Raw genomic sequence first — 57671 nt, forward strand, 5'->3', positions numbered from 1 at the left:
TAAGAGAAGCCACCAATACATCGTCAAATCCCACTACCTTTAATTGCTGGGGTACCTTGATTTTTAATTTGGCACACACCTGTAGAATCTGAGCAGCAATCAAATCACTACTGGCAAAAATTCCATCTACTCCCTTATTATTAAGCAATACATCCTCTATTAGTTCCTTATATTCGCCCACGTTATACTGTGTTTCGTTTGTTTTCAGCTCCTGATGTGCTATTTTATATTCCTCGCACACCTCAATAAAGCCTGTCTCTCTGCTGTCTGCCGGCATATAGTTACCGCAGACTCCGCTGATTTGTACCAGATTTTTACAGCCCAATTCAATCAGATGTTTTGCAGCCAGACGGCCACCCTTTAAATTATCACATTCTACGCAAGCCGTTCCCTTTTCCAGATTTCTCTCGATTGTGATAAGAGGTACATTAATTTTATCAAATTTATTCATTGCAACCGTTCCGCTACAAAGAATAATCCCTGCGACGCGATTCTGGTTGCACATATCTAAGATTTCTATCTCTTTTTCATCTCTATCCTTGGAATTAAAAAGTAATATCTTATATTTACGGTTATTTGCCGCCGACTCGATATTGCTGATTAATTCTGCAAAATATGGATGCCTGATATGTGGAACAATAACCCCTATCGTATTGGTGGTCTGCTTTGATAAGGATCGGGCCATTTCATTAGGCTGATAATTTAATTTCTTCATTGCGTTAAATACATTATTACGTGTTTCTTCGCTTATATAACCTCTGCTGTTGAGTACTCTTGAAACAGTGCTCACAGCAAGTCCGGTTTCCTTTGCTACATCCTTTAAAGTTGCCACAACAACACCCTCCACACAATCCATTATTATCTTTTACTATTTTGTACACATGATATTACTTCATAAAAGTTTATTTCATAAATATAGTTGGCAAGCATTCTTATCTTTGATTTTTTTAATTCTGCTTCAAATACTGCCTATATTATATCATTATTGGCGATGATTTCAATCATTCCTTTATCCATGTTAATGTGTTATTTTTATTCACTTAGCACTTCATGACCCTTTATGCTAATAGATACATTCTCGCTTCATAGGGACGAAGCAGATGTTCTTCTTTTACTAACTCATAATTTGAAATCAACAATTGCTTTTTTTGTTTTAATTCTTCCATATTGACAGTTCGTTCTTTGTCATGGAAATTGCAGACCACTAAAAGCTTTTCAAACGTTTTATTTTTCTCAAGTGTTCTTGTATAGGCGAAGATATCTTCATCCTCCTCAAATAGTAATTGAAAATCACCGTATACAATCACCTCATACTCCTTTCGAAGCGAAATCAGTTTTTTGTAGGTATGAAAAATGGAGCTTTTATCCTTTATTTGACTGTCTGCATGAATCATCTTATAGTTAGGATTCACACCAAACCACGGTATTCCTGTGGTAAATCCAGCATTTTTATCGGCTGACCACTGCATTGGCGTTCTTGCATTATCTCTACCCTTTATGTAAATAGAATCCATTATTTCTTCCTTGGTATAACCCTGTTTTATTCTAGACTCATACATACCATGTGCTTCGATATCAGGATAGTCTTTAATGTCCTTTAAGCGAATATTGGTCATTCCGATTTCTTCTCCCTGATAGATATAAGGTGTTCCTTTCATACCATGCAATAAAATGGCAAGCATTTTAGCACTTTCAAGCCAGTATTTCTTATCATTTCCCCATCTGGATACAATTCTTGGCAAATCATGGTTGTTCCAGAATAAGCTGTTCCAGCCGTCTTGTTTAAAAGCCGTCTGCCACTTTTTCATGACCTGCTTTAGTGCAAGGAAATTAAGTGGCGCCAAATCCCATTTCTCCTTGCCAGGTATCTGGTCTAAATTTATATGTTCAAATTGAAATATCATGCTGAGTTCATTTCGATTAGGGTCACTGTAAAGCTTTGCGATATTGGTATCGGCGCCCCAGCATTCTCCAACTGTAAGCATATCTTTACTTCCAAAAGTTTTTTGATTCATTTCCTGAATATATTCATGAAGCTTAGGTCCGTTGCTTGTAATCTCTTTTTCGGGAATTTTTCCAATCAATTCAATAACATCCATTCGAAATCCAGCAATTCCCTTTTCTATCCAAAAGTTCATTAAATCATAGACCTCTTGTCGAACCTTGCTATTTGTCCAGTTAAGATCTGGCTGCTTTTTACTGAATAAATGTAAGTAATATTGATTTGTTCTCTCATCATATTCCCACGCGCTTCCACCAAAGGCAGATATTAGTCCATTTGGTTCTTGCCCTTTGACTGCATCTTTCCAAATATAATAATCTCGATATGGGTTATCTTTGGATTTTCTTGCCTCAAGAAACCATTGATGTTCATCAGAGGTATGATTGGCAACTAAGTCAAGCACTATGCTAATCTGTCTTTGCTTTGCCTTATGAAGAAGCTCCTCCATATCCTCCATGGTACCAAATTCTTTCATGATTGCCCGGTAGTCACTAATGTCATAGCCATTATCATCGTTTGGTGAATCAAATACAGGACTTAGCCAGATTACTCCAATTCCAAGCTCCTCCAAATAAGGAAGCTTTTTAATAATTCCTTGGATATCTCCGATACCATCTCCATTGCTGTCCATGAAGCTTCTTGGATATATTTGATATACAACCTGATTATGCCACCATTTTTTTTTCATATTATTGGTCTCCCTTTATTCTATTTCACTACTTCATAATTTTTATAGCTTGCACTATTAAGTCTGATTGATACCCGAATCAGAGAATGGGAAGCATTCGCTTTCCCGTCTTAAAGTATCATTGATTTCTCATTATATTTTTCATCCGTATAGGCAATTTTTGTAACTTTTGTTTTAAAATCAGCGTACAGCACTGCCTTGTGCCTGCCATTGCTCCGTTCTATGATAAGCTCGTGTTCCATACAATCCATCATTAGAAAATCTCCATCAAAGGCCTTATGGGTATTTCTAAATTCCATGAGACGTACAAGTTCCTGCACTACAGGACGCTGCATCTCATTGTCTATTTCGTTCACTGTGTAATAGTGTCGGTTAATATTTCTTCCTACCTTTGTTGCTTCCAAAAGCTTTAGATCATTTCTGCCTGCTAAAAGTCCTACGTAATATACCTGCGGAATGCCTGGGGCAAAAAACTGTACGGCTCTTGCAAGCAAATAAGCTTTGTCATCATCTCCAAGAGCAGAGTAATAGGAACAATTAACCTGATAAATATCCAGATTATGATACGCGGCTGTATTGTAAACTTTCTTTACATTTGCCCCATATTTGAAAATATCTTCTTTGGTTCTTTCTATTTCTTCCGGCGGCAGTAAATCTTTTACATCAACCACACCGATTCCATCATGCGTGTCTAACGTTGTAAACTGTTTTCTTGGACAAATGGTAAGCCATTTTTTTAAATAGTTGGTTTTTCCATAATACAAGGCATTGATTAAAAGCATTGGTAAAGCAAAATCGTAAACGTAATAGCCTTTTTCCTCAATCCTTTTTTGCATCGTATAATGCTCATGTATTTCAGGTAACAGCTCAACTTGATATTTAGCAATTACATCCTGACATTGCTTTAATAATTCCCATACCTCCGGTTCAATGAAAAAGCAGCTTGTTCCTGCTTTCTTTGTGGCATAGGCAAAAGCATCCAGTCGAATCAAAGCTGCTCCATGTTCACAAAGAAAAGTTAAATTATCCTGAATAAAAGCCTTAGCTGCCTCGCTCTTGCAATTGATATCTATCTGCTCCTCATCAAAGGTACACCATACTTTTTCACTGGTTCCATCTGCAAATTTAGCTTCCACATAAGGCGCTCTTGGCTTTCTTTTGTAAATAACATCTACCTGCTCTTTGGTTGGCTCTCCCTCTTCCCAAAAATTCTTAAAGCGAAGAAACAAATCCTTGTAAACGGAAGCCTCCTTATTTTGCAAAAAATCCTTATAGTATTCACTTTGTGCTGATATATGATTAATCATATAATCAAACATCAAATAATAGTTTTCTGCTAATCGCTTAATATCCGTCCAACTGCCAAAGGTTTTTTCTACTGTATGATAATCCATAGGTGCAAAGCCTCTGTCACCTGACGACGGGAAAAACGGCAATAGATGAACTCCTCCAATTGCCTTTTGAAAATATCGATCCAATATCAGCTTTAAATCCGACAGATTACTCCCCATGGAGTCGGAATAGGTTATGAGCATCACTTTATTTTCTATTTTCTTCATACTTTATCCAATTAGCAGCTATTATTTCTGCCATATCCTTTCTCTTCAATCAATATGTTTTAACTGCCGTTTAAGATTTTACCGCACCTGCAACCACTCCGCTGATAATTTGCTTTTGAAGCAGCAAATATAACACAAGAATGGGAGCCACTGTCAGTACAAGACCTGCCATGATCGTTCCATAATCTGCTGAATAGGTTCCGTAAAAGGCATAAGTCGATAATGGCAGCGTCATAATCTGTTTTTTGCCAAGTACTAAGGATGGCAGCAAATAGTCATTCCAAAACGCTAATACATTCAAAATAACAAGTGTTGAGGTAATCGGCTTTAATAAAGGAAATACAACCTGAAAAAAAGTTTGTGTCTTGCTGCATCCGTCTAAACAAGCGGCTTCCTCTAAGGAAAGAGGTATACTGCTTTTTATAAAGCCTTGAAATATAAATACCGACATACTCATTGCAAACCCAACATGAAAAAATATCAATGCAGTTCTATGATTTAATATATTAAGCTTTGCCCCATAGATGGAAACTAAAGGAATCATGATTGCCTGAAACGGTATAATCATGGATGCCGCCATAAGGGAAAAGCAGATGCTGGAAAATTTATTTTTAGATCTTACAAAATAATATGCCGTCATCGATGCTAAAATTGTTACAATCAGTGTACTTAGTCCAGTTACAAAAAGTGAATTTCCAAAGCTTCTGATAAAATTCATCTTCTCAAATGCAACTGTATAGTTTTCTATGGTATATCCTTTTTCTGCTACAAAAGAAAATGGATTTTTTATGATATCTCTTTTATATTTAAAGGAGTTTAGAATAATAAGTACAAAGGGTATCATGTACAAAGCAAACATGACTAACATGGATAACACTTTAAAGCCATCAACAGCAAAGCGTTTAGCTCCGCCTACTTTATTCTTTGTATTCATTAAGCCTCAACCTCCTTCTTCTTTCCAAGGTAAATTTGCAGACCACTTATGACTGCTACAATCAGGAATAGAAACAAAGCTTCTGCCTGACCTACGCCATAATTTCTTGCAGTAAATGCTTTCTCATATACATGCATTGCGACCAGTCTTGTTGTTCCATAAGGTTCTCCGCCTGTTAAGGTTAAATTCACATCATACACCATAAAAGCTCTGGATAATGTTAAGAACAAGCACACAACAAAAGAGGGTACCATTAGCGGAACAATAATTTGATACATTCTCTGAAATCCTGTTGCGCCATCAATACTTGCTGCTTCCAATACATCGGTCGATAATCCCATAAAACCGGCAATATAAATTAACATCATATAGCCTGAAAGCTGCCACACCGTAACAATTACAAGTGCCCAAAACGCTTTATTAGGATTAGAAAGCCATGAGGTGCTAAAAATTCCCCAGCCTGTGCTTTCACCAAAATTCACTAAAACTCTTGAAAATATAAACTGCCATATAAATCCAAGTACCACTCCACCAATTAGATTAGGAGTAAAAAACCCTGTTCTAAAAAAGTTTTGCCCTTTTAATCCATTTGTTAAGACATAGGCTAGCATAAAGGCAACTAAATTAACTAAAATAACGGAAAAAAATACATATTTTAATGTTAATCCCATAGAAGACCAAAAATCCGTATCCTTAAATACCTCTGCATAATTGGATAAGCCTATGATATTTTTTGTTGCAGTCACTCCGTTCCAGTCAGTTAATGTAAGATAAAATCCATAGAGAAAAGGAACTATTACGACTGCCAAAAAGATTAAAATTCCAGGTAAAGCAAATATGATAAGATTTTTGATTTTTTCTATAGGTTTATTTCCCATAGTTCCCATACTATCCCGTTCCTTTCATTTATAACCAGAACTAGGCAGCGGGTTACTGCCCGGTTCTGATTGCTTTAAAATCTATTATCTTTCAGTGTGTATCTTGTTCTATTTTTGTGAAGTCCAGTAATCTGCCAGACTCTTTGTTAATTCTTCTTTTGTGCTTTGCTTTGCAATATATTTTTGCATTGCTGCTCCCATTACGCTCCAATGATCAGACGGTGCAATGAAAGAGGAATTATAGGTATTTCCACTTGCCATTTTTGTTTTAATATCTCTTCCTAGAGGATCAAGCGGTTCATAACTATTATTTGAGCATGCTGGAATCAATGCGCAAGTTTCAACTAGCATTTGCTGTCCTGATTCAGAATAAACAATCCAATTAAGGAATGCTTTCGCTGCTTCTTGCTGCTCTGGTGTAGCCTGCACGTTATCAATCATTACCTGCTTAGATGGTGCTGCCTGAATACTTGTATTCGCAAAATCGGTGGTATCATTTCCTAGTACAAATGGTAAGAATCCGTATTCATCTGTTGTAGATGCCCCTGAATCCTCAATATTAGGCCATGCCCAACAACCGTTTGCCCAAATTGCCGCTTCACCGTCTGCTAAGAATATTGGATCCTGCTCATATAAAGCACCAAGAGGATCTTTACCATTTATGTTATACTCTAATAATAAGTCCATTGTATCTACGAATTCATTAAATCTTTCATAATCTGCCGGATTTAATTCTCCACTCTTTAGTTTATTGATTAATTCAGTACTTCCTGCTGTCGTTCCATCATATGTATCATAGATAAAACCTAACTGATGCGCTCCAAGGGACCAGTCTTCTTTCGAAATAACAACCGGATTTTCCATTCCCTTTGTTCTTAAAGTTTCTAACAAACTCTTTAATGCATCATAAGAATTGATGGTTGTTGGATCAAAATCAGTTCCTAAGGTTTTTTCAATGGCTGTCTTATTATAAATAAGGCCTCTTCCTTCTATACAGAATGGAAAGCTGTATACCTTATCATTTACTTTAGTAACCTGACTTTCACATTCAGCAATCCATTTTTCATCGGATAAATCAAGCGCATATTCTTCTGCCAATGCAACAATATCTGTTGTATCAAGCATTGCCATAGTTGGTGCCGTCCCTGAATTATAGGAACTGGTAATCTTTGTATAAGGAACCTCTCCGGCTCCACATGCAATCACGTCTACTTTAATACCTGTTTCTGCTTCAAATCTTGTTGCAACCTCTTCTAAAGCTGATTGAATTTCTCCCTTACTGTTTAAGAAAGAGATTTCTACACCGGATAAATCAGTTGAGGCTGCTTCCTCAGTTGAGGACTCTGTAGAATCACTTGCATCGGATTCTGTCAACGTATCAGTTGTCTGGCTATCTGATTCTTCGGTTTTACTTGCGCATCCTGCCATCATACCAATTGTTACAGATGCTACAGATAATAATGCGATAAACTTTTTCATTTTTACTTTCATAAATTTCCCTCCATAAAAGTATTGTTTACTGGTTTTTGTATAACAGTCTTTGTTATATTTTGATGATAGCATGATACTTATTATATGTCAATCGGTTGACATACTATTTGTATATAATGTATTTACACTGCTTTTAATATTTGTTAATATTGCACAATATTTGTTTTCGATTTTGTTTTAATAAATACTATTTTCTTGTTTTAATTGAACTTAGTTATAATTCGTATATGTCAATCGTTTGTCATATAACGGCTGTATATTAAAATAAATATTGAGAAAATGTTGTTTTGTGCAATATGCTTGATAGTTATAAAGTAATTTATACATATTGTTAAATGAATTAATTTTTTATGATTTATATTAAAATATTGTAATTTAAATATTAATTTTTGCAAATTCAGTTGACTTTTACTTGTCTATTGTGTTAAACATATTATACACTACTTCATTGCTGTAGTTTAATATATTTTATATAATTTAGTATTTTTTAAAATTTTATTCATTATATCAATTTCAAATTATGTTTTCCATCCATTGGGTTCATTGAATTTCATGTATCCATTGGGTTATATAATAAAATTTAGGAGGGAATATAAAATGGGAAAAATCAAAATGAATCACTTTAAAATGAAAGTAGCGGCTTCCTGCCTGTCTTTCACAATCGCAGTAGGTACTCTATTTACACCAATTTCTGCTTTTGCAACAGCTTCAAATCCAGCTACACAGCTTGACGGTGAGTTAAGTACATTTCATCAGGGAAATGTTGGTGATTGCGGTGCAGTTTCCGCAATACAAGCATTAGATAACAGTGTATATGGAAGAACTCTTTTACAAAAATTAATTACCGTTAATTCAAATGGCAGCTACACACTTAATTTTGGTTCAGGAAAGAAAACGGTATCCAAAAGTGAAGTAACTAATGCCTACATTACAGGTGATCTTGACGCAAGAGTAATAGAGGCTGGATTACAAAAAGCAATGAATGTATATAACAGTTGTTTTGCTTGTGACGTATTTACAACAATGACAGGCTTTAAACAAAAAACTGTATATGGAGCATCGCAAAAGACAAGCGTAATCAATGCTTTGGCTGCTAAGTTTGAATCTGGACAGGGTGCCATGGCTGCATGTGATTTCACAATTGCTGATTCAAGCAAAGGAATTATAGGAGATGGTGGCCACTCTTATTCTATCAGATGGGTAGATTCAAACATCGTAGTGGTTATTAATCCTTGGGATACTTCTGGTCTTATTTATATGTCAAGAAGTCAATTTGAAAATTCAATCCGATATATGACCTATGTTGATGAAAATGCTAAAAAGGTTGTAGTATACTGGAACTAATTTTTAGAGGGTAAAAAATTATTTGATTTACTCCCTCTAAATAGCTTTATATATAACAAGGACAAGATTCACAATATATGACCTTGCCCTTGTTACAATAAAATTTAAGTCGCATTACAAAATAATAAACTGACTTTAACTTGCTTTTTGATATGCTACTGGTATCATTACAATTAATAAAACTTCTTTCTTTTCCTTATCAATACTAATTTCCACATCTCCATTATATTTAGTTGCAGCTATTCTTAGACTTTGCATAACCAGACCATGCTCTTCATTAATTTGTTTGCCAGATATCGGTATACCCTTTGTATCCAAAACTGGGAGTGTTTCATAATTATTTTTAATGGTAAATATAACAGCCGCATCATTTGTGATGGATTTTACCTGTATCAATCTATCTCCTCTACACTGCATACATCCCGCCATAGCATTGTCAAAGCTGTTCGTTAAAATAGCACAAAGGTCAATCGTTTCAAGGTTATTTAAGCTACCCTTTTGTATCATTATTTTGGTTTTGATATTATGAATCTTAGCTGCATTACATTTCTCATATAATATAATATCAGCCAACTGATTACCTGTATCAAAGAATTCATTATAGCCTTCTACTTCTTCTAAACATTTATCAATATAAGAATTAGAAAGGTCTTGATTTTCTTTACTTAAATTCCGGATAGCAGAAAGATGATTCTTCATATCCTCATACATCTTTTTTATATTCAAATTCTCTTGCTTCAATGTCGCATAATATTCATACTGACCTTGATTGTAGAAATGAACCTTCATAACTTCCTGCTCCAGGTTTCGTCTGTAGAACACGAAATAAGAAGCCAAAATAAGTAAACAAACACTAAGTACAAAGACTGGTTGTATCTTATAATTAGAACTTTTATAAATAAATAAATTCATAATTAACACTAAGCTGGCAAGTCCAGATATTCCCTGTAGCATATAAATAAAAGTCTCGTATAAAGTATAATGATTGGTTTCCTTTCCAAATCTTTTAATAAATAATAAAATACATAAAAAATGAAATATCTTGGCAATAAATCCTGCCTGCATGAATAATATGTAATTATCGTAAATATTACTTAATTCTATGTCATCTCGTATTGCTAATATAATCACCATTGCAAAACTATCCCCAATTAGAGAGCATAAGAATGCAATCAATTGATGTATAATAATACTTCTCAAGTTGGCATAAAATAACAACTTGAACATAATACTTGTTACTGTTATAAGAAAGAATGCTTTTAACATAAATGGCAGACCTTGCTTGCTCCAATAGTTTGCTAATACTACACTAACAGGATAAACTGCTAAAATTATTCCACATTTGACGCCTTTTTGTTTTTTGTCATAAAGCCCATTACCAAAAAACCAGTAAATGATAGTCTCAATTAATAATATGATACTATCACCTAATAACTTAAATATTAAATCCATTGATATACCTCCAAATATCCTATATTACATTCCTTTATACCCTTTATCAGTTTATTAAAATTTAGACTCAACCGTATTATACTATATTTTTAAACACTTTTCTACATTTATAGGTCAAAAGAGTATTCTTTTGTTTAATAATGTGATAATTTCTAATATGGCAGAAAACTATCTATATTTTTTGTTTATTTATACTAATTATTCTAAATAATGGATTAATATTTTTTTAACGTTTTGGTGAAATTTAACTGTATATTGCTACCTCTTTCTTTAATAAGGGGATAGGAACAGTCACATTCAATACTGGTGTTGAAGGAACAGATGAATATTTCAAACATATGGTTCAGTTAGGGATGAATACAAATTATGGATCACAAATCGGATTAACAGCTCCTAATGGATTATGGGAAAGAAAATCACATAAGAATTATATTAAATGTTGTCAAATAGAATGGGGTGCCACTCCAGTAGATGGAATAGCTGGTAAAAATACATGGGCGTCTTTGTTAAGTAGTAGAGGAAACACAGCGCGTTCTGCAACTGCTTTTGATACAAGTACGAGATTGACATTACTGCACAGAAATATAGTTTTGTCGCAGATATGTCAACTGGTTTTACCGGTAATATAGGTCAGGCAATGCCAAAAAATTGGGCGTATGAACAATATTTTGAGACTACCCAAGGTGGAATAGGAATTGATCAATGTATTGCATCTCCAAGAGCTACTGCAATATCCCCAGATGATTTTGTTTCATATGACACTCTAGAGGAACCAGCAATTATTCAAGAATTCAACGTTTATGAAAATGTTTTTAACTTAGCATGGGATTATATGAATAGCTTATCCTCTCCACTAAATGGAATTTTGTTGGTTACTTATTTGCATGAAAATGTTCTATGATTTCTCCGACTAAAAATGAAACAAATGTTCCAACGGAAACGACCAAACTGTCAATATCGAATAAAGCATCAAAAAAAAATGATAAGGTAATTGGAAATTTGCAATACAAGTGCGAAAAAACATCTTTTAGCGATCCAATAAATAACATCATAAATAAAGAAATTATAGCATAGATAAAATATAGTATAAAGTTATGAATGCCAAGGCGTTTGACAGTAGCTCTACCCATAAAAAAGCCAATAAAAAATACAAATAAGTATATATATAAGTATATTACTAGTAAACCCAAAAAAGCTAGTGGTACATTATACTTTGGGAGTAAATAAAATGCAATGAAGTATGCCAATATTGCACATAGGAAATATATTAAAAATGGAACATATGCTTTTACTAATTTCTGCATGAAAAACTCCTTTCATTTGATATATACTGCCTCGCTGCATCTTTTTTTTATCCATTTTTATTTTGAACTCTTCTAATATTTTTTTCATTTATTACCTCTTCAATTTCGTTAATGTTCTAAGATATCCTAATATTTTTATAATTTCAATTCCATATTCTGACTATTATTTTACTCTGATTTTCATTGATTTACCATTATTAAATTTATTTTTTAGTTTTATTACCTAAATCTTTTGCATTAACTTGTCTACTTGTATTGAACTATAAATATCACCTGATACTTCTCCGATTTCGTAAAGAAAATTTGAAACTTCTGACTTTTTGAAATTGAAGCGAAATGGAGTGTACGGAATTGTGCAATTGTCGCATGATTCGGAGCTTTCGAGTCTTCCAAAAGATACATGAAATTCACATCACGATGACAAGCTTTTTCGATATCCCATGAAGAATAAATTATGTTCATGTAAGCATAGAGCATAATCTTTAGCATCTGTCGTGGCGTTGCTGTATTTTTCCGGAACCGGAAATAAGTCGTAAATAAATCTGATAAATCCATCTACTCAACATACTGACTTAGCAAACGCACCGCTAATATGATTCCACCTCACGATGGACACCCTTGGCTTTGGCTGTATCCTTCCCACTGCCGGGCGGATTGGGGACTTACACCCGTTAAAACGTGTGCCCACCGGGCACACTATAACCCTTTCAAATTTATCCAATTTAAAAGGGTTTTTAAATTACAAAGTTATTCCTGCCATTATCTCGTATAAACCCCCAGCTTCTAACTTAATGACTCTTGAGCATAAGATATCAATATCCTCTTGATTATGGCTTGTAATTAAGATTGTTTTGCCCATCTTTTTATAATCCATTAAGATTTCTTTCATTGCTTTGTTCATTTCTTTATCTATTGCATTGAAAGGCTCATCTAGCAGAAGTAACCCTGGATCCTCCATAATAGCCATGGCGAATCGTAATCTTTGTTTCATCCCCAATGAATATTTCTTGACTGGTTTTTTTTCCTCAGAATTTAAACCGACTAGTTCCATATATTCTTTTATTTGAGTGCAATCAATGATATTCTGGATAGAAGCTATATATTTCAAGTTATGAAACCCTGTTTCATTTTCAAGAAAGCCAGTATTATCAAGCATAATACCAATATCCTCTGCAAAACTTCCATTACCTATGTTTTTATTATTGACTCTAATCTGTCCCTCTGTCGGAAGCATAAGCCCGCATATTAGTTTATATAACACTGATTTTCCACTTCCGTTCTGCCCAACTATTCCTATCAATTCACCTTTTTTGACACTTAAATTTATATTGCTAAGTACAGTTGTTTTGTAAAATTTCTTTGTAACATTTTTAATTTCAATCACTGTATTATTCATTATAATCTCCTTTTATATATATTTCTCCAGATTCTTCTTTATACGACTTATAACAGCAAAAACAAGCAGTGTTGCCAGTACCATTTGATAACCCCATGAAAACTGATAGGTAAAAGTATTATTATATAAGGAAAAGATACCATGGCACAAAGGCAGATATTGAAATATCACAAGGTTATATTTAAACAAAAATATAAGTACTAGTTGAAATGTCTGTAAAATGATAAAGCTGCTATTTAAAGAACCTATACCAATTGCCAGTAAACAAATGAGTAAAATAAAAATGAATGTATTTAAAATACCTGTACTAAAAAGCATAAAATAATTGCAATTCATCATTTCAAACACGCACTTCAAATAGTGGTTTATTGGTAACAACTCATGAAAGAAAAGAATAAATAAGAAAGATACCATATAAAATAGTACATAATAAAATATTATATAAATAAGTATTCGAGCAATTACGGATAACAAATAATTTAATATATTTCCTATTTTCAAAATGCGTATCACTAATAAAGAATTCATTTCCTCTTTTATTTTATAAATACCAAAAGCGATTATTACCGTCTGTAAAAATAGCCACATAAAAAACATGGTATCAATTTTTTCAGATCCAAAAAAATATAAAACAAGAGTATACATTAGTCCGTCTTTTGAGTATCCAATACATACAGCTGCAATCAAATTGTATAGTATAATCAACAGTAAAAGATATGTTATGAATTTTTTAATATCTTTCTTGACCGAAAATAAGGTTTTATGGAGTAATTTCATGTATGATACTCCTTTATATCCGTTTTCTTTAGGCTTAGATAATAAATAAATGTTAGGATAAAGATTAAGAGTACCCAATAAAGGATATTAACCGAATCATTTAACTTGTTATCGTTATAACCAATTATCACATTTCCTAGCATGGTATATTTTGCTATATCATTCAACTTGCTTAAAAAACTACTGTAATTTAATAGACATAATAAAATCATAATTATTACGGCTAGATATTTTTGCTTAAAAATCTGATTAAGCGTTAGCATAATTAAGTTCAACACGGTGAAATAAAAAAACAAATTAATGAGAAAAGGCATTAAAAAATCTTCTAGTTTTAAATTCTCATTGTAAATGGAGCTATAAATATATTTTGTAAAATCAGTCCACTCAAATTTATGATGAGATAGTGAAATACTTTGAATCAATGATATTAACACTGATGTTAAAATGCAACTTATAGATATGATTATAGAAGATGTAACTTTAATAAGAAATAAATTCTTTCTATTATTACATCTCATTACAAAATGAATATCATAATTATTATCTGTAACCATTTTATGTAACAGCATTAAAATAAAGACAGAGTGAAATAATGTTAACTGCAGACTATTTCCCATATGCCAGTAGAAAAGCTCATGAAAAATAATGTTATGATTTGTATACATATTTCGTAGTACAAGAAAATTATACGTAAAAAAAATTAAATATACTATTATGTAATTGCTAATACCTCTTAATATCTTAACGTTAAAATAATAAATAAATCTATTCTTCATTTACAGCCACCCTCCTATAAAAAAGACAGTAGGAAATCATTAATACTGCTATTTTATAGATTGCATTAAAAACAATATTTGTTTCTTCATACGAATTGATATCTAATAAAGTAATTGGATTTAGATCTATAAAAGAATTGGCAAAAAACATAGCTGAAAAGATGAAGAATGCAAAAGGGATTAACATAATTAAATATTTATTTTGGGTATAAGTGGATACTACTAATCCCAGGACTGAGAAAATAAAACCACATATAAAACTATTGGCAGAATACAGTAAACAATATAAAATTGGTGAATTTATAAAAAAATCCTGACCATGTGTAATATAGGTTACAATAGTTGAATCTACAATTGACGTTCCATTTTTGATAACAGAAATAATCAAAAACACTACTGTTGGCAAGGAAACTGCTACTCCACCACCAATGCCACACGATAGTACTTTTGACAAAATATATCTCTTTTTACTTACTTTCATAAAAACATAATTTGTATATCCTGTCTTATACTCCTCTGAATAAATATCAGCATAAGGAACACATGCAAGCAAAGGATATAACAATGCAAATATGCATGAAGTTCCAGTACAAATAGCATTAAAGTAAGTATCTGCAAAATCAGTATTACTATATAAAAATAAGGACTCATAACTCCCAACTATTAAACAAATAAACGAAATTACTAATGAAAACAACATTTTTTTATTCAATATTGCCCTTTTTAAATCATTTGAAAAAAGCATAATAATCCCTGCCTTAATATGCATGACAGCCTATAATCAGCTGTCATGCATAATTTTTTTAGTATGTATCAGGTGACCAGTATCCTGATACTGTACCGCTAGTAAAATTTGTTAGAGAAGTTGAAATATTAAGCTTCAATACAACTTCGTCTTCATATACAGCTGCTGCTATATTCCCGTCAGCATCAATATAATCTTGATATTTCATATATTTCTTACCAGTTGTAGTATATGATGTTTTATCCGTACAGTTAGTTCCAGTATAATAATACGACTTAGATTCAGCAAACTCTAGCCAACATACAAATGACCCTGAAGACTTTTTCGATGCATTATTTGTTCCTTTCTCAGTTGAATCAGCCTTTTTAGCAGAAGTGCTTTCATAATCAGCATATTTGTACACAGTACCACCGTATGATTGTGATGCAAATACAGTGTTTGCAATAAAAAGACATCCTAAAACGGCAAAAGTTACGACTTTTTTCTTTATATTCTTCATTTTAATAGATATTACCATATTATACCATTTGTCTCAAGCTTATAATGTCGACATTATACGACATATATTAAATTAAGCCTGTGTCGCATAAACATTGCCCCAGTTTCAATTAGACAGATCAATTTAATAAAGGGCATTTTCCGGAGGTAGCAGAATAAATTAGACATTATTTATAAAGAGCTTACGTAATATTTTGATGTATATCTGCCCTCAAATAAAAAGTGCTCAAGAAATACAATCGCATCATATGCAGATGGTTTTGTAACATTGTTTCAATTTTTTAAGATGAAAAAAACAAGAATCATTACAGCAGCCAGTAATACCTAGGCGAGTGATTTGACGTTTACTATTTAAGTCGTTTATTAAAATTTACAACGTAAAATACGCACGATAAAAAACGCCTTTATGAGTTAAAAATTTTCTCATAAAAGCGTTTTTTGTTTTAGTATTATAATTTTATATTCAGTTTTTTATTAAGCCAAATTGCTAACTTATAGATAAAATAACATAGTATAATGTTAATAAAAAAATTAAATAAATTAACACTAATTCCTTTATAAATTGGTTCAATGTAATTTCTGATTGTTAAAAAGTATATTGGAAATCCGAAATAAATTTCTTCAATAAATTGTCCTTGAATTATAAACAAAATAATACTAAAAATAATAAATATTAAAAAAGATAATAATAATTTTTTTTTCAATAAATTACTCCTTTATTCTAATTTTAATGTAACTCCACTTAAATATTATTTTACAGAATCTACTGAAAAATATTGAGGTTTACCATTTACATGTTTGTATGAATAACCCATATAAACATTATTTATTCCAACATAATAATGTTAAACCATCAAATACTGCAAAAGGATTATACCAATGTACATACTATCACTCTTCTAACATTCTTCTCTTATTATACATTATCGATTTACAATTTAAGTAGTAGTACAATCTAAAGCAATCCAGATTTTTTTAACATCTTAATTCTTGCTTGTAAGTTTATATCATTGACATCCTTATCACAGTAATACTTAATATAATTATCCTCTTTGCATTCCAAGCAACTACATGAGCCCTTAATCGCGCAATTATTACAAATGCACTTTTCACACTTACTTTGATAAACAATTGGTATCATTACAATTAATAAAAATTCTTTCTTTTCCTTATTTATACTAATTTCCACATCTCCATTATATTTCGTTGCAGCTATTCTCAGACTTTGCATAACCAGACCGTGCTCTTCTTTATTTTGTTTACTGGTTATCAATTCCCCCTTTGTATTCAAGGCCGGGAGTGTTTCATAATTATTTTTAATGGTAAATATTACAGCCGCATCATTTGTGATGGATTTTACCTGAATCAATCTTTCGCCCTTACACTGCATGCATCCCGCCATAGCATTGTCAAAGCTGTTCGTTAGAATGGCGCAAAGGTCAATCGTTTCTAGGCTGTTTAAGCTACCCTTTTGTATCATTATTTCGGTTTTAATATTATGATTCTTAGCTGTATTACATTTCTCATATAATATAATGTCAGCCAATTGATTGCCTGTATCAAAGAATTCATTATAACCTTCTACTTCTTCTAAGCACTTTTCAATGTAAGAATTGGAAAGATCTTGATTCTCTTTATTTAAATTCCGGATGGCAGCCAGATGATTCTTCATATCCTGATACATCTTTTTCATATTCAAATTCTCTTGCTCCAGTGTCGCATAGTACTCATACTGACCTTGGTTGTAGAAATGAACCTTCATAACATCCTGTTCTTGGTTTCGCTTCTTTATATAATTATCAAAGAAACCATAGAACACAAAATACGAAGCTAAAACAAGAATTGAAACAATAAGTACAAACACTGATGGTATATTATAATTAAAACTATTATAAACTGATAGATTCATTATTAACACTAAACAGGCCATTCCAGCTATTCCTTGTAGCATAAAAATAGAAGTCTCGGATATCGTATAACGATTGGTTTCCTTTCCAAATTTTTTAATAAATAATAAAATAATAAAAAACTGAAACATCTTAGAAATAAACCCTGCCTGCATTAATAATGTAGAATTATTAAATATTTCATTTATTTCAACACCATTTTGTATTGCTGTTAAAATCCCCATTGCCAAACTATCACCAATAATAGAACATAAGAATGCAATCACTTGATGTATAATAATACTTCTCCAGTTCGCATTAAATAGAAGCTTAGTTATAAAGCACCCTATAATTACAAGACCAAATGCTTTTAACAGAATTGGTAAACCTAGACTGCTACAATAGCCTCCTATTACTAAACTAACAGGGTAAACTGCTAAAATTAACCCACTTTTAACTCCTCTTTGCTTCCTGTCATAAAGCCCATTATAGTAAATCCAGTATATGATAGACTCAGCTAATAATATTATACTCTCCCCTATTACCTTTTGAATGATATCCATTGTGATACACCTCCAAATATCTTATATTACATTCTCTGATAACCCATTATCTTTTTATTTATATTATAGACTCAACCTGTATTATACTATATATTTAAACACGTTTCTACATTTATATACAAAGAGTTTCCTAATGATTCAATTCGATGAACGATCAGGAAACCTTTTGCTCAATATAATTTAATTAATTATCGAATTTCTCTTTATCTTTCTCCAGCCTATCCTTTAGTGATTTAGGCATTTCCGGCTCATGAAAATACCAACCACATGTCGACCACGCTGCACTCAGAGCCGCTGCCATAGATAGATGCATTACATTTTTTAACAACGCCTGTTTATTTAAATTCCAATATTTCATTTTACCCAATATTGCATACACTCCTTCTAATATGACTGCATAGATTGCAAATTTATATAATTCGAAACTGAATTGATACAACACAATGGATATGATTAATTCGAATATTAAGAATACTCTTGTCTTTTTCCTCGATTTCTGTATTTCATCCATAGAAAATTCGCGCTTGTCATTTAAAACAGGTGCCAGTCCCAAAATGATGAAATAAAATATGCCTGCTATCAGCATGAATACAACATTATACTCTCTGGTGACATAGGTATTTATTACAATGAAAAATGAATAAGACAACACAGTATTTAAAAAGCAGAATAGATGTGTATTTGCATGATATCCACCTGCAACAACTCGAATACTGCAAAAACAAAATATGAAAATAACTGTTCCTAATAGATTGTGACTAGATAGTCCTATCAGTAATAGTGCCAAAGAGCTTACAGTCTGAGATAATATTACCTCTAATCCGTATCGAACAATTTCCTTGTCTTCTTCACTTTTCGCTTGGTCAATTACTCCTCGAAAAAACTTATTAACTACTCTTTTATACACGTATTATGATATGCCTCCTCTCCCCGTAATTTAGTTTTATAAATATGGTTATTACTTACAAAACAAGCATGTACATTATACCATTTATTGGTAAAATTCTCAATGTTTTTGTGTAATATAATCTGTATCTATGTTTTTGAGTAATATAATCTGTATCTTTAATAGATCTACTCTATATTATTCAATTTCATTATCAATAGTCTTTCGTTTTAGGTACAAGACAGCCTTTGTTTCGGAAAAATTTCTATTGCTGCTTTTTATACTTTTGAGTTTTTCCTGATGAGGTACATTTATATCCAACGTAAGCATTTAATAGAATCTTTCCAAAGTTAGTTGATTTGATAAAAATGTTCTTTAAAAGAAGTTTTGCTTTGAGCAGTAAAAAACTATCCTTCCATACATTATCCTTTTAGCTAATTTTATTTACGCTTCCTTCTGCTAATCCATTATTATATTTATGATCGATGCCGTTTTTGACGGCAGATAAATCTTTTTTCAATCCACCTATATAACTATCCAGCTCATCTACTTGCAAAGTAGATGCTACTTCTATCCAGGAATCCAGTTCACTACTTTTTTGAGAGAATACCATTTTATGATATTCTTTTAGAAGAGTATAGAGTTTACCGAATATAGGATATTTTTTTAAAGCAGCTTGGTACTGGTCTTGTGTTAAACCTTTTACATCTTCCAATTCACGATAAATTAGTTGACACATAAATTTACGAGGAATATATTCTACAGGTTCAGTAAACTGCTTTTCTATGCCTTGTCGATGTGTTTGTTCATTTTGCATAAATACCCGTAATGATGCCACAGTACCTGTGGAGTCACAAAAAGAGGTTTCAGCAACAATAGCAAAGATTGATGCTTTTGAGGCATGTGAACAGGTAAAGGCTGTACCTGAAACTATATCAAAGATAGAATTTTCTGAATTAAAGATGAATGGTATATTCAGAAATTAACAAGAAGAATATGGAAATGGATGTACTGGATGAGTGGTATTCAATTGACGGGGAGCTTTTGGATGACGTTTATGATTTGCTTCTTGAGACGGTACTTTGTGAAGGTGACTCTATTGTCATTGCCAGGTATGAATATCTGGTACAGTTGTTGAGAATTGCTATCATAAACGTTGACATATTTAGACATATAATGTACAATTTATTTGGGGAAAATATCCATTTAAAGAGGAGATAATATATGGAAAGTAAAAAATTACATAAGGTAAACAAAAAAGAAATAGAAAAACAAGCTAATGTAGCAGAAGCTTTGGGAAACGTAACAGTCAAAAGAATAGGTTGTACATGTGTTTGTATATGTTATGGAACAGCGAAAGTTGGTAAAGCAATTAGTGGATGGGGGATACATGCAGTTGCTTCAGCAGTAATAAATACTCCACCTTGGATATTATAAAATAGCAACGAATAACAGAAATTGTAAGATTAACATTTTTGCGTATAAAGATGACTTAGAATTGTGGTGACTGAACTGTCATAAATTTTTAAAGTCTAAACTAGTAATTAGAAATTAAATGGATAATTTTCTACTAAACTTATTATTATATTAAATTTATAGTGAATTACTATTTGGATACCTTAAAGTTTATGAAGTGAGTATTTCACTTTTTATAATTAATTTCTTTAATAAGTTAAATAACTCAATAACTAAGTGGTATTAAAACTGTTGGATAAACTATTTATAACTTAGGTCTTATGATTAAGGAGAAAAAATGATATTTTTAAATACTATTGATGAATTAAATTATTACTATGATTATATAAAGAATAGAATTGTAAAATCCAAAAAAAAGCTAGTTATAGATTCTGCTTATAAGATTAATACTATTATTGACGAAATATTTGATAATGAAAGTTACATAATTAATGCTGAAAATACAAGGCAACAATTAATATTATCTATAACAGAATCTTGTAATTTACGTTGCAGATATTGTACATACTATGATACACGATATTTAGAAGAAAAAAAATCAAAAAAAAATATGACATTTGAAATTGCAAAACTTGCTATAGATAACTTTTTAGAAAATTCAAAAAGCAATAATAACATAGCTATAAGTTTTTATGGTGGAGAACCTTTATTAAATATTCAATTAATAAAAAAGTGCATAGATTATATCGAAAATCTAAATGTTATTCACAATGTTATATATACATTAACAACAAATGGTTATTCACTTACTAATGATATAATAGAATATTTTGTTGAAAAGAATATTGTTATATCAGTAAGCTTAGATGGACCCCGAGTAATCCATGATAGATTTCGTAAAGATATAAATAATAATAATACGTTTGAACAAATTATAAACAATTTACTATATGTCAAAAGGAATTATAATTTATATTTTATTAACAATATTAGATTTTCTTCAGTTATCGTGTCACAAAGTAATATGCAGAAAATATATGATTTTTTTGAATTATTGGCGAACGATATAAATATTAGTGCGGTTGAAGTAACACATTTTTTTGAGAACTTTTACGAAGATATAAAAAAAACAGATGAGAATTACCACAATAGTTTTATATTAGAAGATTATCCTAATTCAATGCATCATGAAATCCATGTGAAAAATCGTATAAAAAAAATATTATCAGATGGTGATAATATGACTTATATTCCAGGCGGATATTGCAAACCATTAATTAGGAGAACATATGTTGATATTGATGGGAATTATTATTGTTGCGAAAAAATCAACCAAATTGATTCCAACACATTAGGAGATGTTTTTAATGATATTGATTATAATAAAGTGTTTCTATTAAAAGATAAAGTTAATACATATATAAAAGATAATTGTTCAAAATGCTGGGCTTTTAGGTTTTGCGATATTTGTTTTACATCATTTCTTAATGGTAAGAAAATGAATGAAAAATGTAATGAAATTAGAACAAATTATTTGCATATGTTAAAATTAATAACTTATGATGCTAATGATGTAAAGGAGTTAGTATAATGGAAAAACCTTTTTATTTAAATTTTACTGGTAATAACATAAAAATTGCTGTTATTGATGATGGTTATCATCAAACTAATTATGAAAATATTATATTATTAGATTATAAAGGTAGAAGTTTATTATGTGACAATGATATAGATATCTTTCATGGGCAAAATTGTATTGATATTGTCAAACAGATAGCACCTAATTCTATTATTTATTCAATAGATGCCAGAGATATAAATATTATAAATGAAATGACTATTATTGAATCAATAGAGTTAGCTATAAAACTTGAAGTGGATATAATTAATATAAGCCAAGGCTTAAAGCATGCTTCGTCTGAATTAATGAATGTTATCGAAAAAGCATTAAATAAAAATATTATTATTTGTGCTGCTAAAGATAGTTCTAAAATAATAAATTATCCATGTGATTATGAAGGGGTTATTTCAGTCGATTATAATAAAAATATTGAACAAATAATTTATAGTGATATAACAATACAAATACCATCAGAATATATTTATTTAGATATAAGGAATGATGTTATTCCACTAACAGGTAGTAGTTATGCTACATCATATTTTACTGGAATATGTTCTAAAATATTAGAATTTAATCCACTAACGACAAGTGCAGGAATAATCGAATTATTTTCAAAAGCAAGTAAAAAGATAATAGAAGTAACTAAAAATGAAATAACAAACAAGGCATTTTATCTTATAGATAATTCTGGATTTAATATAAATGAATTTCCAGAAGAAATATCTAATAATTATAAAGCTTTTTATGATATTACTAATGATGCTTTTATCGACTTAAATACAAAATGTACTATTAATAAAAATGACATAAAAGACATTGATATAATTAATGCTTGTAATTTTCCAATTAATAAACTAAAATTGAACTACGAAAATATAAAATATTATGGATGTTTTAAAGATCTTGAAAATCAAATATTAGAATCATCAAATCATAAAATAAGAGAAATTCAAGTTCCTATAATTTCTATAATGAGTTATGGATGTAATATGGATAAAAGTAATGTACAAATACATTTATCAAATAATTTTAAAAATAATGGATATAACGTAGGTAATTTAACTTATAATTGGACAGGCAAATTATTTGGTTATAAAATTTTGAATTATCCAACTAAAATAGAGTATCCGCAATATGCATACTATATAAATAATTCTGCTTATGAGGAAAGTATTAATAAAGATATATTAATAACTACTATTGCTGGCTCAATCAATAAGGGCAGTAATGATAAAGAATTAGGCGATTTAGTAGATATATTTAATATTTCATTGAATATAGATATTGTTATATTATGTGTTTCAGATTTTGTTAGTTTTTATGAGTTAATTGAAAGTAAGTCAGAAATAGAAAATAATTATGGTGCCAAACTATTTATTTATGTAACAGCAAAAAGTAAGAATATTGCTGACCACGAAAGCGATGTGGAAATGATAGAAAATGAATCAGAAAATGCAATAAATTTTATATCGAGTGAAAAAGTAAAAAAATATAAAAATGAACTTGAAAAAACCTTTCCTATGAATCCTGTTTTTAATGAGGAAGATTTGTATGAAGGTAAGTTATATAAAAGAATACTTGAGGTTTTAAGCTAATGTTAAGCTATAAAAAATTATTTACAAATACATATAAAAAAAATAAATGGAATTTAATAATCTCAATTTTGCTGAGTATTTGTGTTGTTTTAATAGAGATGGTAACTCCATATATCTCTATGAATATAATTGATAAGGGTTTCCAATTAAGCAATACAAATATTGTTGTTAAATTAGCAATATTATCAGCAATTTTATATTTAATAAAAGCCTTATTCTTAGTAATTACTACTATAATATCCAGCAATATTACAAACTTTTTTTTAAGAGAATTAAATACAAAAGTAATAAATGCTATTTTAAACAAAAAACATCAGTTTTATCTTAGTAATTCAAAAGGATTAATTATTGAAAGAATTCAAGAGATATGGGATCTAGAAGATTGTGTTTCACCTGATTTAATTCGACTTTTATTATCGTTATTTTCAAGTTTTATTTCTGTAATTATATTGTTTAGTTATAGTATTAAAATTACCATAGGGATTTTATGTTTTATCCCTATTATAATTTTTGCTACAAATATATGTTCTAAGATGTTAAAAAAGTATTCAATGCGAGTTTTTGAATCAACAGCAAAATGTTCAGGTATTAATGGGGAAATTCTTGAAGGTATAGATGAAATCAAGAATTTAGCATTAGAAAATTACTTTAGAGATAAAGCTATGAATATGACAGAAAATAAATTAATGAGCACAAAAACAATGCAAGTTTTTCTGAGTAAAAATACAGAATTAATTAGCTATTTAGTATCATTTATGAATTTGATGATAATGTTATTTTCTGGTATAGAAATAATTAACGGAAAAATGACAATCGGTATATATGTACTTATTATCTCCTACTCATCAAAAATATTAACACCAGTTTTAAGTTTAAGTACTATGATTGCTCAAGTTCAACCATTATTAGTGCTTATGGAAAGAATTAAAAGCTTAATAAATGATGAAAATCATATGATAGAAGTAGAAAAACTTCCTAATTTCAATAAAGATATAACTTGTTTAAATATTTATAATTTATCATTTGCTTATCCAAATGAAATTAATAATATTTATACTAATTTCTCATATGGTTTTGATAAGGGGACTATTACAATGCTAAAAGGGCGAAATGGAATAGGAAAATCTACATTATTTAAGTTAATAACTGGTCAATATGATGATTACCAGGGAAAAATTTTAATTAATAATGAAGATATTCGTTCTTATAATAGTTCACGTATAATGATTCAAATTATGCAACGACCGTATATTTTTAATATGTCTATAAAGGATAATATAATTTTAAACCAAAGGTATGACCCTGATAAGTATAATTCTGTAATTAAAAAATTAGAAATGCAAAGAATGTTTGATGGGGATATGCTGTATAATGATGAAGAAATAAGTGAAGATGGGGATTCTTTATCTGGTGGGCAAATAAAAATAATAGCATTTGCAAGAGCTTTATATGGTGATTACAAAATTATTCTTCTTGACGAAGTATCATCAAATATGGATAAGATTTCTGCTGATATAATAAAAGATACTCTTAAAGTTTGGAAGGAAGATAAAATCATAATTATGATTGACCATACAGAATTTTACGATGAAATTGTAGATAATGTTTTACTTTTAAACTAAATTGAGAAAGGATTATAATGGATATAAATAATTACATTAATAGTATAAAAATAAATTGGAATAAGCAAGAATATAAAGATTACTATAATGATATTAGTAGCCTTAAAAATCTTAATAGTTTAGATTTTAAGAAAAAAATTACTTTTTTTGTAGGTGAAAACGGATCGGGAAAATCTACTTTGCTTGAAGCTATTGCAGTAAATTATGGTTTTAATCCTGAAGGTGGTAGTATTAATTACAATTTTAGTACAAATTCAACACATTCATCTTTATCAGATTTTCTACTTCTCTCAAAAGGCATTCGTGCAAAAGATGGTTTTTTTCTTAGAGCGGAAAGTTTTTATAATATGGCTAGTTACGTGGATGATATAGGAGTTAGTTTAGATGGATATGGTGGAAGGTCATTGCATGAACAGTCACATGGCGAAAGCTTTCTTGCATTAATAAATAATAGATTTAGAGGAAATGGGTTATATTTACTAGATGAACCTGAAACAGCACTTTCCCCTCAAAGACAATTATCATTGCTCATAAAGATAAATGAATTGGTTAATAATAATTCTCAATTTATAATAGTAACTCACTCTCCAATTTTATTAGGAATTGATGATGCATGTATTTATTCTTTTGACAGTGAAATTATAAATCAGATAAAATATGAAGAAACAGAAAGTTATAATGTAACTAAACTTTTTATTGAAAATAGAAAGTTACTTTTAAAAAGATTATACTCTAATTAATAAAAATACTACTGTTTAAGGGAAGTTAGTAAAGCTTGTTTGTATAATCTTTCATTTGATGCTATGTCATAAAGTATGGTTCCAGTTCCAACATTCTTTGTGTAAAGAGGCTGAAAGACATGTTGGTAAAGAATGCGAATTGGATCAATTTTTAATGATAAGGAATTGAAAAGTAATGAATGGCATTTAAATAATTAAGAACAGAATTTAATGAACTTCATAGATTGGATCAGTATGATGTTGCGATAGGGGCTGTTGCTTTATATCTGACTGATTGATCAGTTATGGAGTAATCGCTCCATTGGTTTTTTAAAGTATGGAAAGCCAGTGTTTTTAGACACTGGCCGATAACAGACCCTTATAAGGGAATTGATTTACCTATGCAGCTCCTCTAGAAATAGCTTCTTCCGGCGTAAACCATCCGTTATTAACTACGACACCTGATGACAAAGTACTTGTTCCATTACCACTTTCCAAAGCAGAATGTGCCGCTAAAAAAATTTCTGAAATATAATTAGTTTTTGCAGCATTAATGTAGCAACCGGGCATACATGGAAGACTGTGACCAATTATTTAAAGGAGGATTGTTTATTGAGCAATGGACATTATGACCACAGACCGCCTGGAAAACTTGCTCCCTAATTAATCTTATGCTTCCGATAGGAATGTAACATTATTGGCAATAATATTATAATACAAATTAAATATACAATTAAAATCATTTGACATTGTGAAAATACTTTTTCACCAATTTGATAAACATTATATTCTTGAAAAATACTAGTACTGTCTGCCGTATTATTAGGTAACAAATTCAGTATATCTATCACAATTTTTGGCATATATCTTGTGTTAATCATTGGGGGTATAAGAAGCACAACAAACGGTATAATAATGGCTTCAAATGTAGTTTTTGCCTTTGATGAAATAAACATAGTTAAGCTTACCATCAACAAGCTTCCAAGATAGGCCAACCCTAATGAAACTCCTAATGCTTGTATATTTGTCAAATGATAAAAGCTTTTCCAGAAACCTCTATTTGTTTGAATAATACAGTTTGCTCCATCTGTACCGTATACTAGTAATACCGATAAATTATATAGTAAAACTGAACTCCAATATACTACTGTTGTAATAATATAGCTAGAAAACACCTTTGCATAAGCCACTTTAGATCTTCCATATTGCGAGGACATAAGAATATTATCCATACCGGATTGATATTCATTACAAAAAACGGGCGCTATAATTATGCATAATACAAGCATTACACAAAACAACACGAGTGCACCACCATTAAATATTTCTTTCCATCCATCCATATAGGAGTATGCAAAAGGTGTTTCCAATGTTTCAGCCGAATGAATAAAATATTCTCTTTCCTTTTCTGTATATCTTAATGCATCATTTTCATCACTATTTGCCCATTCTTTTATTTGTTTTATTCGGTTTTGATAGAATTGATTACTCTGACTAGTTGATAATTGTCCACATAAATAGTAATTAAAATCATGAAAGCTACCATACGAGTTATCAACTAAGACAACCAAATCATCTATATACTGTATTTTTAACCATCCCTCGGCTGATAGTGTCCCATCTATAGAGTTATTAGAAATTACTTTATATTCATTAATTATACTTGAAACAACATCTTCTGTAATTATAGCATTATTCTTGCTTTTTTCTTGTTTTGCCATTTTAATAGCCTTAATTCCATGTATTGTAGTGTTATCATCTATATCCCATGAAGGATAATGAATTGTATATAGAATGCTACATACCGTTATAATTAATAGTACTAAAAGAGCTATTAACGTACCTTTTTTTGATAATATTTTTTTAATTTCATATTTTAAAATCACTCTACTTCACCATCCTTATTAAAATAATAGGTATATAAGTCCTCTAAATTTGCTTTTATTTCAAATGCCTCTTCTGTTGGTTTATTTTTCGATACAACTCTACAAGTAGCAATTTCACCGACTGTTTTCAAATTACTGACGAGATACTTCATCTGAAAACTATCTGCCATTTTTTTATTAAAATTACATTCCCACACACATCCTTCTATTCTCTCCAATAATTCCTCAAATGTACCATGATCAATCAACTTCCCATTTTTCATTATTAAAATTTTATTCGCAATTGATTCTACATCAGAAACAATATGTGTTGAAAGCAATACTATTTTATCATCCGAAAATTTGCTTAAGAAATTGCGAAATTTAATTCTTTCCTTAGGATCAAGCCCCGTCGTTGGTTCATCTAAAATAAGTATCTTGGGATTATTCAGAATAGCTTGTGCAATTCCAACTCTACGTTTCATTCCACCTGATAAAGTCTTTATTTTTTTGTTTTTCTTTTCTGCTAGCGTGAATATATCAATAACTTCGTTTACTCTTTTCCTAGCGTCTGTATGATCTAACCCTTTGACTGCTGCAATATACATTAAAAAGTCATCTACCGTAAATTCTGGATAGTAGCCAAAATCTTGTGGAAGATAACCGATATTTTTGCAATATTGATTTCCCATTTTATTAATGTCGACCCCATTATACAAAACAAACCCTTTTGTGCTTTCAATCAAACCAGTAAGTATACGCATTAATGTTGTTTTTCCTGCCCCATTTGCCCCTAATAAGCCATATATCCCAGCTTCTAATTTAATATTAAAATCTTTTACAGCAATCTTATCTTTATAAACTTTTTCTAATTTTTTAATTTCTAGATACATCCACTTTTTCTCCTTATCAATTTATATACTCTTTTATACTAAGAAATATTGTATTCATATCAACTCCATCTACCAAAATTTTGCCTTCATAATTTTCATATAATCCCAGTAAAATTTTTAATAAAGTCGCTTTACCTGATCCGCTAAGACCAACTAATCCATATGTTTTATTGGCTTCAAATGTATATGTAAAATTTCTTATTGCATATTTTGTTGTATTAGGATACATAAAGGATACACTTACAAATTCAATTTTTTCAAACTCACTATTAAAAGTGGTTGAATAATCTTTATCATTTATATCTTTGATTAAAAATTTCAAACCACTTATTCATTACTTATTATTAATAAAAAATATTGGTATTATTTTACCAATAAACCATTTCTTTGCATATCCATTAACAGTAATATATTTATTTTCTTTTACAATACAATTTACTTTCTCTAATGAAAATGGTAAACTTGCAGAATATTTATTTGAAGTAACTACTATATCTTCATTACTATTATTCTTTAATAATATAACTAATTTTAAATCATATGGAACTCCAAAAACACCATATTCACCTGTTCCTCCAATCACACACAATAACCAATATAAAAACATTTTCAGACCACTTTTACACTCACTAAACATAGCATTGGTAAAATAACATTTAAATTCATCAGATTCTTTTGAATCAACCATTTCAACAATAAATCTATTCCTTTCATAAATATATTCGATAGGCTTTTCATTAAGGGTCATTTTTAAATTATAGCTTGTCTAAAAAAGTTTATCTTTTATAATTATCTTCATGATTTATATTCACTCCATTCATATATTAATTATATTTTATAATTTAAATTAAATATAAATTTTATATTATATTAATAATTAAAATTTATTAGTAATTATAAAATATTATATTAAAATACTTTAAAATATTATTTTCTTGTGATGTTAATAATTAACCATTTAAATTAAACAACTTATATATTATCTACTTAGCTATTATATAGAAATTAGCAAAATATTACCAACTTATAATTTTTTTATTTACCTATCCATCAATAAGTTTATCAAGTGCTAACGACAAAATTCCACCTAAAGAAGTACAACATCCTAAATTATCCAGGCATAAATTAAATAATGCACTACCTGACACATTAAAAGATGCACTGCCAATTATACCACATGCTGTACTAATCCATTTTGCTGCACTAGGTGCAAATTTCTTTAATAATGCTTTTGCTGCACTCCGTTATTTTAATATAATAATAAAGTCATAAGTAAAAATTATTTATAATTTATTATAATTTGCATAAATACTATTATCATTAACCAAATAGCACTAAATATAATTTGTGAAACAATAACAAATATGATACTCTTCTGATGTATTTTAAAGAAATTTCATCTAGATAATCACTTAATCTCATAATTGCATATTTACTTGCAGATTTTTCATATTTAACAATAAAATACATTCTATGTAAAAATAAAAGAATTTCAAGTAAAAAAATTATATAACTTATTTTTACAAATAATTGAGTTCCAGCTAAAGCCAAAATCGAAATACCAAAATAAATGGGAATTGCTAATAATCTATTAATACATGTAACACTCATATTAAACAAAATTCTTTTAGATTTTAAATCATCAAGATAATGGCCAAGTTCATGATATATTGCAAAAGTATCATAAGCACTATATTCCTCTTTCTTAATATAAAATATTGTTATTTTTCGAGGATCATAACCATAATACTTTGCTCTTTCAAAATTTAAATACTTGTTGTCATTAGCAATTTCTTTTAATTTGATTAAAAAATCCTGGTTGCTATATTTTGATTTTTTTTTCAGCTGTATCTGAATTTTTTTAATAGTAAATACAATAACATAATAGACTGTAAATATTAATATATTACTCCATAATATCATAACATTAGCCACTTTCGTATAAAATATTTCTTATAAACTACATGATTAAGACATTACATAGATTGACTTTCCTGACCAGAAAGATCTTGGGCATTCTAACTTCTGCTCACTGTTGTGGATAAATCTCTATCATCTTATGCTACTCTGTGCATTGTCATTGTCTGTCTTGTTTCCTAATATAAGTATTGTAGTCGTCTACTGATATATCCGTATAAAATATTAGTCATCATCCGTTTGTAATGTTATAATTAACACATTCGTTAATTTTAATTTTTTATTTAGACTTAATCTTAATTTTCCCATTTTTTATCCTTAAACCTTTTAATATTTTATAGGTATGTTGCAAGTTTATTGCTTACCATATCCTATACTAATTTATAAAATGTTCAATTTATTAGTATGACAACCTGCCAAATCTACCATTAGTTGCAATGTGATACTCCTCAGTAAATTAATTTCTTTTTTATGAAGAAGCTTTTTGTTAATCTTCTTTTTAACATGATAGAATTGACGTCATATACAATATTCAAACTCTCTTTTAATTCTATACATTTTATTCTAATAATTTTTAAAAATTTCATCATTAATGTTAATAAGATTGAAATCTTGCTTTCTATTTACTTCTATTTAAGAAAAAAATTTTACAACAAAGAACGATAATATAAAGATATATGCTATACAAAAAGTAATTTTTTAAAATTAATCCTATACACAAATGTAAAAATAAAATTACTCCCCATACTAGAATGAATTTAAATATATTATCTTTCATATCTATAATAAATTTATCTGATATTTTACTGTCAATGAATCCTATAACAAATCCTATTAATAGCAATTCCATTTTAATTCCTCCTTATTATTTATTATTTTCTTTGTAACTGTTTGCAACCAATTACAATCTATTTAACAAATATGCTTAAAACAATATCAAGTATAGCTTAACTCATCCTCTTGGTTGAAATCTTCTAATATAACTTCCTGTTCATCTTCTTTACATTTTATATCGTTTATCAGTTTGTATTTATAGTCTAATTTGAATTCACAAAATAGTCAACAATAACTCCATAAACGGTATTATAATTTATGACTGATTTTTGATAAATAATTGCAAAAATAATAATAATAATATATTAAGTTAAAATCTACCATATTCCTTAATATGCTTTAATATTAGTCTGTTTTTTATAAATAAAAAGTGATAAAATAAGAGATAAAAAAATGAAGCAATAGGAGTAAGGATATCATGTATAAAGAAATGAAATGTACTGCTGCCTGCAATAAGTTAAAACGAAAAATACCATATTCGTGGGACTTAAATATTTATCGCGGCTGCGAACATGGCTGTAAATATTGCTATGCCATGTACTCACATGATTATTTAGAAAACGAAGAATTTTTTAAAGATATATACGTTAAAACCAATATTGTTGAAGTCTTGGAACAGCAGCTTGCAAGCTCGAATTGGAAGCGTGAGGTGATCAATCTGGGTGGCGTTACCGACAGCTATCAGCCTGCGGAGGCTTTGTATCAGATTATGCCTGATATCCTAAAGCTGTTGATTAGGTACCAGACACCCTGCATTATTTCAACGAAAAGCGATTTGATCCTAAGAGACTATGATTTAATTGATGAGTTATCACGAATCACTTATGTCAATATCGCTGCAACAATTACATGTATGGATGAAGCGGTGCAGAAAATGCTCGAACCAGGCGGCGCCGACTCCCTAAAACGCTTTGAAATGCTGAAATCCTTTTCTAAAACCAACGCCTCCATTGGACTGCATTTTATGCCTATCATTCCATATCTGACAGATAATTATGAAAATATTGATTCCTTATATTCATATGCCCGTGACTGCCATGTTTCCTATGTACTTCCCGGAACCTTGTATCTGCGGGGCAAAACAAGAAATGTATTCTATGCATTTATCAACAAAGAATATCCGAATTTATATGAGCCATTAAAAAGCCTTTATCAAACAGGAGGCGCGCCAAAGGAATATAAAAATGAGTTATATAAAACGGTAAACAGTATCCGTGAAAAATACGGCTTATCCTCCAGCTACAGTGCTCCTATGAAAGAAAAAATGAAAAGGGAGGAGTATGTTCAATTAACACTATTTGATTCATAGAAAATATCTAAATCTCTTAGAATTTAATCCTATTATTTTTTTAAAATTTTGATACTTCCTGATGCAGTTTGAAGTATAATGTTATTATTTTTCGTACCAACTTGTTCGGATAACTTCTTTTTATCCGTACTTTCATTTTCACTTATTTGAAAATCGGATTGTATTTTTCCGCTAGAAGTATTGGCTTTCATTGAAAACTCAGCCGTACTTGGAAGCTCTAAGGTAACACTCCCAGAGGAAGATTCTATATTTACTTCCTGATCTTCAAATTCTTCGTAGGTTACGAAAACTTTTCCTGAACCTGTCTTAGCAGTTAAGGAACCACTATTACTGTTAATCGTAACGCTGCCTGATAAAGTTTCAATATCAGACTGCTTTGCATTACAATCGTAAACATTTATTGAAGATGATTTACCCTTTATTTCTAATTCATTTGTATCTATTTTATTTATATCAACGTTTCCAGAAGAAGTATTGATAGAAATTTTGTCTGCAATTAATGTTTCTGCTTTTACAATACCGGAACTGGTATTAAATGTTAAATTTGCGACTTCCATAGAATCTACAGTAATGCTTCCCGAACTTGAAGATATATCAAGGGAAAGGTTATTTTCATAATCCTTTGGAATATAGATATCCAAAACAAAATCTTCATACAGTGGTATCTTAGATGTACGCTGTAGTTTTATGATAAGCATATTATCTTTTATTTCAGTTATAATATTTATATCAGCCATTACTGTACCATGCAGAATCATTTTTACATCACTGTCATCTTTTGTTTCAATAAAATGTACAGGAGGAGAAAAATGTGCAAAAGAGGAATTCATATCTACCTGTATTTTATTGATATTCTCTATTGATACGTTTTCTTCTTTATTAATTTCCTTCAACATACGTGATGCTCCGAATCCTATAATTCCCATAATTATTAACACTCCAATCATGATTAATATTATTATTTTACGCAATTTTATTTCCATATCTAATTCTCCTTTTACAATTTTCTAGAGAGCTAGCCTCAAGAGTATCTTTCTATATGCCTGGGTGCTTTCTATGGCTTTTTCATTGGCATGCCCCCTTTCTCTACCTGTAATTAGTTATGTGAATGAATAATATTAAATTCATTCATTGTATTGTAAAAAAACTCTTACTTTTTAATCTTTTATTTTTGAAATTCCGTCAGTCCTTTCATAATAAACTCCACTAGGTAATCAGTTACCTGTGGGAAATTGCAAACACCAATTTCTTCCTTATGAATTTCTATATAAGGTACCGAATTAAATAGACTAAGTATTAACCCATCATCCAAATCGTTCCTGATTTTCTTTTCTGCTTTCCATTTTCTAATTAATTCTGCTGTACTGCTATTCATCAAATCATAGATTCCCACTATTCCACCTTCTTGATAAAATTCTTTCTCCAACTTACTAAAAAGCTCCCTGTTATACCATTCCTTTAATATAGGGTTGGAATTCATACCGTTTAGATTTAATGTGATTGCTTCTTTCACCACTTGTAACGGGTCTCCATCTAAGTCAATTGATCCCATAATGCTTCTTTTTAGATTCTCGTTTTCTTTTAAATAAATTTCAATAAAGAGCTTCTCTTTTGATTCGTAGTAATTGTAGAATGTCCCTACCGCTATTTTAGCTCTTTTCGTAATGTCAGAAACATTTGTATCTTTAAATCCTTTCTCACTGAATAATTCTTTCCCACAATTAAAAATATCAACCTTTTTATCTTCCATATTACATAGCCTCCAAGTATGAATGAATAATATTTAATTCATTCATATTGTAGCATAGCAATTTACCTATGTCAATTTATTTATAATGACAGTTTTATGCCATTAAATGATACCGCGATTTGTAGTTTTCAACTATTTCATCTCCGTCTAAAAAGGATGTCACACTTAGAACTTCATTTTGATCCTTCTGATACAGCATCAAATAATTTCTTAACTGTTTTACGCGAGTATCATATAATTTAGAATACAACCTCTTTGTTTCATAAACTGCTTCTTTTTTACACAAGTGACTGAATTCATATTTCCATACTTTTATATCAAACTAATTTAAGGGTGGTGAGCTATGCTACACCATCCCTAAATTGGCTAATCTGATAAATTCCTGCATTTCTTCAGTCATCCATTTATCCTTATGATAAAATATCTGGCGTGACATGGACATCTTGAAATCTGTTATATTTAATATAGATAGTTCATTATTATTCACACTTTGACTGACCGCAAAATGGGGCAGAAATGAAAGTCCAAGATTATTTTTAACCATATTAATGATAAATTCTGTGTTACCTGCTTCCAAAAATGGCTTAATCTCCATATTTTTTGAAGCTAAATGCTGATCGAGTGCGTGTCGGTAATTATCCTCCTTTTCTGTAAGAAAAAAAGGCTTATCCATTAAATCCGAAAGGCTGACCATAGGGCTTTTGGAAAGTGAAAACAAAGGGGAGGAAACAAACACAATGTACTCTTGCCGTTCCATAACCTTAACCCAATTACTATTATAGATGGGATAATCTAAGATATAAATAATATCAACCTGATTATGCTCCATCATGTGAATCAGTTTTTTAGGAGAATCCGTAGTAATTTTAATCGATATCTGCGGATGGTTCTTATAAAAATATTGTAACAGTGAGGGAAACTTAAAGAAACACAAGGACTCTATCGTGCCTATGTGCAGCGTCCGCTCTAAAGCATCCGGTTTTCCAAGCGCTGATTTCGCTTCATGTATTTCTTTCAATACGTTATTGGCATAATGAAGAAACTGCTTACCGGGTGGGGTAAGGGTAATACATTTTCCCATTCTGTCAAACAGTCTGGTATTTAATTCCTGCTCAAGCAGCCCGATTTGTATTGTAACAGCGGATTGAGAATATCCAAGTTCCTGTGCCGCTTTTGAAAAGCTTTGTAATTGTACAATTTTCACAAATGTATTTAACTGGCGTATTTCCATAATATACATTATCTCCATATAATATTAAAATTATTTAAGATATCTATAAAAAGCATCAAATTGATTTATACATATCGCTATGTTACACTATATAAGAAAAGATGTCAATCGTGGAAAATTCACAATCGATATTTTTAAAATATAGCGCGCTAAAGAAAACATAAATAAGGAAGGGTTTACAATGAAGAAGAAAATAGGTCTTGTACCAAAATTAATTATTGCAATAGTTCTAGGTATTTTAATCGGGCAATTTTTGCCAGAATCAATTTGTCGTGCAGTCGTTACTGCATCAACCATATTTAGTACATTTTTGAAATTTGTAATTCCACTCATGATTGTTGCCTATGTAACCATGGGTATTGCAGACTTGTCTCAGGGTGCGGGTAAATTACTGATTATTACAGTCTGTATTGCTTATGGTTCCACTTTAATAGGAGGAACGGCATCCTATTTTATTTCAAGCAGTTTGTTCCCACACTTTATCAGTGACGGTGTGTTAGAACAAATAGCAGCTACTGCAGACAATTCACTGGCAACTTACTTTAGTCTCTCAATTCCTGCCTTACTAGATACTCTTTCAGCAGTTGTACTGGCGTTTGTACTTGGATTATGTCTATCTACCATGAGAGGCAAGGAAATTGGCAACACTCTGTATGAAACGATGAAAGACTTCTCAGGAATCATCGATAAAGTGTTACATACTGCTATTATTCCTTTATTGCCGCTTTATATTTGCGGAACTTTCGTTGATATGACAAAATCTGGCAAGACCTTTGCAATCCTAAGTGTTCTTTGGAAAGTATTTATTGTCGTAATTGCGATGCATCTTATTTATATCGTAATACAATTCATTATAGCCGGAACCATCAGCAAGAAAAATCCTTGGACACTGCTTAAAAATCAGATCCCGGGCTATACAACTGCACTAGGTACACAGTCCTCAGCTGCAACCATACCTGTTAATTTACAATGTGCCGAAAAGGACGGAGTTTGCGAACAAATTCGTAACTTTGTCGTTCCACTTTGTGCTAACATACATATGTGTGGTTCTATGATTACAATCACCGCCTGTGCAACTGCCGTTTGTCTGATTAATCAGATTCCAATCAGCCTGGCGACTGTTGTACCGTTTATTATGACTTTAGGTGTCGCTATGGTAGCGTCTCCTGGTGCACCGGGAGGTTCTATTATGACAGCACTTCCTTTCCTTTACATGATATTTGGTACGGAAGCCGGTGACCCTAACGGTCCAATCTGTGCCATTATGGTTGCACTTTATATCACACAGGATTCCTTTGGAACTGCATGTAATATTTCAGGTGACAACGCAATTGGTATTGTTGTAAATACCATATATGAGAAGTGGATAAAAGCATAGAAGCAGTCTTACAGACCGCTTGCTTTGGAGGTATACAATGAATGTATTTGACATCATAGGGCCCATTATGATAGGCCCATCCAGTTCACATACCGCAGGTGCAGTACGCCTTGGGCGTGTAGCAAATAAAGTAATGAATAATGCTCCTATCGCATCAGTCAAAATAGAACTTTCAGGTTCATTTGCACACACTTATAAGGGACATGGCACGGATCGGGCACTTTTGGCAGGAATCATGGGCTACAGAAGCTATTCGGAAGAAATTAGAGATGCCTTGACGATAGCAACTAATCGTGGGATAGCATATGAATTTATTCCAACCGACATTCCCGGAACTCATCCTAACACAGCGCGGATCCACGTAACCGGAGTCAATGGGGAAGAATGTACCGTGGAAGGCTCCAGTATCGGTGGTGGAAATATCCGGGTTGACTGGATTAACGGAATGAAAGTAGATTTCACCGGGGAACATAACACAATATTAGTATTACACTATGATAAACCAGGACTGATTGCGGCCGTAACAAATCTGATGGCAACAAAATATAAGGATGTTAATATTGGTAATTTCAGACTAACACGACCGGTTAAGGGTGGAGAGGCGATGATGACGATGGAAATAGATGGTCTGCCACCACTTGGAATGATCGATGAAATGAGAAATATTAACAATGTCATAAATATACTATTAATTCGTGCAACGTAAGTCTCAATCTTGTGCGTAAGGAGAATAATCATGCTGACCTATAAATCAATAGAAGAATTAATTAAATGTTCCATCAAACAAAATAAAAAAATCAGCCAAATGGTACTGGAAGATCAAGCCTTGCAAATGGAAAAAAGCATAGATGAAATTTATGATGAGATGGAAAAGAGTTTTGATGTAATGTGTGAGGCTGTCGTTCAAGGACAAGCCAAGAACCAACGCTCTACTTCCGGACTTACCGGTGGTGAAGGATTTAAAATGAAGCATTATAGTGAGCAGACAAATGGCGGGCTTAGCGGAATTTTCATGACAAAAGCTATGAGTCGTGCTCTTGCAGTTTCCGGCTGTAATGCATCTATGGGCAAAATAGTTGCCACACCAACGGCAGGAAGCTGTGGTATTATGCCTGGTTGTCTTGTATCACTTTATGAAGATAAAAGCATAGACAAAAGATCCATTGTTATGTCTTTATTTACAGGTGCTGCCTTTGGTATTGTAATTGCTGACAGAGCCTGCATCGCAGGAGCACAGGGCGGTTGTCAGGCAGAATGCGGAAGTGCCGCCGGAATGGCTGCCGCTGCATTGGTGGAACTTTATGGTGGAACGCCACAGCAATGCGCCGATGCTTGCGCTATTGCAATTGGCAATCAGCTTGGACTCGTATGCGACCCGGTAGCAGGATTGGTAGAAATTCCATGTATTAAAAGAAATGTGTCAGGAGTCATGATAGCCTTTTCTTCTGCAGATATGGCTCTTGCAGGAATACAGTCTGAAATTCCGGTTGATGAATGTATTGACTCAATGGGAGAAGTAGGACGGGCACTTCCTGCTTCACTGAAAGAGACTGCACTTGGAGGTTTAGCTTCTACCCCTACCGGATTAAAATTAAAAGAACAGGTATTTGGAAATTAGTTCTCATTAAAAGCTTTGTTAATATATGAATTTAATGATTTCAATTCTAATTTAAAAACGCTGCATGCTTTCCTTAGCAATTGCAGCGTTTTTCTTATGTCATAGAAACAAATTAATAGTTCTTATTGGAAATACTTGATAATCGAATTGACTCTTTACAATAACTGGATATTTGTACAATCCAAATGACAGACACTAAAGTAACCGGCAAAAGACCAAAATCCCAAACCATAGCTCCAAGCACACACATCAACCATAATATGGAACATGTTCTATTTACTGTTTGATAGGCTTTGTAGGCGGCTTTGTATATACTAAGCTTTTCTGCCTCATCACAGCTTTTTTCCCATGTTTTTGCAAATTTTGCTTCAAATACGCTTCCCTTTTTCTCTGGGTTAATCTCTTTTAAAAAGTTCACAATTTTTTGATGTGAGATGGTGATAATGACAATAGAGACTATTAATGCTCCTGTTATGAATATTACACGAAACAAGATGTCATCATCTAAACCATAAATAATATTATAAAATCCAACAGCAAAAAGAAAAAAAGATACTATTGTAAGAATCGAGGAAAGCCAAAGTGCATATGCTAAATACAATTCAATTTGAGCCATTTCCTCTTCGTCCTCACCATCCCACTCCTGATAAAGTCTGCGGCTCTTTTGATACAAATATAAAATGAAGAATAATCCTGCGATTGGAAGTATTAAATTAGCAATCGGTGTTAATCCAAGTAAAAATTTTAACAAACTTTCTGAAATGATTCGAGCAACTTTTTCTTTGAACATAACGGAACAATATCCTACTACCCCTCCTGCCAAAGCTGACAGAATTAAAATAACTATAAATTTTTTGATTGCTTTTTTATCTTCTTTTTTTATTTCATGAAGCTTTTCACTACTCATCTATCTCATCCTCCTCATAATGAAAGATTTCTTCTACTGTTACACCAAATACCTTTGCAATTTTTAATGCTAATGTCACGGACGGGGAATAATCTCCTCGTTCAATCTGACTGATTGTCTGTCTTGATACTTTGACAAGCTGTCCCAGTTCAAACTGATTTATTTTTAAATTAGCTCGATATTCTTTTAAGCGATTATATAATGGCACATTTTACTCCTCCTTGCCTCTTAGAATTTAGTTTGACAACTTTTCTTGTCATTTTTATTGTATCACTGACAACTTTAGTTGTCAACCACTTTTGTATGATAGAGATTTGCAGCAGTATTCTATTACAATAAGGGGCAAAGTGTCTGCGACACTTTGCCCCTTATTCTTATTATATTACCTATTTTTTGCCTAAATCCACGGCTGTTCCTAACATTTATTTGCCTCCTTAAGTCGGCTATAAAACTGTGTATAAAAATCCAAACAATCCTCATATGGCTTAATATAGAAAAGTTTTAGAAGATTCATGTTTCTATTCTTAATCCACGTGTCGTCCTGCATCAGACTAATTTGATTCTCTATGCCTTTTAGAAAATAGTGCCAATCCGTTATAAAAGCTTCATAATCTTTTAAATTGGGTGTATCAATCCATTTGCTTATTTTTACTTTTGTTTTATTTGGCTGCCTGCACTCATGAATCTGCAAAAAATACTGAAAGCTATTGTTTTCGTAATATCTGCCCAGTGGAAAAAGTCTGCATATTCCCGGTCGAAAAGAATGAATACTGCATCGCCCATTCTCATTTAAAAAAGAACATCTTTCGTCTTCTCCAAGCATTTTCAAATTTGGTAAAATAATTCCATCTACGACCTGATGCTCGACTCGCTCTGCCATTAATTGTTCAAAGCTTTGTCCTAAATTAGTTTGTAACCGATAGCTATCCAAGGGGTCTAAAATAATAGAGCTTCCCATTTTCTGACAGCAGGAAAAGCAATCTTTACAGCCATTACAGTTCGCTTTTACCAAATCATTTGCCTGATATAATTTTCCATCGGATATTTCATCCAGACTAACATTTCGTTTCATAATTTTCCTCTAATCTTATTATTACTCAAAATATTACATTATTTATGAATTAAATTCAATTTTTAATGTTTTAATGAATTATATCATAATTAGCAGCTAGATGTAATACTATTATAATTCAAAAATAAAGCGAGCCTATCTACTTTATATTTAATCAAACATATTTTGGAATAATTTAAAAAATTTATTATTATGATAGAAATAAGTAATCTATTTTAAGTATTCGCTCTAACTCGTAAATCCAAAATAAATAAATACAAAAATTCCCAATACAATTCGATACCAGCCAAAGGCTTTAAAATCATGTTTTTTAATATAACTCAGTAAAAATTGTATGACTAAAATTGATACCAAAAATGCTGTTACCATAGCTGCCAACAATATGAGTAATTCATTTTTTTGAAAGTGGAAGCCAAAGTCAAGCAGCTTCATAAAGCTAGCTCCAAACATTGCCGGAATGGCTAAATAAAATGTAAATTCTGTTATTACGCTTCTTGAAACTCCAAGCAGCAAGGCTCCAATTATTGTAGCCCCTGACCTTGAGGTCCCTGGAAAAACTGCTGCAACCACCTGAAAGATTCCAATATAAAACGCAGTTTGATAAGTAATCTCTTGTATTGTGTTCACTTTGCTAATTCGATTCTTATTCCATTGCTCAACAACAATAAATAACGCTCCAACCAAAATCAGCATAAATGCCACTACCTTATAATTATAAAATAATGCTTCTATTTTATCTCCCCAAAAAAGCTCAACAAAAACAGCAGGGATACAGGCTGTTACTATTTTAAACCACATTAGGAATATATCTTTTTGTATAAAACCCTTTTCATGAAAAGAAAAAGGAAATATTTTCTTCCAGAATAACAGCACTACCGCCATTATTGCCCCCAATTGAATTACCACTAAAAACATATCCAAATACTCTTTGCTTACCAAAAGGGGGGAAATCTCATTCAGTAAAATCATATGCCCTGTACTGCTAATAGGCAGCCACTCTGATATCCCCTCAACAATACCAAAAATAAGGGCTTTTATTATTTCTAACATCAATCAATCCTCCTACTTTACATCGTTTTTTTCAAAATACCAAAAGCTAAGCACCATACCAGCAACCGAAGTAAAAATGAGAATAGCAATCACAATTTCCTTTGGATATGCTGGGTCTAGACCTTTCGTTGCAAGCAGATAAGACGCCGACCAAGGAAACAAGGAGGCATAGCTTTCATTTGATAATGCTGCATTCACCATTAATATAGTTGCAGATGTAATAACCGGTACTACAATTCCTTTTGTAAGGATGCTAAGATAAATAAGAGGGGTTAATGTAAATACCAGTATGGTTGTAGCATATATATTTTCCCATAGGCTCTTTGCTAAAACCACAATACTAAAGCCTGCTGCACCGCATATGCAGCTTATAATAAGACAAAAAATCCACGACAAAACAGACAAAAGCACACACCAAATTAGGAGAACTATAAACTTACTAATTAACAAGGCATGCCTTGACACAGGAATTGTAAGTATCATTTTAAGTGTGTTCTCGGTGTATTCACGGCTGTACAAGAATGCCGTAAATACGGTATATACTACTAGTCCAAAAATCAAAATCATATAAAAATTTGAATGAGAAAATAAAGTGTAGTACGTAAATTGAAAGTCTGGTTTATCCGAGCTTTCCTTTAATATTTCTACAAAAAGCATAAAAGGAGTAACCATCGCTCCCAATACACTAACAAGCAACATTTTAGAATTTTTTAACTTCATCCATTCACACTGTAATAAACTAACCAATCTTTTCACCTCCAATTAAGTCCTTAAAGTAATCCTCTAGTTTTTGTTCACTTAAATGTATGGAAAAAACTTTGATTTCATTTTCTACAAAAACTTGATTGATATCTGCTCGAATTTCAAAAGACTGAAAAAGTTGAATGCTGTTTTGGCCATTGACACAATAGTCCTTTATATGAAATATTTCTTCTAAAATAAGACACGCCTTATAAGAATCTGAAACCACAAATTCAACGTACTGCCGATTTCTTTTGTGAAGTGTCTCCATCGTTGCTTCTTCTACCATTTCACCATCATGAAGTATTCCGATGACATCGGCTATCTGCTCTATTTCACTTATAATATGACTGGAAATAAAAATAGTCGTTCCTGTTTCATGGCACAGCCTTTCCAGATAATTTCTAATCAGCACGATGCCAACCGGATCAAGTCCATTAATAGGTTCATCCAGAATAAGTAGCTTTGGCTCATGCATGATAGCTGCTGCAATACCAAGACGTTGCTTCATTCCAAGTGAATAATCAGCAAATATTTTGTTTGACTCCTTTTCAAGCCCTACAATTTCAAGTGCATCTTTCATACTTTCTTTTTTATGTGTACCACGAAGCTTTGCCAAAATCTTAAGATTTTGCTCCCCTGTCAGATTTCCATAAAATCCCGGTGCTTCAATCAGTGATCCTACTTTATGATACATTTTATACTTATTTTTGTGAATGGATTCTCCAAACAGCAAAATCTCGCCCTCTGTAGGTACTGCCAAATTGAGCATCATTCTCATAATAGTAGTCTTCCCTGCACCATTTCTTCCCAATAAACCATAGATTTTACCTCGTGGTACTTTAATATCTAATTCTTTGACAGCAAACCTTTCTTTATACTTCTTTGTCAATTTTCTCATTTCGATTACATAATCTGTATCCTGCATTACTTCATCACCTCCAAAATCTATTATAGTCTGCCATACTGACACAACACTTACTCAAATCTTACTTTTTTCTTACTTAAGAACTTAATTTGCATCACGAAAAACCACTCGCAACTTGCTATTTCAACGTATTAATTCTTTTAGTAAAAATTCAAAATATATTCTAATACATAAAAAGACCAAATACCCAAAATTCCTCGTTAGATATTTAGTCCTCTCCAATAACTTTATTAATCCTATCTATTACCGATCTTATGACAACAACTTTTCTACCGTTTCTTTTCGTTCAAACAATACGCAGCCTCCTGCATGCTCCTCAAGCAGTACATCTTCTTCCTGTAAGCGTCGAAACAATCTTGAGTTCATAGCTTCTCTTAGCGAAGTATCTTTAACGTTGATATCCGAATATGGCGAAAATGGACAAGGCTCGGCACTACCATTTGAGCTAATATGAAAAAAACCTCTTCCGGCTGCCAAACATCCTCCTGATGTTTTCTCATCTCCCGGAAATGATACAAATACCATATCCTCATAATTTTCTCTGATTTCACACAAAATCTTTCTTAAATATTCTCTTTCCTCATCGCCTGGTGCTAATTCTTTCGCTTCGTTTGTTACCGGTACAAACTCTACATAAATAACCACCTTGCATCCCAGTTCATAAAGATAATCCAGAAAGTCCTTAGAAGTCACCTCTTTTAAATTAGCAGTAGTTACCGTAACGGAAGCTCCAAATAAAATGCCGTTATCCTTTAATAGCTGCATCGTATTTACGAGGTTCTGAAATACTCCATTTCCCCTTCTTTTATCTGTTTCTTCTTCTTTTCCCTCAATGCTTAATACAGGAAGTAAATTTCTATTCTTATCAAAAAGTTCTATGTAAGTATCTTGAATTAAAGTACCATTTGTAAAAATAGGAAATAAAATCTCTGAGACTGTTGCTGCTGCATCTAATACATCTTTTCTTATCAAAGGTTCTCCGCCTGCTAACAGAATAAATCCAATTCCCATATTCTTCGCTTCATGAAAAATGGAAAGCCACTCTTGATTCGATAACTGCGATATTACCTTTTCATCATGACATGCGTGATTTGCTCTGGCGTAGCAGCCTGCACAATGAAGATTACACTGACTGGTAATACTGGCAATCAAGAATGGAGGTACATGCTCTCCCCGTTTTTCTGACTTTCTCCTAAGCTCAGAAGATTTTTTACTGGCTATGGCATATTTAGCCATAAAAATACTTTCTCTGGGATTTGAGAAAGATGCTTTTAGTGCACCTTTTACAATGTTCTCCACCCCTTTCGTCATATATTGTTCCAGATTAAACTCTTTTTTCATTCAAAACCCCTTTCTAATTTCACATATTAATTGAAATTCTCTATGTCCATTCAAGTTCAATTAGTATCATTCAATGGAACGTGGAAATGTTACTGTAAATACCGTTGATTGACCTTGAATACTCCTGACTATTATACTACCTAACATCATTTCGGTTAACTGCTTTGCAATACATAATCCAAGTCCACTGCTTTTTTGGCTTCTTGCACTGTTTCCCTTATATAAACGCTCGAATACATGCTCTAATTGTTCACTTGGTATGCCAATTCCATCATCTTCAAATATAATAGCAATCTGGTTCTCCTGCTGCTCAATGCTAAGCTGCATCCTACGGCACTCACTATGCTCTACAATATTTTGAAAAATATTATTTACAATTCTTGTATAAGCTCCTTGATCAATAGTGACAAAATACTCCTGATCTAAGATAGATGTCTCACAACAAATCTCACTCTTTTCCAGTATTGGCAGCCATGTAATAAGAATTTGTCTTGTCAGTTCACAAACATCGATGCTTTCATAGTAAAGCTTCATTTCATTTGAACTAATTTTAAACCAATCAAATAAAATATCTACAAGCTCCTTAATATCACATGACTTCTTTCTGGCAATCTGAATATATCTCTGCTTTTCTTCCCCCTCCACAACGCCTTGCGAAAGTGCCTCCAAATATCCCATTAACGATGTTAGAGGCGTTCTTACATCATGGGAAAGACTTGTCAAAAGCTCTTTATTTGCCTGTTCCATTCGATTCATCTTGCAGATAGCTTCCTGATGCCGTTGCTCTACCTCATTCAATTCAAGAGCTATTAAAGAAAGGTTACAATTTCCCTTTACAAACAGCTTTTGATAATGGTTTTGATTCATTCCTTTCACTGCCTCTAAAAGCTCTTTTTGCTTTTTATGCATTGAAACAAGATGCAATAAAAGTCCAAGGCTCAGACATACTAATACCAATACCCAAATCATAACTTCTTTCCTTTTCCAAATTTATATCCGACTCCCCATACAGTCTGTATATAGGCTGGATTTTCTATGTCGGGCTCTATTTTCTTACGAAGTCGACGGATGTGCACCATAATATTATTATCATCAAAAGCATACTCCTCATTCCATACCTGATTATAAATTTGTTTCTTCGTAAATACCCTGCCTGCATTTTCGGCTAAAAAATAAAGCAGGTCAAACTCCTTTGCCGTAAGCTGTATGAGCCTGTCTTCTACTATTACCTCTCTTGTTGCTCTGGAAATCGACAAGCGGTCAAACTCCAGCCTGTCAAAGTCTTGATCAGGCGAAGCAAGATAAGTATATCTTCGGATCAGAGACTGCACTCTGGCTACGAACTCGTTCATACTAAAGGGCTTTGTTAGATAATCATCTGCTCCCATTCGTAGTCCTGATACCTTATCAACCTCACTATCCTTTGCAGTAAGCATAAGCACAGGTACATTACTTTCTTTTCTAAGTTCACTTAATACCTCAAAGCCATTTTTCCCAGGCAGCATAATATCAAGAACCACAAGCTGATAATCGTTGTCTAAACTCTTCTTAAGCCCCTCCTCACCATTATGCATAAGACAAACCTCATACTGATTTAACTCCAGATATTTTCTAATTAGTTCACATAATTGCACATCATCATCTATGACAAGTATTCTATGTTTCCCAGCTTTCTGCATGTAATTACCCCTTTATAAATCTTTTTTGATATTCCTCTAATTGAATATTAAACCGCTTTGCTTTTTCCTGATTGAAAAGCAATGAAAAACTTTCCGCCAAGCAAGACTGCAACGATAATTTTCACTTGCTATTTTATTTTTACCCTCATAAGCTCTTTTCTAATACAAATCCTTGCTATTTAGCTCTTCACTTTGCATTAAATAGTGATTATAATAATTTAATATTACTGCATTCATGGTTTGAATGCAACCAGCGCTGTCAATTTTTCCTTTTTCAAGAAAGGAAACCTTCTTCATAAGTGCTGTTGTATCAATGCACAAAAGAGGTACTTAATTCCATTGCTGGCTAATTCTAAATAGGTGGAGTCTTAAGACTAATAGTACAACTCTTTTTATTTACACGAGTATGAGAAAAATTCTGCACTTGCAAAAACTCCCTTCCAGATAAACAGCTTATGCTATTTACTAAAAGGGAGCTTTCATTCACATATTTAATTTATCGTTGATTTGACACAACTTCATTATTCAATCGCTATATAATTCGTCTTTTCTTCAATACCTGTAATTTCCTTGGGAACTGCCAGGCGAAGAATGCCATCCTTAAATGCTGCCTGAATATCCTCTTGCTTTACTTGATTTCCTACATAAAAGCTTCTCTTACAGCTTCCACTGTAGCGTTCTCTTCTAACGTAGTTGCCTTCCTCATCCTTTTCATCCTTAGTTTCATTATGATTAGCTGTAACTGTCAGATAACCATCTTTTAACTCGGCTTGAATATCCTCTTTGGCATAACCGGGCAATTCCATATCAATTAGATAATTGCCGTCCTTTTCCTGTACATCCGTTTTCATCATCTGCGAATGGTCAAACCACGTTGGTGAAGAAAAAAATGGATCATTAAACATTTCATCAAATAAATTATTCACTCTGTTTGCCAGTAACATAGGTCATACCTCCTAAATTATTTAAATTTTTGTTGTTATAGTTGTTATATATATTATATAACACCATTTTTATAATGTGTCAAGTGATTTTTAAAATTTTTTTCAGCATCATTGATATTAGCCTATTTGCTTTTTAAAAAAAATCGATTTAATATAAAATTGTTTAAAAGAATCGTAATCATTAAAATCCAAAACGTATGTATATGTAGCTGACATAATAAGGGTATGGCTATTACTGATAAGAAAACAAAACATATACAATAAAGAATAAAATTTATTATTTTTTTAGATAATTTCATATTTACAAACCTTTCTTTGTGCTATACTAATAGTTAACTATATTTTTAGTGGTTTGTATACATTTTTTTTCTACAATTTAGTTCTTTTTTCTATTTTTTAGTTATCCGTTGCTATTTTACAAATCGTCACTCTTAATTCCATTGTCAATCGTTTACCATTTGCTATACTACATATCCAAAGATAGCACTGTGAAACCAAAGTTAAACTAAAGTTAGGGGTGTCGAATTGATCGACACCCCTCGTATGCTATTTAGGCCGGCTCTTATTAACCTAAATCAGGAATTGATTTTAACGAAATTTTATCCAAAACTATGCCATCCGTTTCAAATACAATTATTTTATTCATTCCGATTTTGATAAATGGTGCCGGAATATAGAGACGTCTTTGCGGTCCTTTCTCCCAAAATCGCCCAATATTATGTTCATTTACAAATACGCAGCCCTTTCCCCACCCTTCTAATTCAAGGAATGTGTCACCTGCTTCATCTGCTGTAAATTCGAACTCATAAAAGGCAGGTGTATTTTCTATATATTCCTTATCAAAATTTAGCTGCTCTAAATTTGTAAGCGGAAGCGGATAATGCGTCCAGTTGGAATGAAGCATTCCATTGAAAGCAACTCCTTTTCTGATGCCCTTATGCTGTTCTTCCAGTCGTACACCGTAATTTACCCTTCCCATATTTTCCACTAAAATATCTAGTGTTACTGTATCCTCTTGTACTTCAAAATCAAATTCCTTGTCAAGTTCTAAATTATAACGTATTCCTACTTTTTTTTGATTTGAAAATAGAATAGCACGATCTCCTGCTTCTAATATCCTGCATTTTTCTATCTGTTTTCCCCTGTGTAAGCTGGTGCGATACATGGTATAACCATAGTTTTGCCCTAACTGCTCCATTGATAGCGTACAAGGATGTGTAATACTTTTGCTGATATCCTCCAATACAGAAAATAAGCTTACTTTTCTTTTTACAAATAAATCTCCATACGATTTTCTTTGAATTGTAGTGCTAAATTTCACTTTGGGTATTTTTGTATACTTTGAAATTACTTTCTGAAATTCAAAATATTTCTTTGTCAACTGTCCATCCTCGGTTATAACCGCATCATAGTCATAGGAGGTAACGTCTGCCTCTAATTTATCGTAGAAATTTGAACCATTCATAAAGCCGAAATTGGTTCCGCCATGAAACATGTAAATATTCACATGACCCAGCAAAAGCATATCATCTAAATCCTTTAAATTTTCATTGAGATTTGAGGTATTATGCTTGCCGCATTCCCATGCATCAAACCACCCGATCCAAAATTCCATGCACATGAAAGGTCTGTTTCCAATTACTTTCTTCATTACCTCAAATCGTTCTGTGGTTCGTGAACCAAAGTTACCCATTGGCAGGACACCCGGCAGACCACCATCTCTTAAGGTTTGTTCCATTGGACCATCCGAGGTTACAAAGGGGACAACTGCTCCATACTTTTCCATAAGCCCTTTTAATGTTAGAAGATATTCTTTATCGTCTCCATAGTAACCATATTCATTTTCTATCTGCATCATAATGATAGGACCACCATAGTTCACCTGCAAAGGGGTCAGAATTTGAAATAATTTCTTATAATATCGATCTACACAGTCCATAAATGGCAATGTATTGGTGCGAAGCCGCATCCCTTCTTTGTTTAAGAGCCATGCCGGCATACCGCCAAATTCCCATTCTGCACAAATAAAAGGTGCTGGTCTTACAATAACCCAAAGCCCTAATTCCTGTGCAAGTTCTATAAAATGCCTTAAATCAGAGAAACCTTCAAAGCAAAACTCTCCCTCAGTCGGCTCATGTACATTCCAGGCTACGTATGTTTCAACCGTATTACATCCTAATGACTTTAGCTTTTCAAGCCGATCTTTCCAATATTCAGGGACTACACGAAAATAATGAATCCCTCCTGATATAATTTTTATTTTCTCTCCGTCTAAATAAAAATCTTCTTTTATTTCAAAATTATGTGCCACCATTCTAGTCCTCCGCCTTTTTCTAAATTTAATTAGGAAGCATTTTCTTTAGACATCTTCTACCAGTAAAGACTGGCACAAAATGTTTCTCTATTGCACCAGTCTTTTCTTTATGAATCCAATTTTATTCTGCTTATTTCGATGCGTTTAATTGTGTCTGCACTTCGTTTAATACTTCCTCATAACCAGCAGCTTTTAGTTTTTCTCTAAATTCAGCTACCATAGCCTTTGGATCGTCTACCTTTCCAAATGCAATTCTTGGTATATAGCTTGCACAAACATCTGCCATGGCTGCTATCTGTGTTGATACATTCGTTGTGTCGAATACAAATTTTCCATATGGATAATCAATTGCATAAGTATTATAATTTGAATACATATCAGCAGAACCTTTATAATACCGGGCATTTACCAACTCCAAATCATCATTACGACCGCACCAAAAATTAGACTCTAATGCGTCAATTGACTGATCCCATCCATCTGGCCGGTCAAGCTCTCCTGCGTCGTTGATTATGTAATCTGAACCTTCAATTCCATAATTAATGTAGCGGTAGCATTCCTCATCATTACGTAATAAATCATATACCATTAATGCTCTCTGCGCATGTTTCGAGTTAGCACCAACTGCTAAAGATCCATGTGTAATACTTGTTTTAACCAAATTCTTGCTTGGCTCTGAAAAAGAATAAAATTGAGCTTCTGAGCCTGGCAGCTTAATATCCATATTGGGTCTGTCATCTGTTACGTAGGTCTGTGTATGATGCTGCTCTGCACCGGAAGCACCCGCTTTCAGTAATTCTCTGGTATCTCCGTCGTAGTTAAGTACGTCTTCTCTCCAATACCCTGCATCAGCCCATTCTTTCATCATAAGTGCAAATTCTTCAAAAGTAGTTCCTACCATATAAGGGGAAGTTACTGTATAAGCATCATCCTTTGAAGTTCCGTAGAATAAAGTGGATAATCCAATTGGAATCCCTTCAATTAGAATATTATCTGTATTTGACTGTATGTAACCGGATGCCAATGCATTTCCATTTGCCGCTGTACCTGACACATCCCAAGGAATAACATTCTCTTTATTATCCTTGACATACTGAAAATATTTACCTAAATCAGTAAAATTGTTAATGGCAGCAAGATTGGCTTCTTTTGCCCAGTCACCTCTGTAAATAATACCATGATTTGTATATTGTGTGTAATGATTTTCCGGTATCAAATAAATTTCTCCGTCGTAGCTGCATTTCTCCCATTCTTCTGCGGTTACGGATGCATAGGTTTGAGGTGCATAAGTTTTAAGCATATCTTCTGATAAAGGCATAAAAGAACCTTTTTTTACATTTGGCCAAGCATCTAACCAGTCTGTTGCGGTTGTAATCAAATCAATGGAATCATCTCCGCTTGCCAAAAGCAGATTATACTGTGTCTGCCAGTCAGCCCATTCTACATATTGAAGGTCTAGCTCTGCATTTACTTTTTCCGTTAACACAGCATTGAGCTTCTCAAGCATAGCCTCTAATCTTCCATTGGTTGGACGGTTTCCAAGTACAACGAATTTTACCGTTACATGCTCAGAGGTATCAATATCACTGTTTTCAGTCGTTTGTGCTGTTGTAGATGAATTTGTACTCAGATTTGTACTTGTGTCTTCTGTTTCACTGCCGCATGCCACAAAGCTAAGCAGCATTGCGCCAGTCAAAATGACTGCCAATAACTTTTTTACTAATTTTTTCATATTTTCCCATATCCTTTCTTGTTTTTATGTGAATTCAAAACGAATTATCACCCTTTCACTGCTCCCACTGTGATACCGGAAATAAAATACTTCTGTACAAATGGATAAAGTAAAATAATAGGTCCTGTAGCCAATACCGCGGTTGCCATTTTAAGTGACTGTGTCGGTATTGTACCGGGATTTACATTGGAGCCGGCCAGTGAGTTCTTTAATGCTGCCGCCTGTGTTATGATTCGATACAAATAGTACTGAAGCGGATAGTACTTGATACTGGAAGAGGAGGATAAATATAGCATGGAATTGTACCACTCGTTCCAATACCCCAGTGCAAGAAACAGGCCGATGGTTGCTAAGGCCGGTTTTAGCATTGGTAATATTAAGGCTGTAAATATTTTAAAGTCTCCTGCTCCATCTATTTTTCCTGATTCGGTTATTTCAAACGGAACTGATTTGGCAAAATTCTTCATCAGCACAATGAGCCACGGTGTCATTAGCAATTGTAAAAATACGGAAAGATAGCTTCCTTTTAAGTGCAAATACTTGGTAATCCAAAGATAAGTAGGTGCCAATCCCGCAGAAAACAATGTTGTAAAGTAGATGAAAAATGAAATAACATTACGAAACGGAAAGTCTTTTCGTTGCAGACAGTAGCCTGTCATTGCAATAATAAATAATCCAAAAGCAGTTCCAAAAACAGTCATTGTAATCGTAACGACATAAGAGCCAATTATCATTTTAGGTACTTTAAAAATTAACGCATAGGCTGACGTTGTAAAGCCTTTTGGTATCAACCCGATTCCAGTCTGATTAATCATCGTCTCATTACTAAATGAGGCTGATATCATTAACAGAAAAGGCAGCAGACAAGCTAATGCAAATAAACCAATCAGTATGTAAGCGATTGTATGTACTAATATTGTTATATTATCATTCTTAATTTTCATTGTGATACCCCCCTTAAAACAATGCATAATCTTTATCAATCTTACGTACAATCCAGTTGCTAACCATAACGACTACAAATCCAAAGAAAGATTGATAAAGTCCTACTGCCGATGCATTCGGGAAGTTAAAGTTATTCATTAAAGTTCGATATACATAGGTTTCAACGATATCTGTATAGGGCCAAAGTGTTGCATTCGAGGAACCTACCAGATTATAGAACAAGCCAAAGTTTCCTTTCATTATGCCTCCGATGGCAAACAGGAACAAAATAATGATGGTTGGCTTTAAGCTTGGTAAGATAATGTAGCGTATTTTAGCCAAAATGTTAGCACCGTCTACCTGTGCAGCTTCTATCATTTCTGCATCAATTCCACAAATAGCTGCAAAATAGACAATGGATCCATAGCCTGTTTGCTGCCATAACTGAGCTAAAACAATAATAACCGGCCATACCTTAGGTGTTTGATAAACGCTGATTGGGTTTTTGCCAAAAAATTTGGTTAAGGTAGTTAAGAATCCAAATTCATAATTAAGAATATTAAAGGCCAACAGACCTACTAATACTGCGGATATGAAGTATGGCAAAAACATAACTGTCTGTGAAACCTTTCGAAATGCTTTATTTTTTATTTCATTCAACAATATTGCTATCGTAATTTGCAAAATGTTTCCTAAAATAATAAAAGCCAGATTATATAGAATCGTATTTCTAGTCAAAAGCCATAAGCTGCCAGAATTGAGCAAGAATTTAAAATTGTCAAAACCAACAAACTCACTTTTAAATATTCCTGCTTTATAGTTAAAATTTGTAAATGCAATATATGCACCCGGTAACGGACAATAGAAAAATACAATAAAAAATGCAATCGCCGGCAAACACATAAGAAGTAACGTTTTACTATCTGTTATTTTTTTCCAATGTGATTTCTTAATTACTTGTTTTTGTCCATTTTTTGATTTTTTCATTTTTAATCACCTCTTTGTTTTTGAAATCGGTTTCATTGAAATTTATAAAATACCTTAATAATCTTGCATGATAGGTTAACTCTTATTAAAATGCTTATTTTTTTCTAAACAACGTAAAAGTATATGTATTATATACATTTTCAACAATTTATTGATTCTTGAAACCCATTTCATAATCAATATTATATACATCAATTCTAGTATTGTCAACGACTATATTAATTTTTTTATTTATTATGTATATATATTCTGACTATTCATATCTTTATATATCAATTTTTAACTATAAAGAGTATTATTTTTTAGATTTTATACGATAAAAATGTCTTATTTTAAGAAATAACAATAATTTTTAGCAATCGGTTTCAACAATCTTTGAACAAACATTTTTTTATTAAACAAAGCAGACAAGTCCGCATCAGCTCCCTAGTCTCTCACTCATGAGGGACTTGACCGCTTTGACGCGCCGAATGCTGTTACGCAGTGACATTTTCCACTTGCATTCGTGCGCATTGTGTTTTTATTTCATAGAAATCATAACTTTTATTCGTTACAACAGTAAGGTCTTTGCTATGAAATAAAAAAAGAACCTATACAATATGCCTTTATTCTTAAGACGTTTTGTCGGTTCCTTTTTTATCTTATTGATTAATATTTATACAAGATTCCTTGATCACAAGTTTTGATTCAATCAGACTAATTCGTGCTACATCTTCACCCTTAATTGCACCTACAGCAGTTTCAATTATCTTCTGTCCGAATTTCTCATAGTTATAATCGATTCCGGTTAACCGCGGAATCGTCAGGTCTGATAAAAATGTATTATCAAAGCTTACCACAGAAATATCCTGTGGAATAGACATACCTCTTTGCGTAATAGCACGAATAATTCCTACCGCTGTAAAATCGTTAATCGCCATGATTGCCGATGGCAAGTCACCAAGCTCAAACAATTGCTGCATGCCATTGTAGCCTCCACTGTCATCGTAATTGTTGCCTTCAATAATATATTCTTCCCGATATTTGATTCCGTACCGGCTCAGCACCTGCTTAAAGCGAAATTGTTTTTCTACTGTACTCTTTACATCTTTGCTTCCTCCGATTAGAGCAATTTCCTTATGACCACTTGATATTAGATATTCCAACATAATTTCCATGGACTTACCCTCATCCAGATTGACCTGATAGCAGTCTGCACCGTCTAATTTGCCTGTAATGATAATAGGAATTTTATTTGCAATCCGATTTACACGTTCTACATAATTGCTGTCCGATATCAGTTCATCCACTCGTCCGCCAATCTGTACGATGGCCTCCACTCGCTGACTTTCAAGATTCTCCAACTGCAAATCTTCCAGTTGCTTTATATTAAGTGAATTACATAAAACAACTCGATATCCATATTCATTTGCCGCTTTCTCACATTCCACAAATAAAGTGGCATAAAATGGATTTCGAATATCTGATGCTATAATACCAATTACATTACTTTTGGTTTCACTTAAGCCTCTTGCTAATGCGTTTGGTTTATAATCATATTTTTCAATCAGGCGTTCTACTTTTTCTTTTTTTTCCTTGCTCACATTCGCATTACTTGTCAATACTCTCGAAACAGTAGAAACTGAAACTCCCGCTTCTTTGGCTATATCATATATAGTGACTTGTTTTCTAATATCCATTTCTGCTCCTTATTTGTAGATAGCAATCTATTGAAATAGTTTTATTCCTTATTATCTAAATACATTTTCCAACATATTTTGCCTTTTAGCAAGACCTATTTTTACAAAACAGGTTCTTCTTAGGGTGATTCAGATCTCTTATTGAAATCGGTTTCATTAATTAAATTATACGTTGCTCTTTTCTAAAAGTCAATCATCAAAAACAATTGTATTAAACGTCTTTTCCCCTCTATTTCATCTCTTTGTTCTTTCTGATATAGCCTATCAAGAAGCAGCAAAAAGCGCATGCAATATATATGACTACATTGATCCAATTATACCTTATCGTTAAGACTTTCCAGATTGACATTTTTAGAGCTATGCTATTATTCAGTAAAGAACCTGCTGATGCTAACAGAAGTGTAATTCCTATAAAGTTCCATATACTTAGTCTTGCAGTATGTCTTATTATTATGACAACCCACAAAATCACTAACCATATGATAGCAATTGGCAATTCATAACTTAAAAACCAGTTAAAAGGTCTTGCCGCGTAGTTTGAATTTACTATATATTCAATCCCATACAGCAAAGGAATTAGCAATACACTAAGTACTGCAATAACTTTTATCATTTTGCTGCTACTACTCAACTGTGCTGTTAATAGTCCTGCACCCACATAAGCGATTGCGATTGCTACAATAAAAGACCAAGTCAATTTATGATTTATGGCTATATCAACGATAAGGGAAGTGATCAGACCAACTCCTAAAATTGCTGAAAAAATGCCCTTTAACAGATACATTTGTTTTGTTTTACTTAAATATTTCTTCATATCCAGCATATCTGGTATTGTGTCCGCATGTACCTCTGACAAAAGCTCATCACGCTCTCTTGCACAAGATGGGCATTCTTTAAAATGTTGCTCTAATATTTCATTTGTTTTACTGCTGGTTAATTTTTCTATATAATTAGGGAGTAAATCCTTAACTACTTCACAATTAATATCCTGTTTCATTCTTCTTTCCATCCTTTCACTATTTTTTGTTTTCCCCTATAAAAAGTTACTCTTGCCCAGTTCTCTGTTTTACCCAGTATTTCACCTATCTGTGCAAAGCTTAATTCGCCGGTAAGTCTTAAGTACATCACTTCTCTGGTGATATCGTCCAATTGATGTAAGAGCTTAAACAATTCTACCTTTTCTAACCTCATTAAATACTGATATTCTAGATTCTCTTCTGACCGGACTTCTTCAATCTCATCTAGAGGTAGTAATTGTTTCTTTCTCCTGTTTAGCTCTTTAAACCATAATCTCTTTCCAATTTTGCAAAGCCATACGGAAATCTTACATTCACCCCTAAATTTACTGATTCCTTTCGCCGCTTCATAAAAAGTTTCCTGCATCAATTCTTCTGCTAAATAAGTGTCATGGGTTAAGCAGAATAGATATTTATAAACATAAGAAGCATTTTCTTCATAGATTTGTTCCAACTTCTGCTTATCCATTCATTCACCTCCTCAATAGGTTAGTGCATTATTTTCTTCTTTCGTTACAAAATATTATATATTTTATTAAAATGTGTCTGCCCGCAGACACTCACCCGCTTGAGCAGATTGCGAAGCAATTAAATTCCTTTTTGCGAGATGCGCATCGTGTTTTTATTTCATAGGAATCAATACATTATCGCAACGAGATATTGTAGAGTAGGTCAGAGGTAGCAAGACCTCTTTCCCCTCATCAAACCGTACGTGAGGTTTTCCAGTTTGACTATATGGCTCACTGGCGATTACCATAATCGGACTTGCACCGACTGGTGTGGTCCAGCTTCGCTGGACACGCTCCTATGTAATAAAAATAACCACATCTAACTCTTATGAGTTGTATGTGGCTATCCTATTTATTATCCCAAGTTATGATACTGACCCAGGAATTCTTTGGTTCTTTGATTGGTAGATTGAAACATCTGCTTTGGTGTAGTTTCCTCTACAATGACTCCCTGATCCATAAAAATCATACGGTTTGAAACATCCTTCGCAAAATTCATTTCATGTGTCACTATTACCATCGTCATCTTTTCTTTTGCAAGTTCTTTAATTACCTTTAATATTTCTCCGGTCAACTCGGGATCGAGTGCAGAAGTGGGTTCATCAAAGAATAAAATCTTTGGATTCATCGCTAAAGCTCTTGCTATGGATACTCTTTGCTGTTGCCCTCCTGATAATTGGCAAGGGTAATAGTCTGCACGATCAGTCAATCCCATTTTATCCAATAGCTTTATCGCCTCGTCGTATACTTCTTCTTTGTTACGCTTTTGAACATGAATTGGTGCATCTGTAATATTTTTTATAACAGAATAATGTGGAAATAAATTAAAGTTCTGAAACACCAATCCAAAATACTGCTGAATCTTCTTTAGGTCATTGGTCTTGGCATATATGGTCTT

57 protein-coding genes (2 of these 57 running past the window's edge) are annotated in these 57671 nt (G+C 32.2%); 14 read left to right on the plus strand and 43 right to left on the minus strand.

The genetic code is table 11. The features are described from left to right. The 6 genes from C8E03_RS07930 to C8E03_RS07955 form a co-directional block, all read right to left on the minus strand. A protein-coding gene (locus tag C8E03_RS07930) for a LacI family DNA-binding transcriptional regulator (protein WP_110290738.1) crosses the window boundary here: on the minus strand, nucleotides 1-832 show its 5' portion. Its footprint begins 146 nt before the window's first position; only the first 832 of its 978 coding nucleotides appear in the window; it begins with the start codon at nucleotides 830-832; its stop codon lies beyond the left edge, outside the window. Between the two features lie 226 nt (nucleotides 833-1058). Further along, nucleotides 1059-2690: a glycoside hydrolase family 13 protein gene (locus tag C8E03_RS07935; protein ID WP_110290739.1), complete on the minus strand. Its 1632-nt coding sequence runs from the start codon at nucleotides 2688-2690 to the stop codon at nucleotides 1059-1061. A gap of 110 nt (nucleotides 2691-2800) precedes the next feature. After that, nucleotides 2801-4249: a sucrose phosphorylase gene (gtfA, locus tag C8E03_RS07940; RefSeq protein ID WP_110290740.1), complete on the minus strand. Its 1449-nt coding sequence runs from the start codon at nucleotides 4247-4249 to the stop codon at nucleotides 2801-2803. A gap of 70 nt (nucleotides 4250-4319) precedes the next feature. After that, nucleotides 4320-5183: a carbohydrate ABC transporter permease gene (locus tag C8E03_RS07945; protein WP_094377612.1), complete on the minus strand. Its 864-nt coding sequence runs from the start codon at nucleotides 5181-5183 to the stop codon at nucleotides 4320-4322. Further along, nucleotides 5183-6061, minus strand: coding sequence for a carbohydrate ABC transporter permease (locus C8E03_RS07950; RefSeq protein WP_094377629.1), 879 nt, complete (start codon nucleotides 6059-6061; stop codon nucleotides 5183-5185). The genes C8E03_RS07945 and C8E03_RS07950 overlap by 1 nt, the downstream gene beginning before the upstream one ends. Nucleotides 6062-6169: 108 nt before the next feature. Then, the gene (locus C8E03_RS07955; protein WP_094377611.1) at nucleotides 6170-7552 is read right to left on the minus strand and encodes an ABC transporter substrate-binding protein; all 1383 of its coding nucleotides are present in this window, start codon (nucleotides 7550-7552) and stop codon (nucleotides 6170-6172) included. A gap of 597 nt (nucleotides 7553-8149) precedes the next feature. Between C8E03_RS07955 and C8E03_RS07960 the strand changes: the two genes are divergently transcribed. Then, nucleotides 8150-8896 carry a hypothetical protein gene (locus C8E03_RS07960; protein WP_242993447.1) on the plus strand — a complete coding sequence of 249 codons (747 nt, stop codon included), beginning with the start codon at nucleotides 8150-8152 and terminating at the stop codon, nucleotides 8894-8896. Between the two features lie 135 nt (nucleotides 8897-9031). Here C8E03_RS07960 and C8E03_RS07965 read toward each other — a convergent pair whose 3' ends face one another. Beyond that, entirely contained in the window at nucleotides 9032-10348 is a 1317-nt protein-coding gene (locus tag C8E03_RS07965) for a GHKL domain-containing protein (protein ID WP_110290741.1), read from the minus strand. Nucleotides 10349-10686: 338 nt separating this feature from the next. Between C8E03_RS07965 and C8E03_RS07970 the strand changes: the two genes are divergently transcribed. After that, the gene (locus C8E03_RS07970; RefSeq protein ID WP_110290742.1) at nucleotides 10687-10977 is read left to right on the plus strand and encodes a hypothetical protein; all 291 of its coding nucleotides are present in this window, start codon (nucleotides 10687-10689) and stop codon (nucleotides 10975-10977) included. A gap of 8 nt (nucleotides 10978-10985) precedes the next feature. After that, complete coding sequence (locus C8E03_RS07975; RefSeq protein WP_146212308.1) at nucleotides 10986-11249, plus strand: hypothetical protein; 264 nt, start codon at nucleotides 10986-10988, stop codon at nucleotides 11247-11249. A 305-nt stretch (nucleotides 11250-11554) separates the two neighbouring features. Here the strand turns inward: C8E03_RS07975 and C8E03_RS07980 are convergent, their stop codons facing one another. The 9 genes from C8E03_RS07980 to C8E03_RS08030 form a co-directional block, all read right to left on the minus strand. Then, entirely contained in the window at nucleotides 11555-11740 is a 186-nt protein-coding gene (locus C8E03_RS07980; protein ID WP_110290744.1) for a hypothetical protein, read from the minus strand. A gap of 158 nt (nucleotides 11741-11898) precedes the next feature. Next, nucleotides 11899-12207: a transposase gene (locus tag C8E03_RS22815; RefSeq protein ID WP_110290745.1), complete on the minus strand. Its 309-nt coding sequence runs from the start codon at nucleotides 12205-12207 to the stop codon at nucleotides 11899-11901. A 184-nt stretch (nucleotides 12208-12391) separates the two neighbouring features. After that, nucleotides 12392-13048, minus strand: coding sequence for an ABC transporter ATP-binding protein (locus C8E03_RS07990; protein WP_110290746.1), 657 nt, complete (start codon nucleotides 13046-13048; stop codon nucleotides 12392-12394). 12 nt (nucleotides 13049-13060) lie between these two features. Next, nucleotides 13061-13825: a hypothetical protein gene (locus C8E03_RS07995; protein ID WP_110290747.1), complete on the minus strand. Its 765-nt coding sequence runs from the start codon at nucleotides 13823-13825 to the stop codon at nucleotides 13061-13063. Nucleotides 13826-14590: 765 nt separating this feature from the next. Then, entirely contained in the window at nucleotides 14591-15346 is a 756-nt protein-coding gene (locus C8E03_RS08005) for a hypothetical protein (protein WP_110290749.1), read from the minus strand. Between the two features lie 58 nt (nucleotides 15347-15404). Then, on the minus strand, nucleotides 15405-15845 hold the full coding sequence (locus C8E03_RS08010) for a hypothetical protein (RefSeq protein WP_146212309.1): 441 nt from the start codon (nucleotides 15843-15845) through the stop codon (nucleotides 15405-15407). Between the two features lie 954 nt (nucleotides 15846-16799). Then, on the minus strand, nucleotides 16800-18293 hold the full coding sequence (locus C8E03_RS08020; RefSeq protein WP_110290752.1) for a GHKL domain-containing protein: 1494 nt from the start codon (nucleotides 18291-18293) through the stop codon (nucleotides 16800-16802). Nucleotides 18294-18477: 184 nt separating this feature from the next. Continuing rightward, a complete protein-coding gene (locus C8E03_RS08025) occupies nucleotides 18478-19200 on the minus strand; it encodes an AgrD family cyclic lactone autoinducer peptide (protein WP_110290753.1) in 723 nt (240 codons plus the stop codon). Nucleotides 19201-19609: 409 nt separating this feature from the next. After that, nucleotides 19610-19996: a transposase gene (locus C8E03_RS08030; RefSeq protein ID WP_110290754.1), complete on the minus strand. Its 387-nt coding sequence runs from the start codon at nucleotides 19994-19996 to the stop codon at nucleotides 19610-19612. 28 nt (nucleotides 19997-20024) lie between these two features. On the opposite strand from C8E03_RS08030, the gene C8E03_RS21925 reads away from it, so the two are divergent. The 7 genes from C8E03_RS21925 to C8E03_RS08060 all read left to right on the plus strand — a co-directional run bounded on the left by C8E03_RS21925 (nucleotide 20025) and on the right by C8E03_RS08060 (nucleotide 26176). Then, a complete protein-coding gene (locus C8E03_RS21925; protein WP_170122939.1) occupies nucleotides 20025-20165 on the plus strand; it encodes a hypothetical protein in 141 nt (46 codons plus the stop codon). Between the two features lie 16 nt (nucleotides 20166-20181). Next, entirely contained in the window at nucleotides 20182-20400 is a 219-nt protein-coding gene (locus C8E03_RS08035; protein ID WP_146212310.1) for a hypothetical protein, read from the plus strand. A gap of 3 nt (nucleotides 20401-20403) precedes the next feature. Further along, complete coding sequence (locus tag C8E03_RS08040) at nucleotides 20404-20616, plus strand: hypothetical protein (protein ID WP_110290756.1); 213 nt, start codon at nucleotides 20404-20406, stop codon at nucleotides 20614-20616. 316 nt (nucleotides 20617-20932) lie between these two features. After that, nucleotides 20933-22186: a radical SAM protein gene (locus C8E03_RS08045; protein ID WP_110290757.1), complete on the plus strand. Its 1254-nt coding sequence runs from the start codon at nucleotides 20933-20935 to the stop codon at nucleotides 22184-22186. Next, nucleotides 22186-23814 (plus strand): S8 family serine peptidase, encoded by a 1629-nt coding sequence (locus C8E03_RS08050; RefSeq protein ID WP_110290758.1) that lies wholly within the window; start codon nucleotides 22186-22188, stop codon nucleotides 23812-23814. Before C8E03_RS08045 ends, C8E03_RS08050 begins: the two co-directional genes overlap by 1 nt. Next, a complete protein-coding gene (locus C8E03_RS08055; protein ID WP_110290759.1) occupies nucleotides 23814-25436 on the plus strand; it encodes an ABC transporter transmembrane domain-containing protein in 1623 nt (540 codons plus the stop codon). Before C8E03_RS08050 ends, C8E03_RS08055 begins: the two co-directional genes overlap by 1 nt. A 17-nt stretch (nucleotides 25437-25453) precedes the next feature. Further along, nucleotides 25454-26176 (plus strand): AAA family ATPase, encoded by a 723-nt coding sequence (locus C8E03_RS08060; protein ID WP_207657795.1) that lies wholly within the window; start codon nucleotides 25454-25456, stop codon nucleotides 26174-26176. A 378-nt stretch (nucleotides 26177-26554) separates the two neighbouring features. On the opposite strand, the gene C8E03_RS21930 is transcribed toward C8E03_RS08060, so the two are convergent. The 6 genes from C8E03_RS21930 to C8E03_RS08085 all read right to left on the minus strand — a co-directional run bounded on the left by C8E03_RS21930 (nucleotide 26555) and on the right by C8E03_RS08085 (nucleotide 30836). After that, on the minus strand, nucleotides 26555-26725 hold the full coding sequence (locus tag C8E03_RS21930; protein ID WP_170122940.1) for a hypothetical protein: 171 nt from the start codon (nucleotides 26723-26725) through the stop codon (nucleotides 26555-26557). 89 nt (nucleotides 26726-26814) lie between these two features. Beyond that, nucleotides 26815-28041 carry an ABC transporter permease gene (locus C8E03_RS08065; protein WP_094377011.1) on the minus strand — a complete coding sequence of 409 codons (1227 nt, stop codon included), beginning with the start codon at nucleotides 28039-28041 and terminating at the stop codon, nucleotides 26815-26817. Further along, complete coding sequence (locus tag C8E03_RS08070; RefSeq protein ID WP_110290760.1) at nucleotides 28038-28913, minus strand: ABC transporter ATP-binding protein; 876 nt, start codon at nucleotides 28911-28913, stop codon at nucleotides 28038-28040. Before C8E03_RS08070 ends, C8E03_RS08065 begins: the two co-directional genes overlap by 4 nt. 16 nt (nucleotides 28914-28929) lie before the next feature. Next, nucleotides 28930-29235 (minus strand): ATP-binding cassette domain-containing protein, encoded by a 306-nt coding sequence (locus C8E03_RS08075; RefSeq protein WP_110290761.1) that lies wholly within the window; start codon nucleotides 29233-29235, stop codon nucleotides 28930-28932. A gap of 12 nt (nucleotides 29236-29247) precedes the next feature. Further along, nucleotides 29248-29520 (minus strand): hypothetical protein, encoded by a 273-nt coding sequence (locus C8E03_RS08080; protein WP_146212311.1) that lies wholly within the window; start codon nucleotides 29518-29520, stop codon nucleotides 29248-29250. 713 nt (nucleotides 29521-30233) lie between these two features. Further along, nucleotides 30234-30836: a hypothetical protein gene (locus C8E03_RS08085; RefSeq protein WP_110290763.1), complete on the minus strand. Its 603-nt coding sequence runs from the start codon at nucleotides 30834-30836 to the stop codon at nucleotides 30234-30236. A 1246-nt stretch (nucleotides 30837-32082) separates the two neighbouring features. Between C8E03_RS08085 and C8E03_RS08095 the strand changes: the two genes are divergently transcribed. After that, nucleotides 32083-32973 (plus strand): SPL family radical SAM protein, encoded by an 891-nt coding sequence (locus C8E03_RS08095; protein ID WP_110290764.1) that lies wholly within the window; start codon nucleotides 32083-32085, stop codon nucleotides 32971-32973. A 32-nt stretch (nucleotides 32974-33005) separates the two neighbouring features. Here C8E03_RS08095 and C8E03_RS08100 read toward each other — a convergent pair whose 3' ends face one another. The 3 genes from C8E03_RS08100 to C8E03_RS08110 form a co-directional block, all read right to left on the minus strand. Further along, on the minus strand, nucleotides 33006-33956 hold the full coding sequence (locus tag C8E03_RS08100) for a DUF4097 family beta strand repeat-containing protein (RefSeq protein ID WP_094377018.1): 951 nt from the start codon (nucleotides 33954-33956) through the stop codon (nucleotides 33006-33008). A 182-nt stretch (nucleotides 33957-34138) separates the two neighbouring features. Continuing rightward, nucleotides 34139-34723: a TetR/AcrR family transcriptional regulator gene (locus C8E03_RS08105; RefSeq protein WP_094377019.1), complete on the minus strand. Its 585-nt coding sequence runs from the start codon at nucleotides 34721-34723 to the stop codon at nucleotides 34139-34141. A 346-nt stretch (nucleotides 34724-35069) separates the two neighbouring features. Beyond that, nucleotides 35070-35954 (minus strand): LysR family transcriptional regulator, encoded by an 885-nt coding sequence (locus tag C8E03_RS08110; protein WP_094377020.1) that lies wholly within the window; start codon nucleotides 35952-35954, stop codon nucleotides 35070-35072. Between the two features lie 181 nt (nucleotides 35955-36135). On the opposite strand from C8E03_RS08110, the gene C8E03_RS08115 reads away from it, so the two are divergent. The 3 genes from C8E03_RS08115 to sdaAA are packed head-to-tail and all read left to right on the plus strand — an operon-like array spanning nucleotide 36136 to nucleotide 38950. Further along, entirely contained in the window at nucleotides 36136-37332 is a 1197-nt protein-coding gene (locus tag C8E03_RS08115; RefSeq protein WP_094377021.1) for a dicarboxylate/amino acid:cation symporter, read from the plus strand. A 37-nt stretch (nucleotides 37333-37369) separates the two neighbouring features. After that, on the plus strand, nucleotides 37370-38038 hold the full coding sequence (gene sdaAB, locus C8E03_RS08120) for an L-serine ammonia-lyase, iron-sulfur-dependent subunit beta (RefSeq protein ID WP_094377022.1): 669 nt from the start codon (nucleotides 37370-37372) through the stop codon (nucleotides 38036-38038). A gap of 30 nt (nucleotides 38039-38068) precedes the next feature. Then, a complete protein-coding gene (gene sdaAA, locus C8E03_RS08125; RefSeq protein ID WP_094377023.1) occupies nucleotides 38069-38950 on the plus strand; it encodes an L-serine ammonia-lyase, iron-sulfur-dependent, subunit alpha in 882 nt (293 codons plus the stop codon). Nucleotides 38951-39062: 112 nt separating this feature from the next. Here sdaAA and C8E03_RS08130 read toward each other — a convergent pair whose 3' ends face one another. The 18 genes from C8E03_RS08130 to C8E03_RS08215 all read right to left on the minus strand — a co-directional run. After that, nucleotides 39063-39857: a DUF3169 family protein gene (locus C8E03_RS08130; RefSeq protein WP_110290765.1), complete on the minus strand. Its 795-nt coding sequence runs from the start codon at nucleotides 39855-39857 to the stop codon at nucleotides 39063-39065. Then, nucleotides 39850-40065, minus strand: a complete 216-nt coding sequence (locus C8E03_RS08135) for a helix-turn-helix transcriptional regulator (protein WP_110290766.1) — start codon at nucleotides 40063-40065, stop codon at nucleotides 39850-39852. The genes C8E03_RS08130 and C8E03_RS08135 overlap by 8 nt, the downstream gene beginning before the upstream one ends. Nucleotides 40066-40272: 207 nt before the next feature. Continuing rightward, nucleotides 40273-40929, minus strand: a complete 657-nt coding sequence (locus tag C8E03_RS08140; RefSeq protein WP_110290767.1) for a YkgJ family cysteine cluster protein — start codon at nucleotides 40927-40929, stop codon at nucleotides 40273-40275. Between the two features lie 228 nt (nucleotides 40930-41157). After that, nucleotides 41158-41979, minus strand: coding sequence for an undecaprenyl-diphosphate phosphatase (locus C8E03_RS08145; protein WP_110290768.1), 822 nt, complete (start codon nucleotides 41977-41979; stop codon nucleotides 41158-41160). 12 nt (nucleotides 41980-41991) lie between these two features. Further along, a complete protein-coding gene (locus tag C8E03_RS08150) occupies nucleotides 41992-42726 on the minus strand; it encodes an ABC transporter permease (protein ID WP_094377028.1) in 735 nt (244 codons plus the stop codon). Beyond that, the gene (locus C8E03_RS08155) at nucleotides 42719-43693 is read right to left on the minus strand and encodes an ABC transporter ATP-binding protein (protein ID WP_456298597.1); all 975 of its coding nucleotides are present in this window, start codon (nucleotides 43691-43693) and stop codon (nucleotides 42719-42721) included. The genes C8E03_RS08150 and C8E03_RS08155 overlap by 8 nt, the downstream gene beginning before the upstream one ends. A 207-nt stretch (nucleotides 43694-43900) precedes the next feature. Next, the gene (locus C8E03_RS08160; protein WP_094377030.1) at nucleotides 43901-44989 is read right to left on the minus strand and encodes a radical SAM protein; all 1089 of its coding nucleotides are present in this window, start codon (nucleotides 44987-44989) and stop codon (nucleotides 43901-43903) included. 66 nt (nucleotides 44990-45055) lie between these two features. Then, nucleotides 45056-45958 (minus strand): sensor histidine kinase, encoded by a 903-nt coding sequence (locus C8E03_RS08165; protein ID WP_110290769.1) that lies wholly within the window; start codon nucleotides 45956-45958, stop codon nucleotides 45056-45058. After that, the gene (locus C8E03_RS08170) at nucleotides 45955-46668 is read right to left on the minus strand and encodes a response regulator transcription factor (protein WP_094377032.1); all 714 of its coding nucleotides are present in this window, start codon (nucleotides 46666-46668) and stop codon (nucleotides 45955-45957) included. Before C8E03_RS08170 ends, C8E03_RS08165 begins: the two co-directional genes overlap by 4 nt. A gap of 521 nt (nucleotides 46669-47189) precedes the next feature. Next, on the minus strand, nucleotides 47190-47612 hold the full coding sequence (locus tag C8E03_RS08175; RefSeq protein WP_094377033.1) for an Hsp20/alpha crystallin family protein: 423 nt from the start codon (nucleotides 47610-47612) through the stop codon (nucleotides 47190-47192). Between the two features lie 565 nt (nucleotides 47613-48177). Then, a complete protein-coding gene (locus C8E03_RS08180) occupies nucleotides 48178-49926 on the minus strand; it encodes a glycoside hydrolase family 35 protein (protein WP_110290770.1) in 1749 nt (582 codons plus the stop codon). 130 nt (nucleotides 49927-50056) lie between these two features. Beyond that, entirely contained in the window at nucleotides 50057-51658 is a 1602-nt protein-coding gene (locus C8E03_RS08185; RefSeq protein ID WP_110290771.1) for an ABC transporter substrate-binding protein, read from the minus strand. 47 nt (nucleotides 51659-51705) lie between these two features. Beyond that, nucleotides 51706-52602: a carbohydrate ABC transporter permease gene (locus C8E03_RS08190; RefSeq protein ID WP_094377036.1), complete on the minus strand. Its 897-nt coding sequence runs from the start codon at nucleotides 52600-52602 to the stop codon at nucleotides 51706-51708. A gap of 13 nt (nucleotides 52603-52615) precedes the next feature. Beyond that, nucleotides 52616-53569 (minus strand): ABC transporter permease, encoded by a 954-nt coding sequence (locus C8E03_RS08195; protein WP_094377037.1) that lies wholly within the window; start codon nucleotides 53567-53569, stop codon nucleotides 52616-52618. Between the two features lie 641 nt (nucleotides 53570-54210). Continuing rightward, nucleotides 54211-55248: a LacI family DNA-binding transcriptional regulator gene (locus tag C8E03_RS08200; RefSeq protein ID WP_094376926.1), complete on the minus strand. Its 1038-nt coding sequence runs from the start codon at nucleotides 55246-55248 to the stop codon at nucleotides 54211-54213. Between the two features lie 229 nt (nucleotides 55249-55477). Next, nucleotides 55478-56245, minus strand: coding sequence for a zf-HC2 domain-containing protein (locus tag C8E03_RS08205; protein ID WP_242993449.1), 768 nt, complete (start codon nucleotides 56243-56245; stop codon nucleotides 55478-55480). After that, nucleotides 56242-56733, minus strand: coding sequence for an RNA polymerase sigma factor (locus C8E03_RS08210; RefSeq protein WP_094376928.1), 492 nt, complete (start codon nucleotides 56731-56733; stop codon nucleotides 56242-56244). The genes C8E03_RS08205 and C8E03_RS08210 overlap by 4 nt, the downstream gene beginning before the upstream one ends. 395 nt (nucleotides 56734-57128) lie before the next feature. After that, nucleotides 57129-57671: the 3' portion of an amino acid ABC transporter ATP-binding protein gene (locus tag C8E03_RS08215; RefSeq protein WP_094376929.1), read on the minus strand. 222 nt of this gene lie beyond the right edge of the window; 543 of the gene's 765 nt are visible here — the last part of the coding sequence; its start codon lies beyond the right edge, outside the window; the stop codon is at nucleotides 57129-57131.

The sequence above is a fragment of the Lachnotalea glycerini genome (genome assembly GCF_003201285.1).
GTDB lineage: Bacteria > Bacillota > Clostridia > Lachnospirales > Lachnospiraceae > Lachnotalea > Lachnotalea glycerini.

Coding starts and splice junctions, on each gene's coding strand:
- C8E03_RS08040 (WP_110290756.1), top strand. CDS start 20,404: ATGGAAAGTAAAAAATTACATAAGGTAAACAAAAAAGAAATAGAAAAA.
- C8E03_RS08130 (WP_110290765.1), bottom strand. CDS start 39,857: ATGAGTAGTGAAAAGCTTCATGAAATAAAAAAAGAAGATAAAAAAGCA.
- sdaAB (WP_094377022.1), top strand. CDS start 37,370: ATGAATGTATTTGACATCATAGGGCCCATTATGATAGGCCCATCCAGT.
- C8E03_RS07965 (WP_110290741.1), bottom strand. CDS start 10,348: ATGGATTTAATATTTAAGTTATTAGGTGATAGTATCATATTATTAATT.
- C8E03_RS08055 (WP_110290759.1), top strand. CDS start 23,814: ATGTTAAGCTATAAAAAATTATTTACAAATACATATAAAAAAAATAAA.
- C8E03_RS07935 (WP_110290739.1), bottom strand. CDS start 2,690: ATGAAAAAAAAATGGTGGCATAATCAGGTTGTATATCAAATATATCCA.
- C8E03_RS08100 (WP_094377018.1), bottom strand. CDS start 33,956: ATGGAAATAAAATTGCGTAAAATAATAATATTAATCATGATTGGAGTG.
- C8E03_RS08175 (WP_094377033.1), bottom strand. CDS start 47,612: ATGTTACTGGCAAACAGAGTGAATAATTTATTTGATGAAATGTTTAAT.
- C8E03_RS08035 (WP_146212310.1), top strand. CDS start 20,182: ATGGATGTACTGGATGAGTGGTATTCAATTGACGGGGAGCTTTTGGAT.
- C8E03_RS07995 (WP_110290747.1), bottom strand. CDS start 13,825: ATGAAATTACTCCATAAAACCTTATTTTCGGTCAAGAAAGATATTAAA.
- C8E03_RS21930 (WP_170122940.1), bottom strand. CDS start 26,725: ATGCCCGGTTGCTACATTAATGCTGCAAAAACTAATTATATTTCAGAA.
- C8E03_RS08145 (WP_110290768.1), bottom strand. CDS start 41,979: ATGTTAGAAATAATAAAAGCCCTTATTTTTGGTATTGTTGAGGGGATA.
- C8E03_RS08115 (WP_094377021.1), top strand. CDS start 36,136: ATGAAGAAGAAAATAGGTCTTGTACCAAAATTAATTATTGCAATAGTT.
- C8E03_RS07990 (WP_110290746.1), bottom strand. CDS start 13,048: ATGAATAATACAGTGATTGAAATTAAAAATGTTACAAAGAAATTTTAC.
- C8E03_RS08010 (WP_146212309.1), bottom strand. CDS start 15,845: ATGAAGAATATAAAGAAAAAAGTCGTAACTTTTGCCGTTTTAGGATGT.
- C8E03_RS07975 (WP_146212308.1), top strand. CDS start 10,986: ATGCCAAAAAATTGGGCGTATGAACAATATTTTGAGACTACCCAAGGT.
- C8E03_RS08190 (WP_094377036.1), bottom strand. CDS start 52,602: ATGAAAATTAAGAATGATAATATAACAATATTAGTACATACAATCGCT.
- C8E03_RS08070 (WP_110290760.1), bottom strand. CDS start 28,913: ATGTATCTAGAAATTAAAAAATTAGAAAAAGTTTATAAAGATAAGATT.
- C8E03_RS08105 (WP_094377019.1), bottom strand. CDS start 34,723: ATGGAAGATAAAAAGGTTGATATTTTTAATTGTGGGAAAGAATTATTC.
- C8E03_RS08180 (WP_110290770.1), bottom strand. CDS start 49,926: ATGGTGGCACATAATTTTGAAATAAAAGAAGATTTTTATTTAGACGGA.
- C8E03_RS08085 (WP_110290763.1), bottom strand. CDS start 30,836: ATGATATTATGGAGTAATATATTAATATTTACAGTCTATTATGTTATT.
- C8E03_RS08160 (WP_094377030.1), bottom strand. CDS start 44,989: ATGAAAAAAGAGTTTAATCTGGAACAATATATGACGAAAGGGGTGGAG.
- C8E03_RS08080 (WP_146212311.1), bottom strand. CDS start 29,520: ATGTTTTTATATTGGTTATTGTGTGTGATTGGAGGAACAGGTGAATAT.
- C8E03_RS22815 (WP_110290745.1), bottom strand. CDS start 12,207: ATGGATTTATCAGATTTATTTACGACTTATTTCCGGTTCCGGAAAAAT.
- C8E03_RS08185 (WP_110290771.1), bottom strand. CDS start 51,658: ATGAAAAAATTAGTAAAAAAGTTATTGGCAGTCATTTTGACTGGCGCA.
- C8E03_RS08005 (WP_110290749.1), bottom strand. CDS start 15,346: ATGCTTTTTTCAAATGATTTAAAAAGGGCAATATTGAATAAAAAAATG.
- C8E03_RS08045 (WP_110290757.1), top strand. CDS start 20,933: ATGATATTTTTAAATACTATTGATGAATTAAATTATTACTATGATTAT.
- C8E03_RS07960 (WP_242993447.1), top strand. CDS start 8,150: ATGGGAAAAATCAAAATGAATCACTTTAAAATGAAAGTAGCGGCTTCC.
- C8E03_RS08165 (WP_110290769.1), bottom strand. CDS start 45,958: ATGATTTGGGTATTGGTATTAGTATGTCTGAGCCTTGGACTTTTATTG.
- C8E03_RS08195 (WP_094377037.1), bottom strand. CDS start 53,569: ATGAAAAAATCAAAAAATGGACAAAAACAAGTAATTAAGAAATCACAT.
- C8E03_RS08110 (WP_094377020.1), bottom strand. CDS start 35,954: ATGGAAATACGCCAGTTAAATACATTTGTGAAAATTGTACAATTACAA.
- C8E03_RS08030 (WP_110290754.1), bottom strand. CDS start 19,996: ATGCAAAATGAACAAACACATCGACAAGGCATAGAAAAGCAGTTTACT.
- C8E03_RS08020 (WP_110290752.1), bottom strand. CDS start 18,293: ATGGATATCATTCAAAAGGTAATAGGGGAGAGTATAATATTATTAGCT.
- C8E03_RS08210 (WP_094376928.1), bottom strand. CDS start 56,733: ATGGATAAGCAGAAGTTGGAACAAATCTATGAAGAAAATGCTTCTTAT.
- C8E03_RS08095 (WP_110290764.1), top strand. CDS start 32,083: ATGTATAAAGAAATGAAATGTACTGCTGCCTGCAATAAGTTAAAACGA.
- C8E03_RS08050 (WP_110290758.1), top strand. CDS start 22,186: ATGGAAAAACCTTTTTATTTAAATTTTACTGGTAATAACATAAAAATT.
- C8E03_RS07970 (WP_110290742.1), top strand. CDS start 10,687: ATGGTTCAGTTAGGGATGAATACAAATTATGGATCACAAATCGGATTA.
- C8E03_RS07950 (WP_094377629.1), bottom strand. CDS start 6,061: ATGGGAAATAAACCTATAGAAAAAATCAAAAATCTTATCATATTTGCT.
- C8E03_RS08200 (WP_094376926.1), bottom strand. CDS start 55,248: ATGGATATTAGAAAACAAGTCACTATATATGATATAGCCAAAGAAGCG.
- C8E03_RS08170 (WP_094377032.1), bottom strand. CDS start 46,668: ATGCAGAAAGCTGGGAAACATAGAATACTTGTCATAGATGATGATGTG.
- sdaAA (WP_094377023.1), top strand. CDS start 38,069: ATGCTGACCTATAAATCAATAGAAGAATTAATTAAATGTTCCATCAAA.
- gtfA (WP_110290740.1), bottom strand. CDS start 4,249: ATGAAGAAAATAGAAAATAAAGTGATGCTCATAACCTATTCCGACTCC.
- C8E03_RS08060 (WP_207657795.1), top strand. CDS start 25,454: ATGGATATAAATAATTACATTAATAGTATAAAAATAAATTGGAATAAG.
- C8E03_RS08205 (WP_242993449.1), bottom strand. CDS start 56,245: ATGAAACAGGATATTAATTGTGAAGTAGTTAAGGATTTACTCCCTAAT.
- C8E03_RS07955 (WP_094377611.1), bottom strand. CDS start 7,552: ATGAAAGTAAAAATGAAAAAGTTTATCGCATTATTATCTGTAGCATCT.
- C8E03_RS07980 (WP_110290744.1), bottom strand. CDS start 11,740: ATGAAAAAAATATTAGAAGAGTTCAAAATAAAAATGGATAAAAAAAAG.
- C8E03_RS08140 (WP_110290767.1), bottom strand. CDS start 40,929: ATGAAACGAAATGTTAGTCTGGATGAAATATCCGATGGAAAATTATAT.
- C8E03_RS07945 (WP_094377612.1), bottom strand. CDS start 5,183: ATGAATACAAAGAATAAAGTAGGCGGAGCTAAACGCTTTGCTGTTGAT.